A 55,217-nucleotide genomic window follows, 5' to 3' on the forward strand; every position below is an offset into this window, starting at 1 on the left:
CGGCCTGTTGACCTTCTACCTCGCGCCCGAGCGGTTCCTGCCGGCCTCGCTCGGCGAGACGGTGTACGCGGCGCTCGCGCGCAACGAGGCCGACGTGGTCGCCGAGTTGGGCCTGCGCGAGACGCGCGTGTACGTCCCGACTGAGTCCGGGGTCAGGCTGTTCGTCCCCCAACACGAGGAGTACGACGTGCCCGACGCCGACGCGCTGGCGGACGTCTTCGTCGTCACCACCGACGCGGGGACGCGGGGCGTCTCGCTCGCGCCCACCGGCGACGGGCTGGCAGACGAGTTCGAGCGGGCGGTTACCGGCGACCCGGCCGACGACCCCGCGACGCTCGCGGCGCAGGCGACCGACGCCGTCGTCGAGCAGTTCGAACTCGTCGAGACGGCCACGCCGGACGTGGACCCGACGGGCGGGCGCGTCACCGTCGCCGTCGCCGACAGCGCGCTCGGGCGCGTCGACCGCTTCGACCACCCCGTCGGCTCCGTCCTCGCCAGCGTCTTCGCGCGCACGCTGGACGAACCGGTGACCCTCGCCGTCGACGGCGACACCGACGTACGGACGGACTACCGCCTCACGCTGACGTGGGACGCCGACGACGCGGATGGCGGAGACTGACGCGGAGCCGACACCGACCGCTCACTCCCACCGGGCGACGGCACGCACCGGCGCACCGTCGCCGGCGGCCAGTTTCATCGGGTAGGCACACAGCCGGAAGCGGTCGGGCACCGCGTCCAGCCCGGTCAGGTTCTCGAAAATCAGTCGCTCCGCGCCGAGGAGGGCGTGGTGGACGGGGAGCCCCTCGGGTTCGTCGCCGCCGGCGCGGGCGGTCGGCGTCGGGTCGGGGTTCAGCGCGTCGACGGCGAGGTCGTAGCCCTGTTCGACGCAGAAGTCGGCCGCGGCGGCGGTCAGATACGGGTGGTCGAGATACGCCTCGTCGCCCCAGTGGCTGTCCCAACCGGTCCGCACCACGACCGCGTCCGCGTCGGTGGCGGGCAAGTCCTCGGGTCCGATGGGGGACCGCGGGTCGAGGCCGCGACAGTCCGCCACGACGGCGTCGAGTTCGAACCGCTCGACGGGGAACGCGTCGAGGGTCGCGCCGTCGGGTTCGGTGTGGCTCGGTGCGTCGACGTGTGTCCCCGTGTGACTCCCGCACCCGAGCGCAGTTACCCGGTAACCGTCTTCCGCCATATCGGCGTGGCGTTCGAGTTCCACCGACGGGTCGTCTGGGAAGACTGGCATCCCGGTTTCGACGGTTTGCGTCAAATCTCTGGAGGTCATGGCCTACGCTTCCGGACGTTCGCACAAATAGCTAAGGTATGTCACGACCCCCCATATTTTAGTGGGACCATACAAATTGTGCAGTTGATGTGGCAAACAGTTTCCAGCAGTTTCGGTAACACGACGCATCCCTCGTCGGTCGGGAGTGGGTGTCATGGTTAGCTCCGCCGGCGGGTACGGGCTCATCGGCGTCTGGGCGGCGCTGATGATCGGTATCGCGTACTTCATCTTCAGGCGACAGAGCGTCAACGACACGAAGGAGTTCATCACGGCCGGCGGCCGGGCACAGGTCGGGCTGACAACGGCGAGTTTCGCGGTGACGTGGATGTGGGCGGGCGACATCCTCGGCGTCCCACAGTACGTCGGCTTCGTCGGCGTCGCCGGCATCTGGATGTACGCCGCGCCGGCCGTCCTGTCGTCGTTCGTCGTGATACCCTTCGCGTTGCGGATGCGCGAACTGTTCCCGCAGGGGTTGACCTACAGCGAGTACTTCATCAAGCGGTTCGACAAGCGGGCCCACCTCGCGGTCATCTTCGTCGTGCTGTACACGATGGTGCTTGGCGGGGTCATCCAACTGTACGTCGGCGGGACGGTCATCGGCGGGCTGGCGGGCATCGACCCGACCATCGTGATGGCGCTGCTGATGGCGGTCATCGGCGTCTACATCCTGCTGGGCGGGTTGTGGGGCTCGATGACGACGGACTTCATCCAGTTCATCAGCGCCATCGCGCTGACGCTCGTGTTCGCGCCGCTGTTGGTCTTCGAGGTCGGCGGTCCCGCGGTCGTCTATCAGGACATGGCCGCGAACCTCGGTGACCGCGCGGGCGCGTTCCTCAGCATGGCGAACTTCGCGCCGATAGAGGACTTCTTCCTCCCGTACGCCTTCGGCCTCGGTGTGTGGGGCGTGGTCAGCCTGTCGACGTGGCAGCGCATCTTCGCGGTCCGGCGGGACAAGACCTCCAGGTTCCTCACGGTCGGCGGCATCGGCGTGTTCTCCACCATCGCGATGTACGGGCTCATCGGCTTCGTCGGGCTGGCGGCGCTCCCCGACGTGGCACCGGGGGCCATCGCGACGGAGGCGCTCGCACTGCTTCCCGGGTGGGCGGCCATCGTCTTCCTGCTGGTCGCGCTGATGGTGCTCGGGTCGTCGACGGACTCGTACCTGACGGCCATCGCCAGTCTGGTCTCGCGGGACATCTACTTCCGACAGTACCGACCCAGCGCCGACGACGCGAGCCAACTGCGGGTCGCCCGCGTCGCCAGCCTCGTCTTCGCCGTCGTCATCCTGCTCGCGACGGAACTCGCGCTCCAGAGCGGCGTTACCTTCATCCAGTTGCTCCTCATGGGCGGCATCGGCTCGACCGCGCTCGTCGGGCCGTTCGCGCTCTCGCTGTTCTGGTCCCGGACGAGTACCGCCGGGTTCATCTCGGGCGTCATGCTCAGTCAGGTGGTCACGGCGCTGCTGCTCGTGGTCGCGTTCCAAGTGTACGCCGTCCCGGGGCTCCCGGCGCTGAAGCTGTGGGAGGTCATGCTCGTCGGCCACGCCGTTGCGACGGCGCTGACCGCTGTCGTCAGTTTGGCGAGTCCGGACGACTTCGACTTCGATAGCGTCGCCGGCGAAGCGGTCGTCGCCGATGGGGGTGACGACCGATGATGAGCGAGTCGATGTTCGTCGGCATGCTGGTCCTGTTCTGGCTCGCCGAGTTCGCGTTCGGCGCGGTGGTCATCTACTGGTTCGTCAGACAGGGGTTCGCCGACGAGGGGACGGCCAGTGGCACCGACTTCCCGCTCGAAGACCCGCGTCTCACCAAGCAGTCGCTGGGTATCTGGGGCGCGTTCTTCGTCGTCATCGTCGTCGGCATCGTCGTCGGCGCGTGACGGCCCCGCGCCGTCAGAACTCCGTCGCCGCGACGCCCGCGGACTCGAACTCGTTTCGCCGGAGCGTTCCGTACAGCGTCGTCCACTCGTCCGTGAAGCCCCGTTCGGTCAACAGCCCGAGACCGATCTCCCCGACGGCGCTGTACGTGAGCGAGCAGAACTCCCAGTCGGGCGCGTCACCGGGGAACGGGCCGTCCTCGCGGGGGCGGCGGAGGTCGACGACGCCGCCCAGCGACCCCCGAGTCTCGACGGCGAAGTCCCGCCCCTCTTCGTAGCGAGTCAGCGGGAACTCGCGGTTGTCGATGATGAGGCGGGCCGACTCGCCGGCGAGGGCGGCCACCACGTCGGTCCGGCCGGCCTCCAACAGCAGCGTCACGATGTCGACGGTCGCCCCCTCGCCGTTGATGACGTCGATGTAGCGCCTGATACCCCCGCCCGCAGCCGCTCCGGACTCGGTGAAGACGGCCCCGGGCTCCGGGTCGGGGTAGTACTCGGCGATGCCGCCCGTGACCAACCGCGTGCTGATACCCCCCGAGAGGAGCACGCCGTCGAGGGTGAGCGAGGACGGGAGGGCCAGCCGGTAGTCCGCCGGCTCGGTCACGTCGGCCTCCGAGACCGCGACCGGACAGGGGCCAAGCGGCGTCTCTTCGAGGCCGGCGAGCGCCGAGAGCGCCCGCCCGAGGACCGACTCGTCGAGGTACGCCGCGGCCACGACCAGCTCCCCGGTGTCCTCCAGCGGGTCGTAGGTCACGCGGCTGGTCAGCGTCGCGATGCGGGCGCGAATCCGCTTGCGGCGCGCGTTCACGTGCCCGGTTTCGAGCGTCGACTTCCCGGCCTCGGTCAGCCGCCGCCCCTTCCCGGGGACCTTCTCGGTCAGCCCCTGTTCGTCGGTCTCGGACAGCGCGAGTCGGATGGTCCGCCCTTGGATATCGTAGCCGTGTCGCTGCATGAGCTCCACGAGCCGTATCGACCCGATGGGCTCGTTGCGCCGGATGAGTCGCAGCAGGTCGTACGTCCGCTCGTCGATATCCCCGTCCATACGCCGAGAACCCCGTGCGGTCACTCATAGCTTCCGGACAACCGACGGAAGCTTTATGAAAAGTCGCACGCTCAGGTGTAATATGGTGGAAGCTCTTTTCCACGACGAACGCCCAAAATATGTCAGATAGAACCACAGAGCCGCCAAACGGAGACGCGGTCGACGGCAACGACGACGTCGTCGGTCGGTACGACGACTACGTGATGCCCATCTGGAAGAGCCTCAACGTCCCGGTCAAACGGGCGTCGAACTGCACCGTCGAGGACTACGAGGGCAACGAGTATCTCGACGTGTTCTCCGGTATCTCCGTGACGAACGTCGGCCACAACAACGAGGCCGTCGTCGAAGCGGCCAAGGCGCAACTCGACGAGTTCGTCCACGGGTGTTCGTACGTGCACCCGAGCGAACCGGTCGCTCGGCTGGGCGAACGGCTGGCCGAGATAACGCCCGGCGACCTCCAGAAGTCCTTCTTCTGTAACTCCGGGACCGAGGCGGTCGAGGGCGCTATCAAGCTCGCCCGGAAGTACACCGGCAGCAAGGAGGTCGTCGCCCTCGAAATGGGGTTCCACGGCCGCACGCTCGGGAGCCTCGCGCTGACCGGCAACAAGGCCTACAAGAACGAGATGGCCCCGACGATAAACGACGTCGCCCACGTCGCGCCGCCGTACGCCTACCGCTGTCAGCTGTGTGACGGTGGCCCGTGTTCGTGTGCCTGTGCCGACGACTTGGAGCGTGTCATCGGCACTCACACCGCCGACGACCTCGCGGCCGTCGTGGTCGAGCCGGTGATGGGCGAGGGTGGAATAATAGTTCCACCAGAGGGGTGGCTCGAACGGGTCCGAGAGATAACCCACGACCACGGCGGCTTGCTCGTCCTCGACGAGGTCCAGACCGGGTACGGGCGGACCGGAGAGATGTTCGCGTCGGAGCACTTCGACGTGGTGCCGGACATCCTCTCGCAGGCGAAAGGCATCGCCAACGGGATGCCGCTCGGCGCGTTCACCGCCTCCGCCGAGGTCGCCGACGCGTTCGAGGCCGGCGACCACCTCTCGACGTTCGGCGGCAACCCGGTCGCGTGTGCGGCCGCGCTGGCGACCATCGACGAACTGACCGGCGGCGTCGTCGAGAACGCGCGCGAGCAGGGCGCGTGGCTGTCGGCGCAGTTGGACGACCTCGCGGCGGCGTTCGACATCGTCGGCGACGCCCGCGGCCTCGGGCTGATGCAGGGGGTCGAACTCGTCGACCCCGACGGCGACACCGGTCCGATGGGCGTCGCACCGGAGCCCGCCCCCGACGCCGCCAAACGGGTCGGTACCACGCTCAGAGACAACGGCATCATCATGGGCGTCGGCGGGTACCACAAGAACGTCATTCGTTTCCAGCCGCCACTGACCATCAGCCGCGAGCAGTTGTCCACGGCCGTCGACGGCCTCCGGGACGCACTGGCGGAGGTCGAGCCGTGAGCCGACAGCGCGGCCGGCGCGCCGGCGACATCGGGCCGGGGGTCGAACTCCCGTACGCCGGTATCGAGACGTTCCTGAAAGCCGACCACCGCGACGTGGACGAACTCGGCGGCTACGACGCGGCCGTCGTCGGCGTGCCCTACGACGGTGCCGTCAGCAACCGGCCGGGCGCTCGCTACGGCCCGCAGGCGATTCGCCGGGCGAGCGGGTGGTGGGCGTACCTCTCGGGGTACAAGGGCGGCCTGACCAACATGCGGACCGGCAAGCAGGTCGACTTCTCCGAACTCTCGGTGACCGATTGTGGCGACGTGCCGGTGTTCCCGATGGACCGTTCGCGCACCGCCGAGAGCATCGAGGCCCACGTCGCGGCCATCAGCGAGCGGGCGTTCCCGGTCGTGCTGGGCGGTGACCACTACTGCACCGCCCCGTCGGTGCGGGGGTTCGCCGAGGGCGCGGGCCATGACAGCGTCGGCCTCGTCCAGATAGACGCACACACCGACACCAGCACCGACAGCCCGGTGTTCGGCGACGAGTTCCACGGGTCGAGCACGGCGCTGGTGGCCGACTCGCCGTACTGTGACTACGCCGACATCAGCCAAGTCGGCATCCGGGGCTACGAGTCCCCGGAGTTCTTCGACTTCGCCGCCGAGAGCGGCCTGAACCTCTACACCATGCGCGACGTGGCCGACCGCGGCATCGAGGCCGTGGTCGAGTCGGCCGTCGACGCCGCGGCCGAGGGGACGGACGCGGTCTACGTCACGTTCGACATCGACGCCGTCGACCCCAGCGTCGCCCCGGGGACGGGGACGCCGGAACCCGGTGGTCTCTCCGCGAATCAGGCCTTGACGGTCGTGGAGACGCTGGGTCGGCACGACGCCGTCGCGGGGGCCGACCTGATGGAAGTCGCGCCGGGCCACGACCCCAGCGAGGGGACCCAGCGACTCGCGGCGTACCTCCTCGTGACCCTCCTCGAACGACAGTTCGCAGAATGACATTCGAAACCACCAATCCCGCGACCGGCGAACGAATCGACACCTACGACCCACACGACGACGCGGCCGTCGACGCCGCTCTCTCGGCGGCCGACGGCGCGGCCGAGACGTGGCGGTCCCGCTCGGTCGAGGCCCGGCAGGAACTGGCCGCGGAACTGGCCGCGGTCCTCCGGGACCGGACCGAGCGCTACGCGCGGCTGATGGCCGCCGAGATGGGGAAACCGGTCGACCAAGGCGTCGGCGAAATCGAGAAGTGCGCGTGGCTGTGTGACCACTACGCCGAGAACGCGGCCGCGTACCTCCAAGACGAGCGCATCGGGAGCGAACCGGGCGCGGAGACGTACGTCGCCTACGAGCCGCTGGGTGCCGTGCTGGGAGTGATGCCGTGGAACTTCCCGTTCTGGCAGGTGTTCCGGTTCGCCGTCCCCGCAGTGACCGCCGGCAACGCCGCGCTGTTGAAACACTCGCCGACGACGTTCGGCTGTGCCGCCGCCATCGAGTCGGCGTTCCGGGACGCCGGCTACCCCGACGCCGTCTTCCAGTCGCTGCGAATCGAGGCCGACCGCGTCGCGGGCGTCGTCGCGGACGACCGCGTCCGGTCCGTCACGCTGACCGGCAGCACGCGGGCGGGCCGGGCCGTCGCGGAGACGGCCGGCCGGAACATCACGAAGACCGTGCTGGAACTCGGCGGGAGCGACCCCTACGTGGTTCTCGACGACGCCGACCTCGACGCCGCGGTCGAGACCGCCGTCACCGCCCGCACGCAAAACGGCGGGCAGTCCTGTATCGCCGCCAAGCGCCTGCTCGTCCACACGGCCGTCTACGACGAGTTCCTCGACCGCTTCGTCGACCGGATGGAGGACCTGACCGTCGGCGACCCGACCCACCCGGACACCGATGTCGGACCGCAGGCGCGGGCGGACCTGCGCTCGGAGCTACACGAACAGGTCGAGGCGAGCGTCGCGGCCGGCGCGACGTGTCACTGCGGCGGCGCTCCGCTCGACGGCGAGGGCTTCTACTACCCGCCGACGGTCCTGACCGACGCCCCGGCGGACTGCCCGGCACGGGCCGAGGAGCTGTTCGGCCCCGTCGCGACCGTCGTCGAGGTCGCGGACGAGGCGGCGGCCGTGGCGGTCGCAAACGACACGGACTACGGACTCAGCGCGTCGGTGTGGACCGCGGACCGCGAGCGGGGCCGCCGCGTCGCCGAGCGCATCGATGCCGGCGCGGCTTTCGTCAACGAGATGTCCAAATCCGACCCACGACTGCCCTTCGGCGGCGTCAAGGACTCCGGATACGGCGTCGAACTGTCCCGCCACGGCATCAGGGAGTTCACCAACGCGAAGACCTACTGGATAGCATGAGCCACGACTTCGACCCGGAGATGCACGACCGACACGAACAGGCCATCGCGGCGGCGACGAGCGACCGACAGTTCCCGCTGTGGATAGACGGGCGCGGCCGGCCGGCCGACGGCGGCGACACGCTCACGACACGGGACCCCGCGGTCGACGCGCCCATCACGACCGTCCCCCGCGGGGGCGCGTCCGAAATCGACGCGGCCGTCGACGCCGCTCGCGGGGCGTTCGAGGGCGAGTGGGGCGCGCTGGACCATACCGAGCGCGCCGACCGACTGCTGGCGTGGGCCGCCGAACTCCGCGACCACGCCGACGAACTGGCGCGACTGGAGTCGCTCGACACCGGGAAACCGGAGGCGTTCGCGGCCGCGGAAATCGACGAGGGCATCGGGTACATCGAGTACTACGCCCACCTCCTGCACGGCGACACCGACGACCGGGTCCCCGTCGGGGGCGACACCCACGCCTACAACCGGGCCGAGCCCTACGGCGTCGCCGGCCTCGTCGTCCCGTGGAACTACCCCGTGTTGCTGACCAGTTGGAAGCTCGGCCCGGCGCTGGCGGCCGGCAACGCCGTCGTGTTGAAGCCGGCGGAGTCGACCCCGCTGACGGCGACCCGACTGGCGCAGTTGGCGACGGGCATCCTCCCCGACGGGGCGCTGAACGTCGTCCACGGGCTCGGCGACGAGGCCGGGGCGGCGCTGACGAGCCACCCCGGCGTCGACAAGCTCTCGTTCACCGGGGAGGATTCGACCGGGGAACTGGTGATGGGTGCCGCGGCGGAGAACATCACCCCGGTGACGCTCGAACTCGGCGGGAAGTCGCCCTTTGTCGTCTTCCCCGACGCCGACTTAGAGGCCGCGGCCGCGACCGCCGCGGAGGGAATCTTCTACAACGTCGGCCAGTCGTGTGACGCGCTCTCGCGGACGCTGGTCCACGAGGACGTCCACGCGGAGTTCCTCGACCACTTCCTCGACGCGGCCGCGGAGTGGAGCGTCGGCGACCCGCTCGACGCGGAGACGACGGTCGGTCCGCTGTCGTCGGAACAGCAGTACGAGAAGGTGCGCGACTACATCGAAATCGGCCGCGACGGCGGCGCGGACCTCGTCCACGGGGGCGCGGGCCTCGCCGGGCCGGGCTGGTTCCACGAACCGACGGTCTTCGACGGCGTCGACAACGACAGCCGGCTCGCACAGGAGGAGGTCTTTGGCCCCGTCGCCTCCGTCATCGAGTTCGGCGACTACGCCGAGGCCATCGCGTTGGCGAACGCCGTCGACTACGGGTTGGCGTCCGCCGTGGCCACCGAGGACCTCTCGCTCGCCCACCGGGCCGCCGCCGACATCGAAGCCGGCACGGTCTGGGTCAACGACTACGCGCGGTTCGCTCCGGGACTCGCCTTCGGCGGGTACAAGCGCTCCGGCATCGGCCGCGAGTGCGGTGCCGAGGCGCTCGACGAGTACCGCCAGACGAAGACCGTCGCGATAAACCTCGACTGACCCGGTCGGCGGACCGACCTCACGGTGTCCGAACGGGCGTCCCCGTCGTCACGCCTGCCGATAGAGGTAGAGCGTCGCGCCGACGAAGACGAGTTCGGCCGCCTTGGCGGCGACGGTCAACAGGTCGACGCCGCCACCGCGGGCCACGAATACGTCCACGCTGAACCCTTGGAACGCGAACAGCGCGAGGACGGTCGCGGCCCCGTAGCCGGCGGCGACGAGGTACAGTTCGGGCCGCCAGTACCGGCTCAGATACAGCGCGATACCGCCGAGAAAGCCCAGCCCGTTCAGGATGAACAGCGTGCCGAGCGTCCGACTGAATCCCAGCAGGCCCGGCCCCAGCAGGAGGTGAATCGCGGCCGAGACGAGGGCCGCGAGAATCGCCACGTATCCGACCGGGTTCGCGGGGAGGCTGACGAGCGGGGTACTGTCTGCCGTTGGCTGCGCGGACATGCCGTTTGTTTCAGGCGGCGCGAATAAGAATCCCCGGGCGTGGTCCGAGTGTTCGGGACGGCCCGCCGGTGTTTAACCGGCTCGGCTCCGTCGCGCGACGCCGGGTGGTGTTCCGACACCGCCGACGGCGATTCCACGTCGTCGCCGATACGGTCAGCCCAGTCGGCCGTCACCACTCCGGCGCGGGCCCATCCGTCTGTCTCCCTAATGCTGTCGGAGCGCCGGTACAGTGTGTTGCGGTGGTCGCTTTTCAGTGGCCGGTCGCGGCCCGTGTGTTCCCGACTGACTCGTCCCGGGTTACAGCAGGCCGGCGAACTCGTCGAGGTAGTCGTCGTAGGTCGACAGCGCCGACGCGACCGGCTCGGGACTCGCCATGTCGACGCCGGCGTCGCGCAGCAGCTCCAGCGGGTACTCCCGGGAGCCGCTGCGGAGGAAGTCGACGTAGCGCTCTGCGGCGGGTTCGCCCGCCTCCAGAATCCCGTCGACCAGCGCCACCGCGGCGGAGATGCCGGTGGCGTACTGGTAGACGTAGAACGCCCGGTAGAAGTGCGGGATGCGCATCCACTCGCGGGCGATGCGGTCGTCGAGGACCGCCGGCTCGTAGTAGTCGCCTTTCAGGTCCGCGTAGAGCTCGTCCAGCCGGTCGGGGGTCAGTGGCTCGCCGGCCTCGGCCATCTCGTGGGTGCGCTGTTCGAACTCGGCGAACATGGTCTGGCGGTACAGCGTCGAGCGGAACCGTTCGAGGTACTCGTTGAGGACGTGCCGGCGCAGCGTGTCGTCCTCGACGGTCTCCAGCAGGTGGTGGGTCAGCAGCGTCTCGTTGACCGTCGAGGCGACCTCGGCGACGAATATCTCGTAGCCCGAGTAGACGAACGGCTGCTCGTCGCTGGTGTACTCCGAGTGCAGCGAGTGGCCGAGTTCGTGGGCCAGCGTGTACATCGAACTCACGTCGTCCTGATAGTTCAGCAGGATGAACGGCTGGGAGTCGTAGGTCCCGCCGGAGTAGGCCCCCGACTGCTTGTGTTTCGTCTCGTAGACGTCGACCCACCGCGAGTCGAGCCCCTCGGCCAGCCGGGACTGGTAGTCCTCGCCCAGCGGCGCGACGGCGTCGGTGACGTACTCGCAGGCCTGTTCGTACTCGATTTCGGGGGATTCGCCGTCGACGAGCGGGACGTAGAGGTCCCACGGCCGCAGTTCGTCCGCGCCGATGGCTTCCCGTTTCAGGTCGGCGTGGCGGTGGAGGCTGTCGAGGTTGTCGTGGACGGTGTCGACGAGCGTGTCGTACACCTCGCTTGGCACGTTCGGGCCGTCCAGCGCCGCCTCGCGGGCGGTGTCGTAGTCGCGCGCGTTCGCCAGCTTCACGTCGGTCTTGACGGCGTTCTTGTAGGCCGCGCCGACGGCGTTGCGGACGCCCGCCCACTCGTCGTAGAAGGACTCGTACACCCGCCGGCGGAAGTCGCGGTCGGGCTTTTTCTGGAGCGTCGTGAAGTTGTTGAGCGTGACTGGCTGGTCGTCGCCGTCGGGGTCCGTCACGGTCGGGAACTCCATGTCGGCGTTGGCGAGCATGTTGTACACCTCGCCGGGCGCGCCGGTGACCTCGCCCAGTTCCGCCAGCAGGTTCTCCACCTCCGTCGAGCGGGTGTGGGCCTTCGTCCGGAGCACGTCGTCGAAGTAGTGCTCGTAGGGCGAAAGCGCCGGCTCGGCGTCTATCAGCGCCTCGATGTCGTCCCACGCCAGTTCCTGTAGCTCCGGTTCGAGGAACGACGCGGCCGATTGGGCCTCCGAGGACAGCGACTGCGCGCGGGCCGTGAGCGCCTGATACGTGTCGTCGGTCGTGTCCTCGTCCCGGCGCATCCGGGCGTAGGCGGCGACGTTCGAGACGGTCCGCATCAGCTCCTCGTACGTCTCCAGCGTCTCCCGGAGCGTGGCGGCGTCCTCGGTGGCTCTGCCCTCGTAGGCTTCGAGGTCGGCCACCAGTCCCTCGGCCCGTTCGTAGGCGGCCTCCCAGGCCTCGTCGTCGGCGTAGAGCGATTCGAGGTCCCACTTGTGGGCCTCGGCGACGTCCTCGCGTGCGGGTACCGAACTCATAGCCCCGGCTATGGCGGGGGCGGAAGTAAGCCTTTCTCGCCGACCGCGGCGGGCTACTCCAGCCCGTCGGCGACCCGCCCGGCCACCCGCGCCCCGGCCAGTCGCTCGGCCCGCGTCGCCGCGAACACCTCGCCCGCCTCGCGTGCGACGCGGTCGTCGGACACGAAGGACAGGTCGGGGTAGCGCACGTCGGTCAACACCAGCGGGGCCGGCGGCGCGGGCGCGATACCGTCGGGACCGGCAAGCGGCGTCGGCGCGAGCGCGCGGCCGACCTTCGCGGGCGGGGACTCCCCCCGGAGTACCTCCGCGAGCAGGCCGACGACGCGGCGGACGAGTTGGCGAGCGAACCCGTCGGCCCGGAGTTCGACGACGAGGAACTCGCCGTCGCGGGCGAGGGCGGTCGAGAGCGTCCGGACGGTCCCCTCGTCGTCGGGCGTGAGGTTGTGGTAGTCGCGGGTGCCCGCCAGCGCGCCGAGGGTCCGGCGCGCCAGCGCGTCGTCGGCGTCGGGCGCGTGCAGGTAGTAGGTGTACGCGCGCTCGGCGGCGTCGTGGGTCGCGTGGAACCCGGGCGGGGCGTCGGCGCTGGCCCACGCGCGGACGGCGTCGGGGAGTTCGCTGTCGAAGGCGGCGGGGGTGAGCCACGCCGGGGCCTCGAAGGCGACGGTCTGGGCGACGGCCGAGACGCCGGCGTCGGTGCGCCCCGCGGCCGCGTAGCCCGGCGGCACCCGCCGGTCGGTCGCGTCGAGGGCGTCGAGGGCGTCCAGCAGTGCGTCCTCGACGGTTCGTACGTCCGGCTGGCGCTGGAAGCCGTGGAAGCCGCGGCCGTCGTAGGCGACGCGGAACGCGCGCATGCCCCGGCTTCGCGGCTGAGTCACTTGGGCGGTTCGGCTCCGTCCCCCCGACGGTGGCCGCTCGCGACGCCTTCCGACGAGTTTCTGTCTCAGAAGCTCGGCAGCACGCTTTACGTCGGTTCCGGGGCGAAAACGGTCCGTGACCCTGAACATCGGTTCCTCGCTGACCGGCGGTCTCCGTCGCATCGCAAACCGGAACGGCGCGGTCCTCACGCTCGCTTACGTCGTCCTCGGCACTATCTGGCAGGTCGCGTTCTACAGCGCGGTCGTCACGTGGCTCCGGGAACACGGCCCGACCACCGGCGACGTACCGCTCCCCGCGCTCGACGTGCCGCTCGCGGTGGCCGTCGCCGTGGCCCTCCTCTCGCTCCTGCTGTTGCAGGTGCTCACTATCGTCGCCATCAGGACGTTCGTCGGCGGGCACGCGGACGCGATTCCGTCGGCGTACTACACGCGCAACATGGCGCTCGCCCTCGTCAACTCGGTGGTCGGGGGCCTCGCCTACGGGCTGTTGGTCGCCCTCGGTTCGCTCCTCGTCGTCCCGGGTATCATCGCCTACGTCGCGTTCCTGTTCGTGCTCGTCTACGTCGCCGTCGAGGACGAGAACTTCGTCGCGGCGCTCCGGGACAGTTGGCGGCTGACGCGGGGCAGCTGGCTCCGCCTGTTCGCGCTGGTGGTGGTTCTGGTCGTCGTCGTCGGAATCGCCTCGTCGGTGCTCTCCGTTCTCGCGTCGCTGCTCGTCGGTGCCGTCGCCGGGCCGGCGATAGCGACGCTCGTCTCGGGCATCGTCGTCCTGCCGTTCTCGCTGCTCACCCTCGGCGTCATCGCGGAGGCGTTCACGCAACTGCGCGACGACACCGAGGCGTCGGCGCTCTGAGGCGGCCCGCGACGGCGGGGCGGCGAGCGCCGGCCAACTGTTTTGTTCGCCTCGCTCCTACGTCGACGCATGGTGACGCCGCTCTCGGACGCCGTCTGGTGGTACGACCTCGGCGGCGTCAACGCCTACCTCGTCGACGACGCGGGGGCGCTGACGCTGGTCGACGCCGGACTCCCGTGGCACGGGGACCGCCTCCTCGCCGGCATCCACGAGGCCGGCTTCGACCGCCGGGACCTCGACCGGGTGCTGGTGACACACTTCGACGCCGACCACGTCGGCGGGCTCTCGGCGCTCGACGGCCTAGACCTGACGATACACGTCGGCGCGGGCGACGCCCCCTACCTGACCCGGGAGCGCCGGCCGCCGCTCGACACCCGCAAGGGGGCGTCCCAGTGCCTGCTCACCGCGCTTGGCGACCCGCCGGCGAACCCGGTCGAACCGCTCTCGGACGGCGACACGGTCGGGAGTTTCACCGTCTACCACACCCCCGGCCATACCCCCGGCCACGTCTGTTACGTCAGCGACGACCTGTCGCTGGCGCTGCTTGGCGACCTCGTCCGGGAGGACGGCGGCGTGTTCGAGCCGTCGCCGTGGCTGCTGAGCGACGACACCGACGACGTGACCCGGAGCGTCGAGGCGCTGGCCGCGGCGGCCGGCGACTTCGAGATAGCCGCACCGGGCCACGGCGTCCCCTTCCTGCGGGGCGGGCGGGACCGCTTCGACGACCTCGTTGCGAGCCTGTAGCCTACAGTTCTTCGGCGACGGCGTCGGGCGCGAGCAGGTTCGGGTCGACGACGAGGTCGGTCTGGCGGGTGGCGAACTCCGGTAGCGACCCCTCGGCGTAGACGACGACGCGGACCTCGGGGTTGAGGTCCTTGGCGACGGCGATGGAGGTGGCTTGGTCCATCTCGGTCAGGAAGTACACGTCGGCGTCGTGGACGCCGGCCTCCTCCAGCCCGGGGCGGTTCCCCACGTCGGCGACGGTGACTGCGTGGCCGGCAGCCTCGACGGCCGCGGCGATTCCCTCCGGGTCCGAACCGACGAGGACGACCTTCATTCGTACTCGATGGTCGCCGGGGGCTTATGGGTCACGTCGTAGACGACGCGGGCGACGTTCTCGTGAGCGCCCGTGATGCGGCTCTGGATGCGCTGGAGCGTCTCCCAGTCGAGTTCCTGCGCGCGGGCGGTCATGCCGTCGCGGCTCTCGACGGAGCGGACGGCGACGACCCAGCCGTGGACGCGGTTGTCGCCCTTGACGCCGGTGGCCTTGCCGATGACGGCCGCCAGCGCCTGCCACGGTTCGTACTCCTCCAGTTCCTCCTCGACGACGTGGTTGGCCTCGCGGGCCACCGCCAGTTTCTCCGCGGTCACCTCGCCGATGATTCGCACGGCCAGTCCGGGCCCGGGGAAGGGCATCCGCTCGGAGATTATCTCCTCCAAGTCGAGCGCGCGGGCCACTTCCCGCACCTCGTCCTTGTAGAGGTCCCGCATCGGTTCGACGATGCCCTCGAAGTCGACGACCTCGGGGAGGCCGCCGACGTTGTGGTGGCTCTTTATGGTGCCCTCGCTCTCGATGCGGTCGGGGTAGATGGTCCCTTGGACGAGGTAGTCGGCGTCGACCTCGCGGGCGACCTCCTCGAACTCCCGGATGAACTGCTCGCCGATGATGTGGCGCTTCTCCTCGGGGTCCGTCTCGCCTTCGAGTTCGTCGAGGAAGCGGTCCTGTGCGTCGACGACCCGCAGCGAGTCCATGTAGTCGAAGGTCTCGCGTATCTGCTCGGTCTCGCCTTTCCGCATCAGGCCGGTGTCGACGTACACCGGCGTCAGTTGGTCGCCGATGGCCTCGTAGGCCAGCGCGGCGGCCGTCGAGGAGTCGACGCCGCCCGACAGCGCGATGACGGCGTTGGCGTCGCCCACCGCGTCGGCGATTTCGGCCTTCGCGTCGGCGATAAACTCGTCGACGTCGACCATCAGTGGCTCACCCCCTCGGGGGTCGCGTGGGGGTCCTCGCCCAGTACCGCCTCCAGCAGGCCGACGAAGGGCGGGCTGGCGCGGGTGGGCCGCGAGCGGAACTCGGGGTGGAACTGCGTCCCGACGAAGTAGGGGTGTTCCTCGGGCGCGAGTTCGAGTATCTCCATGCGGTTGTCCGAGCGCCCGGAGAACGTAAGCCCGGCGTCTTCGAGGTCGTCGATGTACTCCGGATTCACCTCGTAGCGGTGGCGGTGGCGCTCGGTGCAGGCGTCGGCCCCGTACAGCGCGTGGGCCAAGGTCCCGGACCGGATGGCCGTCTCGTGTGCGCCCAGCCGCATCGTCCCGCCCATGTCCTCGACCTCGTACTGCTCGGGCAGGATGTCGATGACAGGGTGGGCGGTGTCCTCGTCCAGTTCCGCCGAGTGAGCGCTCTCGAGTCCCAGCACGTTCCGGGCGTACTCGATGACCGCCAACTGGAAGCCCAGACAGAGCCCGAGGTAGGGGACGTCGTTCTCGCGGGCGTGGCGGATGGCGTCGATTTTCCCCTGTGTCCCCCGCGTACCGAAGCCGCCGGGGACGACGATGGCGTCGGCCGACCGCATGCGCTCGGCGTGGCGCTCGGTCATCTTCTCGGAGTCGACCCAGTCGACGTTGACCTCGACGTTCTTCTCCAAGCCGGCGTGTTTCAGCGCCTCGTGGACGGAGATGTAGGCGTCTTCGAGGTCGTACTTGCCGACCAGCGCCACGTCGACCTCGCCCTCGGTCTGTTGGGTGACCAGTTCCCGCCAGCGGTTCTCTCGCTGGTCCTCGGGCAGGGCCTCCTCGGCGATGTCCAGTTCCTCCATGACGTACTCGTCTAACCCCTCCTCCTCGACCATCAGCGGGACGTGGTAGATGTCGTCCACGTCGGGGTTCGAGAACACCGCCTCGGTGGGCACGTCACAGAACAGCGCTATCTTCTCGCGCGTGTCGATGTCGAGTTTGTCCGAACAGCGACCCACGAGGATGTCCGGCTGAAGCCCGATAGAGCGAAGTTCCTTCACGGAGTGTTGGGTCGGCTTGGTCTTTTGCTCGCCGTTTTTCGAGTACGGGACGAGCGTGACGTGCGTAAAGAGAATGTCGTCCTCGTCTTCCTCGTGGGCGAACTGGCGCAGCGCTTCGAGGTAGGGCATCCCCTCGATGTCCCCGACCGTCCCCCCGACCTCGATGATACAGACGTCGTTGCCCTCGGCGGCTTCGCGGATGCGCCGCTTGATGTCGTCGGTGATGTGTGGGATTATCTGGACCGTCTTGCCCAGATAGTCGCCAGCGCGCTCTTTCTCGATGACGTGCTGGTAGGTCTTGCCCGTCGTGACGTTGTGGTCGAAGGTCATGTCGATGTCGAGGAACCGCTCGTAGTTCCCCAAGTCGAGGTCGACCTCGCCGCCGTCTTTCAGCACGTACACCTCCCCGTGCTGGTACGGGTTCATCGTCCCGGCGTCGACGTTGAGATAGGGGTCTATCTTGACCGCGGTCACGTCGAACCCGGCGTTTTTGAGGAGACGACCTGTGCTGGCGGCGGTGATGCCTTTGCCCAGTCCGGACATCACGCCGCCGGTGACGAAGATGAACTTCCGACCCAAATCGGGGTCGTAGTCCGTCTCGGGTTCCGTCGGCATACCGACGGTGCGCCGTGGGCCGTCAAAACGGTTTCGGAGCGCGCCATCTTCGCCAACGCGTGGCAGTCAGCGCCCCACGCGCCGCGGCGCAAGCGCCCGCCTGACCGCGACCAGCACCGACAGCGTCAGCGCCGAGAAGACGGCGTCGAACGGCGGCGCGCCCACCGCCCGAAACAGGAGCAGTCCGGCGACGAAGCCCGCGAGAAGCGAGACGACCCCGTGGCTGGTCCGGCGCGCGACGGGTCGTCGACCGGCGGTTGCCATATACAACTATTATACATTATAGAATATAAATACTGGTACGGGTTCGCATGGACGGCTACGGCGACAGCGCGTCGGCGAAGAACGCGGCGACCGACGCGCCGACCCGCTCGCGTTGGCCTACGAAGTGGTGGTCGGCCGGGAGCCACTCGACGGCGTGACCCGCCTCGCCGGCGCGCCGGGCGACCGCCCCGCAGTCGACGGTGTCGTCGCGCTCGCCACAGAACACGGCCGCGCTGCCGACGGCCGCGAGCGCGGCGGCCGCGTCGCCGTCGCCGGTGAGGTCCGGCGGCGGTGCGAGCGCCGCCACCGCGGGCGCAGGGTCGCGCTCGGCGGCGGCACACAGGGCCACGGCCCCGCCGAAGCTGTAGCCAAAGAGGCCGACGGCGTCGTAGCGGTCGCTCGACCACGCGAGCGCGTTCCCGGCGTCGGCGCGCTCGCCCCGGCCCTCGTCCCACGGGCCGTAGTCGAACCGCAGGCACGCCACGTCGGGCGCGAGCGCGTCGGCGACGGCGCGCAACCGCGGGTCCGAGCGCGACCCGCCCTGCCGTGGGTGAGGTGGGCAGGCGACGACGACGGCGTCGGCCGCGGGCGCGTCGAGCGTCCCGACGACGCGGCGGCCGCCGGGGACGCGGACGGTCTCGCTCACGCCTCCCGAGAGGGGGGCCGGCCACGAGAACCTACCGCTCGGACGCCGCCGAGTCGACAGACACGTCGCGGTGGCCCGCGACACGCCCCTATGGACTCCGACGAGCCCGCCCACGGTGTCGCCGAATCGGCCGTCTCGCCCTCCGACCGTCGCCGCCGCAGCGTCCGCCAACTGCTGTTCGTCGTCGCCGGTGCCCACACCGGGGCGTTCGTCGGCAGCGTCGTTCCCACGTTCGGGCTGCCGGGCGACACCGCCTCGGTCCTGCTCGTGGCGCTGCTGTTCACGCTGCCGTTCGCCGTCGACGCCAAGTGGGAGACCATCGAGGCGACGTGGTTTCGCGTCTTCGGTCAGCCGTGACGCTTTGCTCGTCGCTCCCGCCTCGTGTAAGAAATTTAAGTCAGGGACGCCCTAACGGAGACACATGGGAATCCTCTCGCGCGCCTCGTACGTCATCCGGTCCAAAGTCAACGCCGTCCTGAACCGGGCGGAGGACCCGACCGAGACCCTCGATTACAGCTACGAGCAGCTCCGCAACGAACTGCAGGACGTCAAGCAGGGCATCGCGGACCTCACGACACAGAAGAAGCGCTTGGAGATACAGAAGCGCCGCCTCGAAGAGAACGTCGAGAACCACAACGAACAGGCCAGACAGGCGGTCAAACAGGACCGCGAGGACCTCGCCCGGCAGGCCCTCGAGAAGAAAAAGCAGAAGATGAGCCAGATAGAGGAACTGGAGGGCCAGATTCAGGACCTCCAGAGCCAGCAGGACCAACTGGTCGAGCAGAAAAACGAGCTCCAACAGCAGATAGAGCAGTTCCGGACGAAAAAGGAGACCATGAAGGCCCGCCACGAGGCCGCCAAGGCCTCCAAGCGGGTCAACGAGGCGATGACCGGTGCCGGCGACGAGATGGAAGACGTCAACCGCGCCATCGAGCGCGCCGAGGAGCGCACCGAGGACATGGAGGCCCGCGCGCAAGCCATGGACGAACTCCGCGAGGACGGTGTCCTCGAGGACCAGCTCTCCGATAAGAGTTCGCTGGAGCGCGAACTGGAGGAGGTCCAACAGCAGGGGTCGGTCGACGCCGAACTCGACACGCTCAAAGCCGAGATGGGCGAGGGCGAGGCCAGCGCCGACGAGAGCGAGACCGATGTCTCCGAGTCCGACCTCGAAGCGGAACTGGCCGACGACTCGACGCAGGTCGACGTCGACGAGAGCGAGGTCGAGTCGGAACTCGAGGAGTTGAAAGACGACGAACAGTCCTCGTAGGCGGGCGCGCTACGTCACTTCTCGATGATGGTCCCGCCCGCCCCGACCGCGATGTCGGGGTCGCCCCGGACGACGGCCTTGAGGTTCTGGCCCGTCGGGGTCCCGTCCTGTCGCCACTGGCCGTTGCCGAGGCCGTAGACCTTCCCGCCGCCGCCGACGGTGAGGCCGACGCCCATCCCTATCTCCACGTCCCGGAGGCCGGCGTCGCCGGTGTCGTCGGGCGTCCACTCGCTCCCGTCGTAGTGGAACAGCATCCCGCCGCCGCCGGATATCCAGACGTTGTCCGGGCCGTCGGAGTCGACGCCGTAGAAGTTGACGTTGGCGTCGGCCAGCCCGATTTTGTCCCACGTCGACCCGTCGTCCGTGGCGAACACCGACTTGTTGCCGTCGACGATGTGGCCGCTGCGCGGGCCGTGGAAGTCGACGGCGTTGATGGCCGACCCGGAGCCGGGCGTCGTGTCGTCCCAGCTTCCGGTCGTGCCGTTCTCGAAGGAGTAGTACATCTTCCCGGAGTCGCCGGCGACGTAGACGTTGGCGTCGCCCGCCGTCCCGGTGACGGCCACGTCGTTGAAGTTGTTCGTCACGTCCATCGGCGCGGAGTGGTCGGTCAGCACGCCGGATTCGATGTCGTACTCGCCGATGGCACCGGAGGAGCCGACGAACCAGAGGCGCTCGCCGTCGTCGGTCACGTCCGAGCCGTAGAGGCTGTTGCCGTTCCCGGTGGGGCCGCCGTCGAGCACCTTCCGCCAGCCTTGCGCCGTCCGTTCGAGGACCAGTCCGCCGGCCCCGACGGTGTACGCGCCCCCGTCCGTGTACTCCACGTCGTAGAGCGTGTTGCCGGTGGGGGACTCGACGGTCTCCCACGGGGTCGCGGCCACGGCCCCGCCCGAGAAGGCGGAGCCACCCAGCGCCGCAGCGACTGTCGCGCCGATGCCTTTGAGCACGCCGCGTCGACTCGCATGGTCGGACATTGCACTCGGGGCTGATGGCGGATTACACTTAAACGAAGGAAGCCATTTATTCGTTTTTCGCCGTTCAGACGTTTCAAAAGCGCCGGTTTCGACATCGAACGTTCCTAACACTCCGGCTCGGAAACCGAGGATAAAACACGTCTTTGACCGACAGTTGCGGGATTAAACAGCGTAAAACGTCCCGGTTCCCCGCCTCAGCCGAGGTGGTCGGCCAGTTCGCCGCCCTCGCCCGCGACGACCTCCGTGACCCCCAGCCGGGCCACCTCCGCGTCGCCCGGCAGGCAGAACACCGGTGTCCCGTCGGCGACGCCGGCCGTCGAGCGCACCGCGACGACGCCGGTCCCGATGTGGTCGTACAGCAGCCGGCGGTACACCTCGCCAAAGCCCGGCAGCGCTTTCTCGAAGAGGGGATGGACGGCCTCGATAGTGACCTCCTCGGCGCGGACGCCGGTCCCGCCGGCGGTCACGACCACGTCCACGTCGTTCCGGCCCACCAGCGTATCGACCGCCTGCTGGACACCGTCGTACCCGCCCTGTAGTCGCTCGACCGTCGTGACGCTGTGGCCACTCGATTCGAGCGCATCGACGACCGTCTCGCCGGTCGGGTCGTCGCCGTCGCTGGCCGTCCCGACCGTGACGACGCCGAAGTCGGCTGGCAGCACCGTCCGCTCCGTCGCCGGCTCGGACTGTCCCGCCTGCGGGCTTCCGGCGGTTTTCGCCCCCGCCGGTGCCCCGCCCGCGGGGTCAGGGTCGTTGCTCGCTGGCTCCGCTGTGTCCGACTCGGCGGCCGCACCGCCCGCGGCCTCGCTCTCGGTCGGCGTCTCGACCGCCTCGGCCTCGCTCTCGGCGTCGCCGTCCGGGTCCGCGAGCGGGTCCCGTCCCGGGTCGGACGCCGTCTCTCCGGCGCTCCTTCCGGCGGCCGCCGCGTCTCTCTCCGCCCCCGTACCCCCGTCGTCCGGTCCGGATTCCGCGGCCGCGTCGCTCGGCTCCGCGTCCCCGGACGGCCCCTCCGGGGGGTCGGTCCCGGACGCCTCCGCTGTCGCGGACTCGTCGTTCGCCGTGCCGGCCGTCTCGCCGCCGGCCGCCTCCTCGGCCGACGACTCCCCGCTCGCGGTCTCGGTGTCCCCGGTTCCCGCGATAGCGTCGTCGGCCGTCTCGCCCTCCGTCTCGTCGGCCGTCTCGTCCTCCTCGTCGCTGACGCCGCGGCGCGTGTCACGGGACTGGAAATCGACCATACGGGACCGAGGGCGTCACGACCTAAATATTCCCGCGGCTGTTCGAAACAGTGGTATTAACACCTTGGAGTGTCAGGCACCTTCCATGCCCGGCTTCTACCACGTAGTTTGCCACAGTTGCGAGTTTGAGGGGATGTACGAGGGGCAGGCGGCGGCCGTCAGCGCCCGCGACACCCACGAGACCGAGCGGGGACACGACACCAGCTACCTCGACATCAGGCGCTCGACACCGTCGGTATCGTCCTGAGGCGCGTCCTCCGGGACCGTGACCGTCCGAGACCGCTACTGTTTTGCGCACGGTCGCCCGAATCTCGACCGTGCAGGGAGTCCAGTACACCGAACGCGGCGGGCTGGAGTGAGTTCCATGAGTGACGACGACCCGACGGTGACCGTCGACGACGACGGCGGCGTGCGCGTCACCGAGGCCGACGACGGTGGCGAGGTGTCGCTCTCGGACCGGCCAAGCGGCGAACCCCCCCGGCAGGCACCCGGCGGCGACGCCTTCGGCACGCACGGGCTGATACTGCTGGGAACCATCGCCATCGCCTTCATCGTCGTCCCGGTGGCCATCCTGCTGTTGCCGGCCGCCCGCGGCCTCGTCGCCTCGCTGGGGCTGACGCTGCGGGCCGCGTACCTGACGCTCCCGCTGATTCCGGCGTTCGGACTGGGTATCATCGCCGTCTGGTCGGCGCTCCGGTCCCGGCGGACCTGACCGATACGGCAGCGCCGGCCGACCCAGTCGTCACTCCCACTCGACGTCGACCGACCGGTCGGTCTCCCGGAGGATGAACGGGCCGATAGAGAGGGTCCGCTTCGTGACGGTGACGATGCGGAGGATGTAGGCCAACAGGACGGTAAAGGGCAGGAGCGCGACCGTCGTCGTCACGGCCACCGCGAGCAAGGCGTCGGCGACGCCCAGCGTCGCGCCGGTGAGATCCCGCGGGTCCAAGAACAGCAGGGAACCGATAGCGACGGTCAGGGCCGGCACTGCGACGTACAGCAGCGTCCGCGAGAGGTTCGACAGCTCCCACTGGAAGTACAGCGTCTTGAAGTGTTCGCGGGCGGGGCCGAACAGCTCCAGCGTCTCGACGAGGGCGTCGAGTTCCGCGTCCACCGCGTCGGATAGCTCGTCGGCGTAGGTCTCCCGGATGCGGCGGCCGGCGTAGAGCTTCCACGAGTAGTTGTAGTTCAGCGCCGCCCGGAGCACGTCGAACTCGCCGAAGGTCGCGCCGTCGAGTTCGTCGCCGACGGAGTCGGCGTTGCCGACCACGGAGTCGAGATACGTCGACAGCAGGTCTGTGAGGTCGTCGCTCAGTCCCGTCTCGTCGGCCGCATCCTGTGCGGCCCGGGCCCGCTCGCCGGTCGCGCGGACGAGCGAGCGGAGAAACGCCGACGGCTCGGCGGGGCTGACGCTCGTCCCGATGGCCTCGGCCGCGTCGGCGCGAAACGACATCGCGCCGTCCATCCGCTCGCGCTGGTCGCCGACTGCACCCAGTTCCTGCGAGAGGACGAGCTGGCTCAGCGTCAACACGAGGGTGACGCCGGTGATGGTCGCGGTCGTCAGCCCCTGATACAGCGTCTCGGCGGGGTCGCCGCGGGTGAGCAGCGTCGCCGCGGGCGTGGGGTGTGCGAGGCCGGCCGCCACCAGCCCGAACAGGAGCACGGCCGAGAACAGCCCGGTCACGACCCAGCGGTCGGCGTCGAGCAACAGCCAGACGACCCGCGTGTCCTCGTCGGCCCGTTCGCGCATCGTGTCGCTCGGCTGGTCGCGGTCCGATTCGCTCATACCCGACCGTCGCGGGCCTCGCTGAAAAGGGTGTGTCACGCGGTCAGCGGTCCCCGCCGGCGTCGAGGGGGTCGCTCCCGTCTTCGTCCTCGTCGCGGCGTCGCCGGAGGAAAAAGAGGAGGAGAAGCAGCGCAGCGAGGAGACCACCGGCTCGCAGGGACAGCGCGAACGGCGCGCCGTCGTCGCTCTCACGGGTCGTAGTCGTCGGTTCGCCGACCTGCGCGGCGGTCGAGTCACCAGTCGCCGGTGTCGGCGTCCCGGTAGCCGCTGCCGAGGAGTCGGTATCGCCGCCGGTTCCGTTGGCCCGCTCGGGGGCCGGTCCGGTGACGGCGAACTGTGAGAACCCCGGCGTGTCGACGGCGTAGACGTAGTGGGTGTCGGTCTCGGCGACGACGGTGCCGGTCGCTGAGAAGTTCCACGCCGTCCCGTTCCAACGCGAGAGTGAGACCGCAGACGGGTCGGTCCCGGACGGGAGCGCCGCCCTGTCAACGCGGTACCGTACTCGGGTGTCGTTGTACCGTACGTCACCGGGATGTGCGAGTTCGACGTACTGGACGGTCCGCCTGTCGGCCGCGGGTGCGCGGGCCGGCACGTCGTCGGCCGGCGGCGTGTCGGCGTGGGTCACGTTCAACTCGAACGTATCGTTCCCGTTGACGGCCATGCCGAGGCCGCTGACCGTCGCCGGCTGCGTGCGGGCCGCCGGCTGCGAGACGTTGACCGCGAGCGACTCCCCGGTAGCGATGTTCGCCGCGTCGACGTTGACCGTCGGGTCCGAAGCCCGCTCGACCGCGACCTGCTGGACGACGATGTAGGTCGCGTCGTTGGAGAGCCAGACGGTTATCTGTGGGTTCTCGCCCGCGTCGCTCATCAGTTGGAGCTGTGCCTCCCTGTTGCCGGCCGACTGGGGCGTGAACGCGACGGTGACGTTGTGGCGCTGACCGGGCGCGAGCGTGACCGGCGCGTCGCCGCCGACGACCGCGAAGGCTCCGGGGTCGGTTCCGACGATGGAGGTCGACCGGACACGGAGGTCCGTCTCCGCGCTGGCGAGGTTCCTGACGGTCAGGTTTAGCGTGACTGCCTCCCCGACGGAGACGTTGCCGAAGTTGAGGCTCCGGCGGTCGACTGCGATGGCCGGCGCGACCGCCTCGCCCCGCAGGTCGACCGTCGGGGTCGTCGTGGCGTTGCTCGCCAGTTCGAGGCGGCCGGCGTGTGCGCCGGCGGCCGTCGGCGCGTAGGTCACCTCGACCGGGGCGCGTCCCCCGGCGGGCACGACCGCGGGCGTCCCGAGTACCCGGAACGCGGTGGCGTTCGCGCCCGTGACCGCCGCGCTGTTGACTCGGAGGGGGCGGGTGCCGTCGTTGACCACGGGGACGGTCGCGGTGGCCGTCTCTCCGGTCCCCACGGACCCGAACCGGGCGGTGCCGGTCCCGAACTCCGCGGCCGGCCCCGTTCCGGTTCCCCGGACTGCGGCCGTCACGACGGCTCCGTCGGCCGTCTCCAGTTCGAGCGTTCCGGTCCGGTTCCCCGCCGCTTCCGGGGCGAACGCGACCGAGACGGTCCGTGACTCGCCGGCCGGGACCGTCCCGGGCAGTCCGTCGGCGTCCGCGACCGCGAACCCGTCGGTGTCGGGGCCGCCGACGCGCACGTCCGCGACGGTGACCGGCGACGCGGCGTCGTTGGTGACCGTGACCGAGACCGTCTCTCGGTCGCCCGTCGGGACCGCACCGGCGTCGAGTTCTGTCGCGTCGGTGCGCAGTGGCGACTCGGCGGCCGCTCCGACGAGGTCGATGCGCGCGCCGTCGGTGGTCGTGCCGTTGGTCGACAGTTCCAGCGTTGCGGTTCGGTCACCGACCGCCCCGGGCGCGAAGGTCACTCGGATATCGGCGGTTTCGCCGGGCCGGACGGCGGTCGGTGCGCCGGACGCGACGAAGCCGTCCGCCCCGGCGACGGCTGTGCCCTCGACGGCCAGCGGCGTCGTCCCGTCGTTGCTGACGGTCACGGCGCGGGTCGCCGTCGACCCGACGGCGAGAGTGCCGAACTCGACCCGGGTCGTCGAGACGGAGCCGTCGGCTCCGCGGACCGTCACGCGCCGGTCGACCGTCGCGGCGTTGCCGGCCGCGTCCTCGACGGTGACCGTCGCGGTGTACCGCCCCGGCGTCTCGTAGGTGTGCGTCACCCGCTGTCCGGTAGCGTCGACGCGCCCGTCGCCGTCGAACTCCCAGCTGATACGCTCGATACCCACCGCGTCGGTCGAGTTCGCCGCGTCGAAGGTGACCGACGAGTCCGTCGGGACCGACGCGGGCGTCGGCGCGAGTCGCACGGTCGGTGCCGTCCGGTCCTCGACGGTGAGGGTCACGCTGTCGGTGACGGTCCGTCCGCCGTCGGTCGCAGTCAGGTCGACGGTGTGGCTCCCGGGCTCGTCGAAGGCAGTGGTGAACCGCTCCCCGGTCCCCTCGGCGACGCCGTCGCCGTCGGTGTCCCACTCGTAGCTCGGACCGGCCCCGCCCGCCCCGTTGGCGGCGAGCGTGACGGTCCCGCCGACCGACAGGAGGTAGCTGGTCGCCGAGGGGTCGACTGTCAATGCGGACGCCGACTCGGCGACGGTCGTGGTGTCGGACTGGCCCTCGGCGGCGTCGCGGCCGCCGACGGCGGCCGTCGTCAGCGTCGCGGTGTAGGTCCCCGTCGCCGTCGCTGGCGTCGTCGCCACGTAGCTGTAGCCGTCGTCGGTCCGCGTCCGGTCGAAGTCGGTCGTCGAGAGCGTCGTCGAGGTCGGCCCGTCCACATCGACCGAAACCGTCTCCAAGACGGTGTCGGCGACGAAGGAGACTTCGAGCCCGTCGCCCGTCGCCGCGAGCGTGAACTCGTCGGCGGGGACGCGGGGGCCGACGGTCGCCGTCGCGGTCTGTCCGTCCGCGCCGTCGTTGCCCGCGGCGTCCTCGGCGGTCGTCAGTTCCGCCGTGTACTCGCCAGCGGCCTCGACGTCGTGGGTCGCCGTGTACGTGGTGCCGCCGTCCGACTCCGAGAAATCGCCCGCCGAGAGCGCCGTCCCGTCTCGGCCGTCGATGTCGACCCCGAGGGCGGACAGGCGTTCCCCGCTCTCGACGGTCACGGTCACCGTCCCGCCGTCCGCCGTCGCGTCGACGGTGACCGTCGGGGCTGTCCCGTCGTCGGGCACGGGTGTCCCGCCACCGCCGCCACCGACACCGCCGCCCGTGCTGACGGTGACGGTGTCCGACTGGCCGCTCGCCCCGTCGTTGCCGGCGGTGTCGGTGGCCGTCGACAGCGCCGCGGTGTAGTCGCCGTCCGACCCGCCGGCGTAGGTCGCGGTGTAGGTGTAGTCGCCGGCGCTGCCGGACTCCGAGAAGTCGTCGGTCGTGAGTGTCGCCGTCTCCGCGCCGGTGACGTCCGCGACGACGGTTCCGAGTCGCTCGTCACTGTCGACCCGGACCCGCACGTCCTGTCCCGTGGGGTTCGTCACTGACACCTCCGAGATAGCCGGCGCGGTGGCGTCGGCGGTGGCTGCGTCGACTCCGTCCGACAGTTCCGCGTTGCCGTCCCCGTCCTCGACGGCGACGTAGACGTCGTAGGCTGTCTCGTCGGCCAGTCCCGAAACGCCGAACGTCCGCTCGTCGTCGGACGAGACGCTCCCGCTCCCGCTCGCGAGCGCGGCCGAGCCGTCGCTCTCCTGCCCGGCCTGTACCTCGCTGACGGTTGGTGCGGGCGCGCCATCGGGGACGACGACGTAGTTGGCCGTCCCGCCCTCGTCGGCTGTGAACGTTACGTCGAAACCGCTGCCGTCGGCGTTCTCCGTCGTGGGGCCGTCAGTGAACGACGGGGCGGTGTTGTCCGCCGTGGTGAAATCCAGCGTCGTCGGGTCGGTGAAGCCGGCGTAGTCGTTCCCGCTGGTGTCCTCGATGGCCCCGTCGTCGACGGTGACGTAGTATTCGGTGTCGTCCGCCAGTTCCGTACTCGGCGTGACCGAAACTGTCCTGCCCGAGACGGTGACTCGTCCACCGGTCACGTCGACGGTCTCGACGGTACTGTCGTCGCTCGCTCGCTTGAGGACCACGTCACCGGTACCCGTCCGCACGTCCTCGCCGAAGGTCAGGTCGATGCTCGTGTCCACGGCGACGCCGGTCGCGCCGTCGGCGGGCGTCGTCGTCGGGTCGCTCGGTGCCGTGGCGTCGGCGGTGGTCACGTCCAGCGCCGACGGGGTCCGGGTGTTACCGGTTCCGTCCGCGACGACGACGTGGGCGTCGTAGGCGGTCTCGTCGGCCAACCCCGTCACGTCGAACGTCCTCTCGGTGTCCGCCGCGACGCCGAGGGCGCTCCCGCCTGCGAGCGCGGCCGCGCCGTCGCTGTTCTCCCCCGCTCTTATCTCGCTCACCGACGGGGCCGGGTCGCCGTCCGGAACCACGACGTAGTAGTGGTCCGCGGCCTCGTCGGCGGTCAGCGAGAGGTCGAACCCGCTCCCGCCGACGCTCTCGGCCGACGGTCCCGTGACCGTTGGCGCTCGCTCGTCAGCCAGCCCCAGCGCGCTCGTCGCGGCCGAGTCCGGGAGGGCGTTCCCGGCCGCGTCGTACACCGAACTGCCGTCGGCCGGTTCGACCGTCACCGTCTCGTCGCCGGACGGCGTTCCCGTGACGGACAGCGACGCCCGCACCGTCGACTCGCCGCCGGTAGTATCGCCGCCGCCGGTCCGCGCGACCGCGTCGACGCCCACCGAACTGACCGACCCGTCGCTGTCGCCCGACAGGCTCGCCGTGAAGTCGTCGCCGGTGAGCCCATCGGACCCGCTGGTGTCCGCGTAGACGCCCTCGCTGAAGGTCACGTCGACGTAGGCGTTGTCCGAAGCGAGGGTCCCGTCACTGATAGCGGGTGCCACGGTATCGACCGTGGTGAAATCCAGCGTCGTCGGGTCGGTGAAACCGGCGTAGTCGTTCCCGTTGGTGTCCTCGATGGCCCCGTCGTCGACGGTGACGTAGTACTCCGTCGCCGAGGCGAGGTCACTACTCGGGTCGACGGTGACCGTCGTCCCGTCCGAAACCGAGACGCGGTCACTCGTCACGGCGACGGTCTCGACGGTACTGTCGTCGTCCGCCCGCTTGAGGACCACGTCACCGCTTCCTACCCGCACGTCCTCGCCGAAGGTCAGATCGACGTTCGTGTCCACGGCGACGCCGGTCGCGCCGTCGCTCGGTGTCGTCGCGGTCGGGTCACTCGGACTGGTACCGTCGTCGACCGTCGTCGCGGCGGTCCCGGCGGCGTTGTCCGCGCCGTCGTAGACCGCGCTCGATGCCGCGGCGAGGCTGTCCGAGGTAGTCGCACCGCCGGAGAGGGTGACTGTCGCGGAGGCCTCGCCCGGGGTGTGGGTCACGCCGCTGACCGCCACGTCGCCGGCGGCGTCGGTGAACGAGAGGTCCCCGGTCGAGAGCGCGCCCGACTGACCGGGCCCCGCCCAGACCCCCTCGCTGAAGCTCACGTCCAACTCCGACACGCTGTCGGTCGCGGTCGTCACGTCGGTTATCGCCGGCGCGGCGGCGTCGGTGAGCGACCGTGCCCCGCCGCCGTTGGCGACGGCGGACTTGCCCACGGCGTCGCCGGTCACCGAGCCGCCGGCCGCGTACGCGACCGTCGGTTCCGTCTCGGTCCCGACGCCGGTGGCGCTCGCGCTCGCCGTCAGCGTCACGGTCGACCCGGACACGCCTTGGCTGCCCGACACGGACAGCCCGTCGAGCCCGTTCGCCGTGACCGTCCAATCGCCGCCCTCGTACCCGTCGTAGGAGACCGGCTCGCTGAAGGTCACCGTCACGGCGTCGACGCTCCCGCCGGTGGCCTCGTAGGTCCCGGAGACGGGGACCGGCGCGGCCCCGTCGGCGGCGGCCGCCGACACGTCGCCGTCGGCCATCGTGTTCCCGTGCCCGTCACTCACGTCGGCGTCACCGTTCGTGGTGAACTCTAGCGCCGGCGTCGCGTCCGTGTCCGGAGCGTTCTCCGAGACATTGAGAGTCACCGTATCGTCACCGTCGTCGCCCGAAACGGTCCCGAGCGTCCCCGAGAGACCGTTGTCGGTACTGACCGCGAAATCAGTCGCCTCGACGGAGCCCGACTGGACGGCCTCGGAGAAGACGACCCGGAGTTCGTCGACCGCCCCGTCGTCGTCGGCGTCGCCCGTCGTCACCGACTCGAACGTGGGGGCCGCGCTGTCGGCGACGGCGACTCCGGAGAAGCCGGCGGCCGGGTTCGAACCGTCGGTGACGCTGTTGGCAGTCCCCGCACTCGCGCTGTAGTCCAATTCGATACTCGGACCCGTGTCGTCGGCCGGGCCGGTCACGTCCAGCTGAACCGTCGAGCCGGAGACCCCGACGGTCCCGTCTTTGGTGACGCGGTCCGAGTCGGAGCCACCGATGGTGTAGTCGCCGGATTCGGGATTGCTCGTGCCCACGTCCTCCGAGTACGTGACGTCGATTCGGTCGACTGTGCCGTCGCCGTCGGTGTCCCTGTACCCGACGCTCTCACGAACGGGTGTCGCGCCGTCAGTCTCGGCGAGGTCGTCCGCGGCGATGTCGGCCAGCGCGTTCCCGTCCGAATCCGTCGTCCCGCCCTGCGTGTACGTGAGCTGTTTACCCCCCGTCCCGTCCACCTCGGCGTTCTCGTCGAGCGTGAGCCGTATCTCGTCGTCGTCAACCGTGCTCTCGCCGACCGTGCTCGTCTTCCCGTCGGCGGCCGTCCCGCCGATGGCGTAATCGCCCGGAGCGACCGTGCTATCGTCGATGCTCTCGCTGAAGACGATGTCGACGGCGTCGACGTCCCCGTCGGCGTCAGTATCGAGCGTCGTCGCGCTGGTGACGGTCGGGGCGGGCGAGGAAATCGTGAGAGTGTCGTCGCTGCTGTCGCTGTCGACGTTCCCGCCCTTGTCGGTCGCCGTCGCCCGGACTTTCACGTTCGAACTGTCGACCGACGGGACGGTCCACGTGTAGCTCCCGTCGTCGCCGGTCGCGCTCGTTATCGTCGTCCACGTCGCCCCGCCGTCCGTCGAGTAGTCGAGCTCTATCCCGTCGTCCGCGATACCGGTCCCGCCCGTGTTATCGCTCGCCGACCACTCGATGGTGAACGCGTTCCCGGCGGTCAACGACTCACCGCCGTTTGGCTCGTTCAGAGTGACGGATGGGGCCGTAGTGTCGCCCGCTGCGGGGCTGCGCGCGAACCCCTCGCGCTCGGCGAAACTGGAGACGCGGCTCACTACGCCGGGTTCGAGGTCGGGGTGGATACGGCTGCTGTCGACCGTGACGTACCCGGATTTCGGCGGGTCGTTGACGTCGGTGTGTTGGACGTACCGAACGGCGTCGGTGTCGTAGTCGATGTACACGACATCGGCGATTCCGTCGCCGGTCCAGTCGGTGCCCGTCGGGACCGTCTTCTCCGCCTCGCTGCCGCTCAGCAGCGACGTTCCCTGCCCGTTCGTCGACGGGTCCTCGGCCGAGTTCGCCCACACCGCGACACCGCTGCTCCCGCTGATAACCGGGTAGCCGTAGTCCCCCGACGAACTGGCAGTGGCGGTGGTGAACGTCTCCGGTTCCCCGATTCCCTTGTTGCTGTTCCGACCGATAGAGTCGCTGGTCTCTATCTTGGTATCGCCCGAGGAGCTACCGTTGACGTATCTGAGCGCACTCTCCGTGTGAAAGAGCAGGTCACGAACGCCGTCGCCGGTGATGTCCGTCGACGCGATGACCGTCTCCGCGGTGACTCCGGTCACCAACCCGAGCTCTTCGGGGGCGTTCCGCTCGTCGTAGTCGACCCTGTAGATGCTCCCGTCCTGTGCGGCGAAGAACACGTCGAAGTGGTCGTCACCGTCCCAGTTCCCGATGGCGAGCGTCACTGCACCCTTCTTCGGAGTGATTCCGTCTTCGCTCGAGTCGACGAGCGTGTACTCCGGGCCACCGGCCTGCGAGTCGGTTAGCTTGAGGTCGTTGTCGTCCGTGATGTAGGGCACTTCACGCCGCCCGTCGTCGTCTAAGTGCGCCCGCGGGCCGATGGCCCGAACGTGGTTGCTGTTGTACCCTTCTCCGGTGTCCCCGACGTCGTAGTCGACGATGCGAGCGTCGTTGACGTTCCCCGCCACCGACTTTATCTCGCCGTTCGAGTCATCGACGTAGACGAACCCGGTGTTCCCGGCGGCGTTCCCGGCGGCCACGGCGTTCCCGACCGGAACCCCGCTGAACAGTGACCCGATTACCAACAGGGTCAGATACAGCGCCCGCAGCTTCTCTCGTTGCCCCGTTCTGTTCGTCGGTCGTCCGCCGTCGCTCGGTGGCTGTTCCATGTGTGGCTCTCGCGGTCCCGGAAACCGGTCCCGACTGTCCTGCCACAACGCTGACGACTACGCTCAAAAAACGGTGTCGGCCCAGTTCTCGGTAGTGTTTAGTTAGCAGCATTGTGCCAGACGGCGAAGGTTCGCAACCATGTTTCAGCTGTCTCTGGGTCAACGTGACTAAAACAGTTTGAAAAAGAGGATGTCCGTCGTTTTACTTCTCGAAAAACACGTTCGACAGTATTCCGATTTCCATGGAGTTCGTATCTGAAATCGAGGCCGTGTCGTTGCAGGGCTGTTTTGAGCCAGTCCGCATCATCGACAAGAAACACGGCGTCGTCGACATCGTGTTTCTCACGAAGTTCTCCGAGAAAGATTTCCGTCAAAGCAGTTGTGTACGTGGCAAAAAGCCGTATATGGAGAAATTTGTTTGTGGCAGGATCGATAGCGGCGTACAGCCAGTATTGCTGATCATTGATGCGAATCACGCTCTCGTCAAGCGCGACCTGATTCGGAGCTTCATCGCCGTCTGGCTGTAAATCAGCCTTCTGTACCCAATCGTGGACGGCCTTTCGAGACCGTTTGACACCCAACTTACCAAGAACAGAGATTGTATTCGAAAGTGATAGTCCAGCCACGTGCATCTGAATACCGAGCTTCATCGCTCGCTCGGGTGTCCGCTCGCGCTCCACAAAGTCCAAATCTATCCAGTCGCTACTACCGCTGAGGCGGACGATTTCTGGCATAGAGCACCAAGAAATTCGCCCGCCTCACTTTTCACGCTTAACTAAACACCGTCCAGTTCTCAGGCGAAATATTAGCTCTGCGAGCGGTGTAGGAAAGGATTACCGACCGGCGAGGAAGGTGACGGCGGTCCGCTGTTGCTCGATTTCGGTTTCGAGGTGGTCGCGGAACGCCGCGAGGTCGATGTCTTTCTCCTCGCGCTCTTTCCGGTCCCGGACCGAGATGGTGCCGGCGTCCTCTTCGTCGTCGCCGATGATGAGCATGTACGGCACGCGGTCGTCGTGGGCCTGCTGAATCTTCCGGCCGACGGTCCACGAGCGGTCCTCGATTTCGACGCGGGTGTCCCCGAGGGCGTCGGCGAGGTCCTCGCAGTAGGGGATGTTGTCGTCCGAGACCGGGAGGATGCGGACCTGCTCGGGGGCGAGCCACGGCGGGAACTTCCCGTCGTAGTGTTCGGTCAACACCATGAAGAACCGCTCGTAGGAGCCATACAGCGCGCGGTGAATCATCACCGGGCGGTGGTCCTCGTTGTCCTCGCCGGTGTAGGTGAGGTCGAACCGCTCGGGCATGTTGAAGTCCAGTTGGACCGTCGGACCGTCCCAGTGGCGGCCCAGCGCGTCCTCGAAGGCGAAGTCTATCTTCGGGCCGTAGAAGGCCCCGTCGCCCTCCTCGACGACGTACTCCATGTCTTGGTCCTCTAGGACCGCTTCGAGCTGTGACTCGGCGCGCTCCCATATCTCGTCGCTCCCCGTCGACTTCTCCGGTCGGGTGGCGAACTGCACCGTGTAGTCGAGGTTGAACGTCTCCAGCGTGTCGAGGATGATGTCGACGGTGGCGAGGACCTCCTGTTCTATCTGGTCGGGGCGGACGAACAGGTGGCCGTCGTCGATGGTGAACGCCCACGTCCGGGAGAGGCCCGAGAGCTCCCCGCGTTGCTCCTTCCGGTACACCTTGCCGTCTTCGAAGTAGCGGACGGGGAGGTCCCGGTAGCTCCACGACTTCTGTTCGAAGATGGTGGCGTGGCCGGGGCAGTTCATCGGCTTGAGGCCGTACTCCTCGTCGTTCACGTCCAGCAGGAACATGTCGTCGACGTAGTTCTCGTAGTGGCCGGACTTCTTCCACAGCTCCGTCCGGAAGACGTGGGGCGTCTCTATCTCGTCGTAGCCGGCTGCGCGGTTGAGTTCGGCGACGTAGTCGGAGAGTTCGTTGAGGACCGTCTTCCCGTTGGGTTCGTACAGCGGCAGGCCCGGGCCGGTGGTGTCGTCGATGGAGAACAGGTCCATCTCCTGCCCGATTTTGCGGTGGTCCCGCTCTTGGGCCTTCCGCCGGCGTTCGAGGTACTCGTCGAGTTCCTCCTCGGTTGGGAAGGCGGTGCCGTAGACGCGGGTCAGGGTCTCGTTGTCCTCCTCGCCGCGCCAGAAGGCCGCCGAAATCTCCAGCAGGTCGAACCCGCCGATTTCGCCCGTCGAGTCGACGTGGGGGCCCTGACAGAGGTCGTAGAACTCGCCTTGCTCGTAGAAGGAGACGGGGTCCTCGCCGGCGGCCTCCGTCTCCAAGATGTCCCGCTTGAACGGGTTGTCGGCGTAGCGTTCGAGGGCCGCCTCGCGGTCGACCAGTTCGCGCTCGATGGCGAGGTCCTCGTCGACGATGTCGCGGGCCTCGTCGGCTATCTCCTCGAGGTCGTCCTCGTCCAAGTCGACGCCGGTCACGTCGTAGTAGAAGCCGTCGTCGGTCCACGGGCCGATGGTGAGCGTCGCTTCGGGGTGGAGGCGCTGGAGCGCCTGCGCGAAGACGTGGGCCGCGGAGTGGCGCAGGACGTCGAGGTACTCGTCGCTGCTCGGTGTGACGATTTCGAGGGTGACGTCGTCGGTTATCGGGTCGTGCTTGTCGACCAGTTCGCCGTCGACGACGCCGGCGACGGTGTCCGAACCGAGCCCCGGGCCGATCTCGTAGGCGACGTCCTCGACGGTGCTGCCGGCGTCCATCTCCAGCGTGGACCCGTCCGGCAGCGTCACCGTGACCGTGCTCATACTCCACGCTACGACAGCGGCCGGGGATAAGTGTATTGAGACGCCGCGGCGACGCGGTGCCGGAGCGGGCGGTCGGCGGGCGGTGACCGGCGGGCCGTCGCTCGGTTCGTCGGTCCCGCGGTCGCTGTCCGCGAACGCGGTCGTTCCCGTCGGCGGCGGGCCCCAGTTCAATGACATGCTTACCCGTACCACGACGCCTATGTACGCCCGGTGTGGAGTGTACGGTACGCCGATGTACGACAACGTACTCGTCGCGACCGACGGGAGTTCGGGGACGATGGAGACGCTCTCGCACGCGGTGTCGATAGCCCGCGACAAGGAGGCGACCCTGCACGGCCTGTACGTCGTCGACAAGCGCCTCGTCCTCGCCGCCGACAAGGCCGACCAGGACGCCGTCAGGCAGTCCCTCGAAGAGGAGGGGCAGGTGGCGCTCGACGACGTGACCGTCGACGGGGAGGAGGCGGCGCTGGACGTGCAAACGGCCATGCGGGAGGGGATTCCGCACAAGACCATCGTCGAGTACGCCGAGGACAACGACGTCGACCTCGTGGTGATGGGGACTCACGGCCGGACCGGGCGCGACCGCGTGGCGACGCTGGGCAGTGTCACCGAGCGCGTCGTCGAGGGGTCCCCGGTCCCGGTGCTGGTCGTTCACATCGAGTGACACACCGGACGCTGGTTTCCGATTACACGACGTTATTTAGGGCTGGGAACCGAATCTATGGTCAGTCACTACGATGTCAGTATCGACAGGTAGCGAAACGTTAGACGAGATTCTCGACGGCGGCTACCCGGCGGGACGGACGGTCCTCGCCACCGGCGGTCCCGGCACCGGGAAGTCCACGCTTGCGATGCAGTTCCTCCAAGCGGGGCTCGACGCGGGCGAGTCGTGTCTGTACGTCAGCACCGAGCAGACCTTCGACGAGATAGCCGACGCCTTCTCCGACTTCGACTTCGACCTCCACGACGACAACCTCACCGTCACGTCGCTGCACGCGACCCGCGGCGAGACCGTCGAGGGCGAGTCCGAGCGCGAACTGACGCTGGAGACGCTGGAGGGCGGACAGATGCTCGGGGGCGATTACTCCGCACCGTTCGAGGCGACGTACATCACGCAGTACCTCGAACGGTTCGCGCCGGCCGACCGGGTGGTGCTCGACTCCGTCTCCGGGCTCTCGGCGATGGGGGACGACCGGGACGTGTTCCGGCGGACGGTGCTGGATTTCATCCAGCTACTCAACGACGAGTTCGGCGCGACGGCGCTGTTTACCGCCGAGGAGTCCCAGCCCGCCGCCGCACAGGACGACACCAAGACCGTCGCCGCGAGCGACGCCGTCCAGTTCAACACCCACGGGGTCGTCCGCCTCTGGCGCGAGAACGTCGGCGGCGACTACCACCGGTTCGTTGAGGTGGTGAAGATGCGCGGCGTCGACCACGACACGCGCGTCCACGAGGTGTCGTTCACCGGTGAGGGCGTCCGCATCTCGCCGCGCCTGCGGACCCACCCCGGCGAGTTCGTCCCCTCGGACCACATGTCGACCGGCGTCGTCGGGCTGGACGAACTGCTGGGCGGCGGCATCGTCAAGGGCGGGACCCTCCTGCTCGAACACGACGGGCAGGCCAGCCCGCACTCGATTCTCACGAACCTCATGAGCCAAGCCGGCGCGGCCGACATGCCGATAACGCTCGTCCCGCCCGTCGAACTCCCGCCCAAGCGGCTCCGCAGCATCATCGACACGCGAATCGGCGACATGGAGCGGATGCTGGCCGAGGACGACCTCTTTCTCATCGACTTCGCCAACATCTGGGAGAACACCAAGCGCAACGTGTTCAAGCCACAGGAACACGACACCGACAACCCGGCGTCGGTGTTCCGGACCATCGACGAGCGCCGCGGCGACCGCCCGATGTTCACCGCCCTGAACGTCGAGGCTCAACTGCCGGTGCTGGACGACGACGAACTCAGGCAGATGCGTTTCTGGGAGGAGGAGAACCTCTACCGGGAGGACGACACCACCGTCTACATGTTCAACCCGGCCACGCTCGACGAGCGGCTCGCGGCCTTCTACGAGAACGGCGCGTGGCAGACCCTCCAGACGTGGGTCTCGGACGACGGCCTGCAGTACATCGAACTGGAGAAGTCGCCGACGGGGTACATGGGCGCGACCCGGCTCGTCGAGTACGTGGAGGACGAGCCCTACATGCGGGTCCAGCGCCCGCCCGGCGCGGGCGACAGCGCCGACCGGCTCGACGGGGAGGACGCGTAGATGGAGGCACCGACGCCCGGCACGAACCTCCTCGTGCTCGCGTCCTCGCTCAGCACGGCGAAGACCGAGGCCTGCACGGACCTCCTGTCGGTCGACGCCGCCGAGCGGGACGTGTTGTACGTCAGCTACTCCGCGTCGCCGTCGGAACTGGTCGAGCGCTGGCGCGAGCGCCACGAGGCCCTGCCCGCGCGGATGGGCATCGTCACGGTCAGCAACCAAGTCGGCGTGACGCCGGCCGACGAGGACCTGCCCGAGTCGGTGTTCGTCACCGAGGCCAACCCCAACGACATCACGGGGCTCGGCATGCGTCTGAACAACTACCTGACCGACGCCTCGCCCGACCGGCAGTTGGTCGTCTGTTTCGACTCCCTGACCGAACTCCTCCAGTTCGTCGACGTCCAGTCGGGGTTCAAGTTCCTCCACATGCTGGCCGGCCAACTGCGCGAGGTGGGTGCTGTCGCCCACTTCCACCTCGACGCGGCGGCCCACGACGACCAGACGATAAGCCGACTGAAACCCGTCTTCGACGACGCCGTCAGCGTCGAGGAAACCTGAACGACCGGTAGCTTTTCGGCCCGTCACGCCCCCGTAGGTGGTATGGACAGTCGCGAGTACGAGTTCGAGGGCGCGACGCCGGACATCCACGGGTACGCACACGTGAGCCGCGAGGCCACCCTCGTCGGCGACGTGACGGTCGGCCCCAACGCCAACGTCTGGCCGGGCTGTGTGCTGCGCGGCGACGTAGCTCCGGTCGAGGTGGGTCGGCAGTCGGCCATCGGCGACGGGGCGGTCCTCCACGCTTCGACGGTCGGCGAGAAGGCGATGGTCGGCCACGGTGCGGTCCTCAACGACGCGACGGTCCGGGACGGTGCCTTGGTCGGGTTCAACTCCACCGTCAGCGACGCCGTCATCGGCGAGGGCTCCATCGTCGCCATGGGGACCGTGGTCCCGCCGGGCTACGAGGTGCCCGCGGAGTCGTTCGTCCGCGGGAGCCCGGCCTCCGTGACGCCGCTCTCGGAGACGACCATCGACCCCGACGAGGTGTTCGAGGCCTACTCCTCGGGCGACTACGCCAACCTCGCGGCCCGCCACGAGGACCTCTTCGAGTGAGGGCGTCGCGGCTCCCCGGTGGTTGTGGGTAACTCCCGGTGGCCGCGGGGGGTTCCGGGTAGTCCCGGACCCATCGCCCGCGCGCCGGCTCAGTAGCCGTAGTAGATAGCCAGCGCCTTCAACACGCCGTAGATGAGCGCGAGCGGTAGCAGGACGTACGTCGCCACGGCTCGGAGGATGCCGAGCAGTCCGAAGCCGCCGCCACCGCCGCTGCCGGCCGTCGTCGCGGTCCCGAGGTCGCCGACGGTCAGCGTCCCCGCCCGCGTCCCGTTGACGGCGACGGCGTACCGGCCGGGTTCGTCGGCGGCGTACTGGAAGCCGACTTCGGTCGTCCCGTTGGCCGGCACCACCGTCGACGCCGTCTCGACGACCTGCCCGTCTATCGTGAGGCCGGCGACGAACTCCCCCGCGGCCGGACTGCGGTTCTCGACGGTCGCGTTGATAGCGACCGGCTGGCCGGGGTCGGCCCGCGCCGGCGAGACGGTCACCGCGGTCACGACGAACCGCTGGTCCCCCGAGACGTTGGTGGGGGTCCCGCGGACGGTCTCGACGGGCGTCGCGGTCGCGGGGACAGTCGGCCCGCCGTCGCCGATGTTCTCGTCGCTGTCGCCGTCATCGTCGCCGTCGCTGTTCCCGTTGCTCGCGGTGCCGGCCGCGCTGTCGGCGTCCGTCTCGGCGTCGGTGGCGGTGGCGGCGTCGGTCGTCTCGGTCGCGGTGTCGGTCGTCTCGGTCGTCGTCTCCGTCGCGGTGTCGGTCACCGGTGTCGGCTCCGGGGTCGCGGTGGCGGTGTCGGTCACCGGCGTCGGTTCGTCGGTCGGTTCCGGCGTGGGCGTCGCCGTCGGGTTGCCAAAGGACCCGTCGGGGAACGTCAGGTCCAGCCGCTCGACCTCGGACTCGGGGTTGGGGTCGGTCTCGGCGGCGACCGGCCCGTCGGCGTCGCCGACGTGGAAGGTGACCTCGCTGTCTATCTCGCTGTTGACCCGGAGTTTCGGGTCCGCAGGGTCGGACCCGCCGTACTCGCCGGCGGTGGAGACGGTCAGTCGGTCCTGTGACTCCCCGTCCGCGACGGCGACGATGACCGTGTTCTCGGGGACCGGCGTCCCGCTCTCGGTCTCGGCGTCGCCGTAGTAGGCGTTCGGCGGGACGACCTGTCCAACTGCCGTTCCGACGCCCAGCGCGAGTACCGCGAGGGCGACGAGAGCGACCAGTACCCGTCCGGTGTGCGACGACTCAGCGAGCGAACTCATGACGTATCATGGAATCTATCGGCTCTCGACGCGACCGCAACACTTCAACAGTCGGGGTCCGGACCCCGGCGCTAGCTGTCCTCGGGGTCGTAGCCGTCGGTGACCGTCGTCACCGTCCGGACCTCCTTGCCGTTCGTGACGTAGACGAAGTAGCCCTCGTAGGCCGAGACGCTGTCGGTGTCGCTGGCGGAGGTGAACGCGCTGTTGGCGCTGGTCGCCTCCGACTCCAAGTCCGCGCCGGTGTACGTCGACAGCGTCACGTCGCCGGTCGTACTCGGGTCGACGCCGGCCCCGAGGTCGTCCCCTATCGTGGTGCTGGCACTCTCTCCGAGGTCCGGCGCGGCGCTGACGAGGTTGTACCCCTCGTGGAGGTACCGCGCGTCCGGGCTGGCCGCGCCCGCGGTCTCGAAGACGTAGCCCACGCGGGCGTCGTCGGTCTCGGCGAAGGCGTAGTACCCCTCGCCGGCCTGTTGCTCCTCGGGCGAGACCCACTCGGAGTCACCGGTGGCGGCCGTCGGGTCGTAGGTCGTCACGTCAGAGACGTTCTGGAAGCGCACGTCCGCGGCCCGCATCGGCGTCCCGACGAGGTTGTACCCCGAACTCAGGCCCGTCACCTCGTGGACGAGTACCACCGAGTCGGTCGCCGAGTCGTCGGCGTTGGCCACCTCGACGGTCGTCTGCCCCGTCGCGGCGGTGTCGCTGATGTCCTCGGGGTTGATGTCCTTGCTGAACGAGCCGTCGGTGACCGACGCGGACCACGTCGCGCCGGCGATCTCGATGGTCGCGGTCCCGCTGTCGACCGTGTTGCCCCGCGCGTCCTCGACGCCGGAGCCGGTCACCTGAACGTCGGTGTCGCTGTCGGCGACCACGCCGACGAACTCCTTCTCGATGCTGATGCTGTCGACGCTGTCGACGCTGGTCTCCAGTTGGACGCTGTCACTGCCCGAATCAGTGTAGCCGACGTAGTCCGTCGCCGTCGCCGTCAGCGAGACGGAGCCGTCGCCGACGCTGGGGTCGGAGACGATGAACGTCCCGGTGTAGGTCGACCCCGACCCGGTCAGTTCCAGCGACGACGGGCCGCCGAGTTTCGAGGCGTCGACGGTCACCGTGTCGATGCCGGTCGTCCCGTCGTCGGCCGTAGCCTCGACTTTCACCGTGTCCCCGTCGGCGACGGTGTCGTCGGCGTTTTGCTCCGTGACGGTGACGCTCGAGACGACCGGGCGGTGGGTGTCGACGGCGTACGTTATCGCGCCGGCGTCGGCGTCGGCGGGGTTGCGCGGGTCCGGCCGCTCGCCGACGACCCACGTGCTGCCGCCGTCGTCGGTGACGCGTGCGGTCACGTCGTAGGTCCCGTCGTCGGTGATGTCGCCGCCGCTGAGGTCGTAGGTGTCGTAGCTCCAGTCGACGGAGCTACTGCCCGGCGTGGCGACCGTTATCCACGTCTTCGACCCGGTCCACGAGGACCCGTCGAAGTAGTTGTCGTCGCTCTCGCGCTGGATGCTTACCTGCACCTTCGTAATCGTTCCGTCGTCCGATGCCGTCCCCGTGATGGTCGGTTGCTGGGTGAGGTTGCTCTGGTGGTCCGGCGAGTCGACCGTGACCGTCGGCGACTCGTTGGCGGCGGCGGCGACGCCGGTGAGCGTCACCGACGCGCCGACCACAGAGCCCACCAGCAGAACCGAGAGGGTGAGCGCCCTGAGTGCGTCGTCCGTGTTGGTTCCTGCCATAGTCCTGACTCCGCTGCCTGCCTGCGGTTCCCGCGGCGGTTCGGTCGAGCGGTCCCCTGTGACCGCTACCCACCGACCGCGACGCCGCCGGGTCGATACTGACGCTTTTGTCTGACTACTATAAAATAGTTGGCAGTATATTATCATCTGTAAGAACAGAGTGTGAACGGGGATGAGAAATCGGGTGAGCGAAACGCCCCTGAAACCGACCATCGACCAGTTTTGTGGCGGGTTCGGAGCGCGGAACTATCCCCTGCAGGACACTCTCACTCGCCACGTGTTCCGTTCGCAATATTTGATGGAACGCCGAGAGAACCGTCGGTCGGTCCGCTAGAGCTTCTGGCTGTTGCGCGCTTGCCGGGTGCGCAGGGTCGCCTCGTCGAGGCGTCGGCGGGCGGCGTTGGCGAGCGTCTCGGGCAGGGCCTCTGTGGCCTCCTCGACACGGGTCGCCGTCACGCCAAGCCGGTTCGCGACCGCCGCCAACTGTCGGTCGGCGGCCTCGCGGTCGCCGGCCAGCGCCCCCTCCGCTGCGCGGCGCGCGGCCGCGGCGACGGCCGCGAGGGACTGCTCCAGTCCCCGGAGCGAGTTGAGCGCCCCCTGTACGCTCCCGAGGTCGAGCGCGTCGAGGACGGCGGCCACCGCACCGCGGGTCTCCTCGGCGAGGTCGACGAGGAACGACGCCAGCGACGCCTTCCCGGTGTGGGGCTGCTCGATGCGGACGCTGCTCGCGTCGGCCGCGGGGTTGACCCGGAACGCGCCGACGGCGTCCTCGGCGTCGCGGACCTCGGTCGTGTACGCCCCGCCGCGGTGGACGTACACCGCATCCGGCCCCGACAGCGGCGCGTCGTACAGCCGACCGGCGAAGTCGTCGACGACGGCGAGACCGGTCAGTTCGGCGTCGGTCCCCTCGGTGTCGACCGCGAGTTTCGTCGCCGACTCGCGGGCGACCAGCGGGACCTCCCCGTCGACGCCGGCGACGGTCGGCTCCCCGCCCTCGGCGACAGAGACGGTCTCGCTGTGGGGCGCGACGCCGGCCCCGTTGACCGTCAGCCGGTGGTCGCCGGCGGGTACGTCCCGCACCGCTGCGACGCCGCCGAACGTCGGGACGGCCACGGGGTCGCTCTCCAGCAGCGCGACCGCCTCGACGGACGGGTCGGTCGTCTGCACCCCCTCGCCGTCCGGCGCGTCTTCGTCGGTGACCGTCGCCGAGACGCTGGCGACGACGGTGTTGACCGGCGCGGCAGCGCCGATGGCGTCGTAGCGTTCGGCCAGCGCCGCCCGGTGGTTCGGGTCGGTGATGTCGGCCGCGGGGTTCTCGTAGCGGGGCTGGCCCCACGGCGCGCCCGTCGTCGTGATGTGGCCGGCGATGGCGTCCTCCGCGGCCTGTGGCACGGCGAACTCGAAGCTCAGTTGCGGGCCGACGAAGTCGGCGATGTGTTCTATCTCGGCGGTCGGAACGAGGTCGTAGGCCACGCCGTCGCCGTCGCGGTCGCTGTGGCGGAACACGCGGCCGTTGGACCGCTCGGGGATGTCCGTCGGCGGCGCGGAGAGGGCGTCGAACGACCGGACGGTCAGTTCGGGCGCGACCAGCGCCGAGCGGTCGACCGAGGGGAGGCGGTCGTGTTCGTATATCGGCGCGCCCTCGTACTCGGGGACGACGTAGGGCAGGCGCGTCCCCTCGTCGCGGGGCAGGCCGTAGGCCAGCGGGAGCTCCGCGAGGTCTTCGACGCCTTCGAGGGCGGTGTTGGTGATGTCGGCCGCGAGGTCGCTCACCGGCAGACGCGTGAACTGGTCGCGCTGGGCGTTGAGCGACAGCGCCGAGGAGTGCGAGCCCAGTTCCGAGAGGATTCGCGGGACCGCTTCGGGGTCGGGGTCGAGGAACTCGTTGTTGGGCACCTTCCGCGAGTGGGAGCTGGCGACGAACAGCTGTGGCTCGCCGCTGTCGGTGTCGACGAAGACGTGCAGCACCTCCCAGTCGTGCCAGTGGAAGTTCGTCGTGAACTGGTCGAACGCTGAGTAGAGCCAGAACTGGACGACCGCCAGCGGCGAGTCGTCGTACTCGACGGCGTTGTAGAACACCGTCGGGGCCGGCGGCTCGCCCGACTCGGCCAGCCGGGCGTGGTACCCCTCCAGTGCGTCGAACCCGGTGACGACCGTCTCGCCGTCGCGCTCGCTGGTGTAGGGCCGCGGGTCCGTCGGGAACCACGGTTCGTGTTCGTCGAAGTACAGCGTCGGCGCGAACTCGACGGCGAGGTCCCGCGCGAGTTCGTCCTCGACCGCCGTGGCCCGGCCGTCGTCCCCGCGCTGGAGGGCCGAACAGCCCGCGACCGAGGCCGCGCCGGCCCCGGCCAGCGCCGACAGGAGCGACCGCCTGTCGAGGGCGTCACCCATCGGCTCGTGCCGTCGGGACGGGAGCAGTCGGTGCGCGGTTCGGGGGCGTCGGCGAACGGAGCATACCCCCACGTGGAAGGGGAGCCGAAAAGGTCTTCTGGGACAGAACCCGCCCCTGCGGGCCGTCGCGGCCGTCTCAGTAGCGCTCGAATCCGTCGGTGTCGAGGTAGTTGTGCGCGACGGTAATCGCGTGGTCGCCGTGGAGCCGCTCGGGGCCCAGCGACACCCGCCGGTCGGCCGTCCCGGCGAGCAGGTCGGCCTCGGTGTCGGTGAAATCGCGGTGGTCCGAGAGGACGAAGACGGGGTCGGTCGGCGGCGCGGTCTCCACGATAGGGTCGCCGCCGGCGTGGAGTTGGACGACCGTCCCCTCGGCCGCGACGGCGTCAAGCGTGTCGACGAACCCCCGCCGGGTCAGCGAGACGCCCGGCGAGGTCTCGACCGGGACGTGGCCGATGGCGTCCTCGCGCCGGTCGAGTGCGTTCCGTATCAGCGCGGCCGTCGAGCGCTCGTCGGGGTTGAGCCGGCGGAGGTCGGCACCGTCGAACGTGACGGTGTACTCGTCGGCCAGCACGAGATGGGCGCGAACGTCCTCGCGGATGGCGTGGCTGAGGAAGAAGGCGCTGGTGACACAGCGACAGAGGGCGTCGAGGCGTCCGGCCCCGCCCGCGAGGTCGTCGAGCGAGAAGTCGGCGGTCGTCGGCGCGTCGTGGCCGGTGACGACGAACTGGCGCATGGGCGGTCGTCGCGCCCCGACGGGTTAGGCGTGTCGGGACGGCGGCGGCTGAGGCCGCGCCGGCCCCGCACTGACCCGGCCGCTGACTCCGCACTGACCCGGCCGACGACCACGCAATCACCGGGCTCCGGAGGTGACGACCACCCCCTCGACCCAAAGGCCCTTTGTGTTTCAACTGTGTAGGTACGGCCAGCCAAATGTCGCGTAGTCCTTCGCTTCCCGAGCGCCCGCGGCTGGACCTCGACCCCGAGATGTCACCGGCCGAGCGTCTGGAGGCACTCAGGAGTCACTTCGAAGAGATAGTCCGCGTGAACGAACAGCTCTCGGCCCAACTCGACGAGGCCCGCGAACGCCGGGACGACCTCACCGACGATGTCGACCAGCTCGAACGCGAAAACGAGACGCTGAAGACCTCCTCGCTGTACATCGCCACCGCCGAGGAGATGACCGACGACGGCGTCGTCGTCAAGCAACACGGCAACAACCAAGAGGTGCTGACCGAAGTCTCGCCCTCGATGCGGGACGAGATGGAGGCCGGCGACCGGGTCGCTATCAACGACTCGTTCAGCGTCAAGCAGATACTCGAACCCGAGACCGACGCCCGCGCGCAGGCGATGGAGGTCGACGGCTCGCCAGACGTGACCTACGACGACATCGGCGGCCTCGAAGAGCAGATCGTCGAGGTCCGCGAGGCCGTCGAGGAGCCGCTGGTCAACGCCGAGCAGTTCCGCGAGATAGGCATCGACCCGCCAAGCGGTGTCCTCCTGCACGGGCCGCCGGGGACGGGCAAGACGATGCTCGCCAAGGCCGTCGCCAACGAGACCGACGCCACCTTCATCAAGATGGCCGGCTCCGAACTCGTCCGGAAGTTCATCGGCGAGGGGGCCCGCCTCGTCCGCGACCTCTTCGAACTCGCCAGCGAGCGCCAGCCAGCCATCATCTTCATCGACGAGATAGACGCCATCGCGGCCAAGCGCACGGAGTCGAAGACCTCGGGGGACGCGGAGGTCCAGCGGACGATGATGCAGTTGCTCTCGGAGATGGACGGCTTCGACGACCGCGGTGAAATCCGCATCATCGCCGCCACCAACCGCTTCGACATGCTCGACCGCGCCATTCTGCGCCCCGGCCGGTTCGACCGCCTCATCGAGGTCCCCAAGCCCGACGCCGCGGGCCGGGAGCGCATCCTCGAAATCCACACCGGCGACATGAACCTCGCCGACGACGTGGACCTCGGCGCGTTCGCCAGCGAGACCGACGACCTCTCGGGAGCCGAAATCGCGTCGCTGGCGACCGAGGCCGGGATGTTCGCCATCCGCGACCAGCGCACGACCGTCCGGCAGCGGGACTTCCACGACGCCTTCGAGAAGATTCAGGGGGACGAGGACGACACCACCGGCCCCATCGCGTTCGCCTGAGCGTCGCTTCTCCTCGGACCGCTTGCGGCAGTACCGTTCTCGTGCTTGGTTCCCGCGCGATTTATCCCATCACGGCCAGTACCGACGCGCGTGACGGACACCGGACAGACGCGGCGGGCGTTCCTCGCGACGGTCGGGACCGCGGCGGTCGGCTCGCTGGCAGGATGTCGCGGGTCGTTCGACCCGCTGGCCGACCGCGGCCTCGACGAGCGGGCGGCGACACAGTTCCGACGGGGGCTTCGCAACCGCGGTTACCGGGACGTGTCGCTCCCCGACCCCGTCGAGCGCCGGTGGTCGCTCCCGACCAACCGCGGGGACCACACCGCGGCGAAGGGGAGCCCGGTGATAGCACCCACCGGCGACCTCGTGGTGGCCGACGACACCGGCCGCGTGCGCGCCGTCTCGACCGACGGCGAGGTCCGGTGGGCGACCAGCATCACCGACGCGACGCGGGGGAGCCACGGCACGGCCGCGATAGCCAACGGCCACGCCTACGTCGGGGCCTACGACGGCGCGCTGTCGGCGCTGGACCTCGAAACGGGCGAGCGGGTGTGGCGGACGGACCTCGGCGACGCCATCGGGGCCAGCCCGACCTACTACAACGGCGTGTTGTACGTCGCCGTCGAGCACGCGAAACCCAGCGGGAGCGTCGCCGCCGTCCGCGCCGACACCGGCGCGGTGCTGTGGCGCGACGACTGGCCGACCGACCACCCCCACTCGACGGTCGCCATCGACCGCGCGGCGGGCCGCCTGCTCTTTGGCTCCAACGACGGCCGCTGTTACGCGTGGACCTTTCCCGGCTTGGAGCGGGCGTGGCGCCACGACACCGGCGGAGACGTGAAAGCGCCGGTCGCCGTCGCCGACGGGGCGGCCATCGTCCCGTCGTGGGCCGCGACGGTCACCGCCCTCGACCTCGCCGACGGCGGCGTCCGCTGGACGTTCGAGACCGACGCGGACACGATGTGCGCGCCGGCGGTCCACGAGGGTACCGTCTACGTCGGCAGCCACGACGACCGGGTGTACGCCGTCGACCTCGAAACCGGCGACGAGCGGTGGCGCTACCCCACGGGCGGGTGGCTTATCGGGAGCGTCGTCGCCACCCGCGAGCACGTGCTGGTGGGTTCCTACGACGCGCGCCTCTACGCCTTGGACCGGGCGACGGGCGAGGTGGCGTGGACCGTCGAGAACCGCGGCCACGTCTCCAGCGCCCCGCTGGTCACCGACGACGCCGTCTACTACACCGAACGGGCCGTCGACGGCGACCCCGACCGGCCGGGGATGCTGCACAAGCTCGCGGGCTGAGCGAAGCGAAACCCCTTACCGCTCGGCCCGTCGAGCGTCCTGTATGAGCACGATTCGGGTCGCGTGGGGCACCGCCGCCGGCCCGACTGCGCTGTCGTCGTACGACGCCGCCCTCGCCGCGGCCGGCGTCCACAACTACAACCTCGTGACGCTCTCGTCGGTCATCCCCGCCGGCCCGGACATCGAGGTCATCGGGACCGCGCCGGACCTCGGCCCGCCGGGCGAGGCGCTGGAGGTCGTCGAGTCGTCGGCGACGGCCGCGCCCGGCGAGCGCGCGGCCGCCGGTATCGGGTGGGCCCGAACCGCGGACGGACCGGGAATCTTCTACGAGGTCGACGGCACCGACCCCGACGCGGTGCGGGCCGAAATCCGCGAGGGACTCGCCGCGGGCCGGGACCTGCGGGCGTGGGACTTCGTCGAGGAGTCGGTCCGCGTCGAGGCCGTCGCCCCGCCGGCCGACGGCGACCACGAGAGCGCCGTCGTCCTCGCGGCCTACGGCGAGAGCCACCCGGTCGTCTGAGGGGGACCGTCGCCGGCCCTCAGAGCGCATCCAGCACTCGGTCGGCGAACGTCTCCATCGCCGCGGCGGGCCGCTCGCTCTCGAAGCCGACGACGACGTGGTCGACCCCGTCGTCGTCGAGGCGCTGGAAGTACTCCCGGACCCACTCCACTCCCGCGCGGTAGCCCAGATGTAGCGGCTCGGGCTCCGCCGCGGGGTCGTCGGCGAGGGCGACCCTGACCGCCATAGCGAAGGGTTTGTCGTCGGCCCCTTCGCGCCACGCCGAGAGGTACGACCGGAGCGTGTCCTCGGGGAGGTGGTAGAACAGCCAGCCGTCGCCGTTCTCCGCTATCCACTCCGTGGACTGTCTGGCGTTGCCCGTCGGCAACAGCGGGAGAGCGTCGGTCGTGGGCTTTGGCAACACGTCCAACTCCCCGTCGAGTCGCCCCCACGCCCCCTCGACGGCGGGGAACTCCTCGCGCCAGCAGGCCCGAATCGCCTCGATGTGTTCCCTGAAGCGCTCGCCGCGGGCCTCCGGGTCGACGCCGAAGGCCGGGTACTCCGGGTCCCGGTCACCGGAGGCGACGCCCACCACCAGCCGGCCGCCCGACAACCGGTCGACGGTGGCGGCGGCCTTGGCGACGTGAATCGGGTGGCGCAACGGTAGAACGACGCTCGCGGTGCCCAGCGCTATCTCGTCGGTGTGGGCGGCCACGTCCGTGAGCAGCGGCCACGGGTCGAAGGCCCCGCCGGCGTCCCCGAAGCGGGGCCAGTAGGTCGGCACGTCCCGCGCCCAGAGTCCGTCGAAGCCGACCCGCTCGGCGACGCCGGCGAGTCGGCGTTCGTCCTCGATGTCCGGCGTCGTCTCCCTGACGCCGGTCAGTGGCAGGCCGACGCCGACGCTCAGTCCCGACGACCCGAACAGGCGGCGATACCCCGCGTTCTCGATGTCCGGTTCCGTCATCGTCGCCCCTTGTCGGCCGAGACGTATCGGCCCTGTGTTCGCCGACGCGCTATCCGCGGGTTTTTAGTCCCCGACCTCCTAAGTGAGCGGGAACGTCCATGTATGGCAATGCGCCGTTCGGCAGCGAGGCGGGCGACGTGACGCTCACCGCACAGCAGCGAAAGCGACTCCGGCAGGACCTCGCGAGCGTCGCGGCGGAGACGCGCGAACTGCTCCCCGGTGAGTTCGTGGTCGGGTCGGAACTCAGCACCGGGCAGGCCGGGCCGCGGGCCACGATAGCGGTCCAGCCGCCGGTCGGCTCCGTCGTCAGCGCGGGCTATACGCCCGAGGACGCGGAGGAGGCGGCCATCTCCGACGACGAGCGGACGGACCTCGCGCGCGGCATCGCGGCGTCGGCCGCGCTCCAAGTGAAGCAGGCGATGGGCGACGAGGCGACGCCGACGGCGCAGTAACTCACTACTCGTCGCTCGGGGGGTTGTAAAACAGCGCGTAGCCGATGGACCCGCTAGCCGGGAGGCTCCCGGCCGACAGCGCGGTGCCCAGACTCACCGAGGAGGCGAGCGCGCCGACACACGCGAGCAGCATCGACAGCGCGATACTGGCGAGGACCACGTCGGGCATCGAGAGGGGGACCTCGGGGTTGACCATTCCTACCCGGGACGAGACGCGCCTGCTAATTAAATATTATTACTCGGTCGCGGTCGGCGGCGTCAGCCACTGTCTCCGGCGTCCAGATAGCCGACGAGCGCCTGCGGGAGGACGACGCCGACGCCCAGCAGGACGCCGATGCCGACGGTGGTGTCGAGTCCGACGACCGCGGTGGCGACGTAGGCCAGCGCCAGCGCGGCGACGACGCAACCGAGGACGATGCCGTTCTCGCGGGAGACCATACCGGCCCGTCGGCGCGGGGACAGGTAAGTCTCGTGTCTGTCACTTCCCCCAGAAGGGGTCCCGGTTCCGGTGTTTGTCGAGATACATCGACAGCGCCTCGCGCTCGTCGGCGGAGATGTCCTCGCGCAGTTCCTGTTCGAGAATCTTGGCGTGTTTCTCGGGAATCTCGACCCAGAGGTCGTCACCCTCCGCTATCTGTCGGCCGACGGTCGGGCCGTCGATGGAGGCGGCCAGCCGTTCGCCGGTGCGGGCGGAGTCGGCCTCCTCACCCTCGTCCTGTAGCGATTTGAGGCGGCCGACGCGGGTCGGCTCGTCGCCGTCCCAGCGGACGACGTTGACGTTCCGGCGGAGTTCGCCCGACAGGACCTCGACGCCGACGACGGCGGGGTCGGACTGGCGGAACACGTGGTCTTTCAGCACCCGGAACTTCGCCGGGCGGGTGATGTTCTCCAGAATCTGCTCCTGTTGGGCCTCCTCGATGGCGGTGACGTGTTCGTCGTAGTCCTCGACGAGCTGGTAGATGACGTCGTTCTCGAACAGTTTCACGTCCTCCTGCTCGGCGAGGTCCCGGGCGTCGTCGAGGACGTCGACGGAGAACGCGAGGATGGCGCGGTGGGTCGGTTCGTTGGCCGTATCGGCGACGCGCACGTCGCGGGGGGCGACGGCCCCGACCTCGGCGCGCATGACCGGAATCTCCTCCTCTTGGAGCGTGCTGGATATCGCTTCCAGCGAGCCCAGCGTGTCGGCCTTGACGACGAGGCCCTCCTCTTGGGTGGTGACCTCTATCTCGGCCAGTTCCTCCTCGACCTCGGCGATGACCGCGGCGCGGTCGCGGTCCCGGACGACGCGGATGGGCGCGCCGGCCATCGCGTCGTCGAGGTCCGGTGCGGCTATCTTCACGCCGTCGGCGGCCGCGACCGCGTCGACCTGCTCGAACTCCTGTTCGGTGCGTATCTCCTCTAGGGGTCGCGGGCGGAGGAGCGCCCGAACGTCGGTGACGATGGACCCCTGCAGGCCGCCGACGACGATGGTGTCGTCGGCCCGGATGGTCCCGTCGTAGACGATGGCGTCGAGCGTCGCCCCGAACCCCTGCGTGTCCGTGACTTCGAGGACGGTGCCGACGCCGGGACCGTCGGCGTCGATGGCCATCTCCGCTTTCATGTAGCGCTGGGAGAGGCCCATCATCACCGTCAGGAGGTCCGGCACGCCCTCGCCGGTCTCGGCCGAGACCGGGACGACGCCGATGTTGGCTTGGAAGTCCTGCACCCGCCAGTACATGTCCGCCGAGAAGCCGTTGTCCGATAGCTCGCCGATTATCTCGTAGAGGTTCTCGTCGAGGTCCGACTGGACCCGCTCGGACTGGGCCTCGGTCGTCTGCTGGACCGGTTGGTTCTCGTTGGGGTTCCAGCCCGGCACGGTGTCTATCTTGTTGGCGGCGACGATGAAGGGGGTCTGGGTCCGCTTGAGGATGTCGATGGCCTCCAGCGTCTGGGGCTGGAACCCGTCGTTGACGTCGACGACGAGGATGGCGATGTCGGCCAGCGCCCCGCCGCGGGAGCGCAGCGTCGAGAAGGAGTGGTGCCCCGGCGTGTCGATGAAAAGCAGGCCGGGGAGGTCGAAGTCGGTGGGGTCGACCAGCCCGCCGGCTATCTCGGAGATGACCTCCAGCGGCACGGCCGTCGCCCCGATGTGTTGGGTAATCGCGCCCGACTCGCCGGCGGTGACCGCCGAGCCGCGGATGCGGTCCAGCAGGCTCGTCTTCCCGTGGTCGACGTGGCCCAGTACCGCGACGATTGGCGTCCTGAGCGCGTCGGCGTCCGTCTCCGTGGTGGCGTCGGTGTCAGACATAGATGGCCCCAGAAGTTACCGGAACCGAGTCGGCCACGCAAGTTAAGTTCGTCGTCATGCCGCCAGCGCCGCGGAACCGTCGGTTCCGCCGGCCCGTCACTCGACGACGGTGAACGACCCGGTCATGCCCGCGCTCCGGTGTGGGGCACAGTAGTACTCGTACTCGCCGGCCGCCTCGAAGGTGTGGGCGTGGGTGTACCCGCTCTCGAACGTGTCGTCGGGGCCGCCCGGCGTCCCGGCCCAGTCGCTAGCGTCGGGCGTGCGCGCCGGCTCGACGTTGTGGAAACTGCTCGCCCACTCCCACAGCACCGTCTCGCCGACGGCTATCTCGAAGGTCTCGGGGTCGAAGCGGTAGCCGCCCGGCCCGACGGCGACGCGCTGGGCGTACGCGGGGGTGGCGGTCGCGGTGTCGGTCGGCGTCGACGTGGCGGTCGCGGTGTCGGTCGGCGTCGATGTGGCGGTCGCGGTGGCCGTCGACGTGGCCGTCGCGGTCGCCCGTTCGGTTTCGGTTCCGGTCCCGTCGTCGCCGCCACAGCCGGCGAGGCTCCCGGTGACGCCCGCCGCCAGCGCCGCGAGGAACCCGCGCCTGTCGTCGTCCATGCCCGTTACTGGGCCGTCCGGGCGATAAGGGTGGCGTCCGGGCAGCGAGCGACGACGCGCGTCAGACGTCCCCGTGGCGTTTATGTAAGCGCACTCAGAAAGAACGCCTATGACAGACATACTCGCCGAGAACCTCTCGGGGAAAGACGTGATGGGTACCGACGGCACCGAGATGGGGAGCCTCTACAACATCACGATGGACCTCTCCTCGGGGCGGCTGGAACACCTCGTCATCGACCCCATCGAGTCCGTCCGCGACATGGACTTCGAGCAGAGTCCCGACGGCCGACTGCTGGTCCCCGTCGAGCGGGTCCAAGCAGTGAAAGACCACATGATCGTCGACCGGTAGATGTACGTTCTGGACTCCTCGGCGTTCATCAACGAGTATCACACCGACGAGCGAATCGCCTCCATCCCGCTGGTCCACGAGGAACTGGAGGGCGAGGCCGCCTACCGCTTCGACGCCTTGGAGGGGTCGGGGATGCACCTCCACATCCCCGAGGAAAACACCGTCGAGCGCGTCGAGCGCGCGGCCCGAGAGACGGGCGACCTCGCGGAGCTCTCCGACACCGACGTTCGGCTGGTGGCCGCGGCCTTCGAACTCGACGGCCGGCTCGTCACCGACGATTACGCGATGCAAAACGTCGCGGAGAAGCTCGACGTCGCGGTCGAGGTCATCGCCCGCGAGGGCATCTCCGAGCAGCGCGACTGGCTGTTCCAGTGTCAGGGCTGTGGCCGCGAGTTCGAGGACAACCGCGACCGCTGTCCGATATGCGGAAGCTCGCTCTCCCGGAAGAACCCGGCTTAGACCACCGACTCCTCGATGTCTTCGAGTCCGAGTTCGACGAGTTGTCGCAGGACCTCCTCCTCGCGGATGCCGTAGCGACGCGCCAAGGACTCGACGGCCCGGGCTTGGTCGTCGTCACACACGACCGTGAACCGGGTCACCATGGCCCGTGGTTGGACGCGTGTCTGTATAAAGACCCGTCAGACAGCCGTCGTATTCAGGCCGGAAGCTCGATGCCGGCGACCGCCAGATAGTAGTTCAGGACGAACAGGCCGGCGTTCCAGACGCCGTGGGTCAGCGCCGGGACGACGATGTTCTCGGTGTACTCGTAGAGGACGCCCAACACCAGCCCCATCCCGCCCGCGGTCAGCAGGTACGTCCACGCGCTCCCGGAACTGATAGCGAGGTAATGGCCGACGCCGAAGACGAGACTCGCCGCGACGATGCCGGGGACAAGCCCGAACGAGCGCTTGAGCAGGCCTTGGACGACGCCGCGAAAGAGCAGTTCCTCGGCGGGACCGACGAACAGCAGGGCGACCGGGACCATCCACAGGAACAGCGCCGGGTTCTCCCGGCCGCGGGTGATGACGGTGTTCTGTCCCGGCGTGACGGTCACGCCGAACAGCGCCTCGACGACCACCGAGAGCAGTTGGACGACGACGCCCATGACGAGGGCGGCGGCGAAGACGCCGAGGATGCCGACGACGGCCCACCCGACCTCGCGGAGGGTCGGCCACCGGACCCCGACGAGGTCGCGCTCGCCCCGATAGAGGAGGAAGCCGACGGCGACGGCGAAGAAGCCGAGGTACGAGACGGCGTTCAGCGCCGCGTAGAGGACCGGGTCGGCCCGCGCGGCGTCGAGACTCTCCAGCCCGACGAGGGGCATCCCGACGTACTGGACGAAGACGCTCCCGGCGATGAAAGCGGCGGCGACGACCGCGAACGCCCGGACGACGCTCGTGACGACCGTCCCGCCGTCGGCCACGTCGACGTACGGAGGGGAAAGTGCCATCGGATACGCGAGGGTACGGGAGCGGGCCACAAGACCCCACCGGTCGGCCGCGGCCGGACGGCCCCGTCAGTCCTCGATGCGGTGTTCGCGCAGGTCGGCGACGGCCTCGGTTTCGGCCGTCTCCGCGCCCCGGACCAGCCCGCGGGTCGCCCGCTTGCCCCACTCGACGGCGGGCTGAGTGAACGTCTCGACGCCGGCGAGTTCGCCCACGAGGACGCAGGCGGCCTCCATCGCGTACAGCAGCCGGCCGACGCTCTCGGCGTCGACGCGCTCGATGCCCACGTCGATGGCCGGCCGGTCGGCCGCCGGCAGGCTCGCCAGCGTCGCCTCGGACTCGGCGGCCAGCAGTTCGCCCAGCGTCGTCCCCGAGAGGTACGCGAGGTCGTCGTGGTCCGGCTCCGGAATCGTCGCGTCGGCGCGCTCGCACGGGCGGACGAACGTGACGACCTTGTCGCGGGGACCGGCGCGGTACAGCTGCAGTTGGGAGTGCTGGTCGGTCGCACCCAGCGCACGGGCGGGGGTCTGGCCGCGGCCGTCCTTCCCGAGGCTCTCGGCCCACAGCTGTGCGAACCACTCCGCGAAGGCCTCCAACCGCTCGGCGTAGGGCATGACGGCGTTGACCGCGGCCCCCCGCTGTTCGAGTTCGTAGGCGACCGCGCCGTAGGCGTAGGCCGGCGTGTCCGACAGCGACGGTCCGAGGTCGTCGGCGACGGCCCCGGCCCCCGCCAGCAGCCCCTCGATGTCGACGCCCAGCACCGCCGGCGGGACCAGTCCGACCGCCGAGAGCGCGCTGAACCGGCCGGGGACGCCCTCGGGGACCCGCAGCGTCGGCAGGTCGTGGTCGTCGGCCAGCGCGCGCAGGGGGCCGGACTCGCCGGTGGTGACGACGGTCCGCTCGGTCCAGTCGACGCCGGCGTCCGCGTAGGCCTCGCGGACGACGAGGAAGTTCGCCAGCGTCTCGGCGGTCGTCCCCGAGCGCGAGACGACGTTGAGGGCGGTGTCGGCGAGAGGCAGGTCCGCGAGCGTCCGCCGGACGTGTTCGGGGTCGACGTTGTCCAACACGACGTGGCGGCCGGGGTCGTCGGCCAGCGCCGCGGTTATCGTCCGCGCGCCAAGCGCGGAGCCACCGATGCCCACCGTGAGGACGTAGTCGGCGTCGTCGACCGGTGCGACCGCCTCGCGGACGGCGGCGGCGTCGGTCGCCGACGGGAGGTTCAGGGCGGCGTACCCGAACTCGTCGTCCGCGCGGCCCCGCGCGATGCGGTCGTGTGCCGCCCGGACGCGGTCGTCGAGGTCGTCTAGCGCCGCCTCGTCGAGCCCCGGTTCCGTCGCGGCGAGCGCGGCACCGATGTCAACGTACATACGCCCACCGTCGACGGCCCCCCACATAGGGGTCACGACCGGCCGGCAAGCGGGGCGTTTAACCGCCGCGTCGCCGTAGTCGGCTCGATGACAGACGCGACGGCCGCCGAGCGCGTCGACGCCGACCCGGACGCCTACGACGGCCTCCCCGGCGCGTTCCCCTACGCGTTCCGGGCGACCGACTCGCTGCTGTGTAATGCCTACATCGCCGTCGCCGTCCTCGCGGCGCTGGCTATCTCGCTCGTGTTCGCGCTGGGCCTCGTGACGCTGTTCGGGGCGACGTTCAGCGCCCGCGGCGGGACGTTCACCTTCTCCAGAGCCTTCTTCCTCGTCGTCGGCGTCCTCGTCGTCGGGCCGCTCGTGGCCCCGGTGTTGCTGGTCGCGCGCCGCCACCGCCGG

The 55,217-nt window shown here is 69.4% G+C and carries 51 protein-coding genes (2 of these 51 only partly in view); 23 read left to right on the forward strand and 28 right to left on the reverse strand.

Going from position 1 to position 55,217, the window contains the following annotated elements; genetic code table 11:
* On the forward strand, positions 1-619 hold the 3' portion of the coding sequence (locus ACV7JO_RS01710) for a DUF7982 domain-containing protein (protein WP_470354613.1). 317 nt of this gene lie to the left of the window's left edge; the window shows 619 of its 936 coding nt (coding positions 318-936); the start codon falls outside the window, past its left edge; its stop codon occupies positions 617-619.
* A gap of 21 nt (positions 620-640) precedes the next feature.
* Here the strand turns inward: ACV7JO_RS01710 and ACV7JO_RS01715 are convergent, their stop codons facing one another.
* The gene (locus ACV7JO_RS01715) at positions 641-1,282 is read right to left on the reverse strand and encodes a cyclase family protein (protein ID WP_470354614.1); all 642 of its coding nucleotides are present in this window, start codon (positions 1,280-1,282) and stop codon (positions 641-643) included.
* Positions 1,283-1,436: 154 nt separating this feature from the next.
* On the opposite strand from ACV7JO_RS01715, the gene ACV7JO_RS01720 reads away from it, so the two are divergent.
* Entirely contained in the window at positions 1,437-2,936 is a 1,500-nt protein-coding gene (locus tag ACV7JO_RS01720) for a sodium:solute symporter family transporter (protein WP_470354615.1), read from the forward strand.
* The gene (locus ACV7JO_RS01725; protein WP_470354616.1) at positions 2,933-3,160 is read left to right on the forward strand and encodes a hypothetical protein; all 228 of its coding nucleotides are present in this window, start codon (positions 2,933-2,935) and stop codon (positions 3,158-3,160) included. The genes ACV7JO_RS01720 and ACV7JO_RS01725 overlap by 4 nt, the downstream gene beginning before the upstream one ends.
* 13 nt (positions 3,161-3,173) lie before the next feature.
* Here the strand turns inward: ACV7JO_RS01725 and ACV7JO_RS01730 are convergent, their stop codons facing one another.
* Positions 3,174-4,199 (reverse strand): NrpR regulatory domain-containing protein, encoded by a 1,026-nt coding sequence (locus tag ACV7JO_RS01730; protein ID WP_470354617.1) that lies wholly within the window; start codon positions 4,197-4,199, stop codon positions 3,174-3,176.
* 119 nt (positions 4,200-4,318) lie between these two features.
* On the opposite strand from ACV7JO_RS01730, the gene ACV7JO_RS01735 reads away from it, so the two are divergent.
* Genes ACV7JO_RS01735 through ACV7JO_RS01750 form a run of 4 tightly spaced genes read left to right on the forward strand, consistent with a single transcriptional unit; the run spans position 4,319 to position 9,508 of the window.
* Positions 4,319-5,662, forward strand: a complete 1,344-nt coding sequence (locus ACV7JO_RS01735; RefSeq protein WP_470354618.1) for an aspartate aminotransferase family protein — start codon at positions 4,319-4,321, stop codon at positions 5,660-5,662.
* Positions 5,659-6,654: an agmatinase gene (speB, locus tag ACV7JO_RS01740; protein ID WP_470354619.1), complete on the forward strand. Its 996-nt coding sequence runs from the start codon at positions 5,659-5,661 to the stop codon at positions 6,652-6,654. The genes ACV7JO_RS01735 and speB overlap by 4 nt, the downstream gene beginning before the upstream one ends.
* Positions 6,651-8,018, forward strand: coding sequence for an NAD-dependent succinate-semialdehyde dehydrogenase (locus ACV7JO_RS01745; protein WP_470354620.1), 1,368 nt, complete (start codon positions 6,651-6,653; stop codon positions 8,016-8,018). The genes speB and ACV7JO_RS01745 overlap by 4 nt, the downstream gene beginning before the upstream one ends.
* A complete protein-coding gene (locus tag ACV7JO_RS01750; protein WP_470354621.1) occupies positions 8,015-9,508 on the forward strand; it encodes an aldehyde dehydrogenase family protein in 1,494 nt (497 codons plus the stop codon). Before ACV7JO_RS01745 ends, ACV7JO_RS01750 begins: the two co-directional genes overlap by 4 nt.
* Positions 9,509-9,556: 48 nt before the next feature.
* Here the strand turns inward: ACV7JO_RS01750 and ACV7JO_RS01755 are convergent, their stop codons facing one another.
* The 3 genes from ACV7JO_RS01755 to truA all read right to left on the reverse strand — a co-directional run bounded on the left by ACV7JO_RS01755 (position 9,557) and on the right by truA (position 12,900).
* Positions 9,557-9,961, reverse strand: a complete 405-nt coding sequence (locus ACV7JO_RS01755; RefSeq protein WP_470354622.1) for a DUF7475 family protein — start codon at positions 9,959-9,961, stop codon at positions 9,557-9,559.
* A gap of 297 nt (positions 9,962-10,258) precedes the next feature.
* Positions 10,259-12,049 (reverse strand): oligoendopeptidase F, encoded by a 1,791-nt coding sequence (gene pepF / locus ACV7JO_RS01760; protein ID WP_470354623.1) that lies wholly within the window; start codon positions 12,047-12,049, stop codon positions 10,259-10,261.
* A gap of 53 nt (positions 12,050-12,102) precedes the next feature.
* Positions 12,103-12,900: a tRNA pseudouridine(38-40) synthase TruA gene (gene truA, locus ACV7JO_RS01765; RefSeq protein ID WP_470354624.1), complete on the reverse strand. Its 798-nt coding sequence runs from the start codon at positions 12,898-12,900 to the stop codon at positions 12,103-12,105.
* Between the two features lie 139 nt (positions 12,901-13,039).
* On the opposite strand from truA, the gene ACV7JO_RS01770 reads away from it, so the two are divergent.
* Both ACV7JO_RS01770 and ACV7JO_RS01775 read left to right on the forward strand, forming a co-directional pair.
* On the forward strand, positions 13,040-13,777 hold the full coding sequence (locus ACV7JO_RS01770; protein ID WP_470354625.1) for a DUF7847 domain-containing protein: 738 nt from the start codon (positions 13,040-13,042) through the stop codon (positions 13,775-13,777).
* Between the two features lie 69 nt (positions 13,778-13,846).
* Positions 13,847-14,521, forward strand: a complete 675-nt coding sequence (locus ACV7JO_RS01775; RefSeq protein ID WP_470354626.1) for an MBL fold metallo-hydrolase — start codon at positions 13,847-13,849, stop codon at positions 14,519-14,521.
* Position 14,522: 1 nt separating this feature from the next.
* Here the strand turns inward: ACV7JO_RS01775 and ACV7JO_RS01780 are convergent, their stop codons facing one another.
* The 5 genes from ACV7JO_RS01780 to ACV7JO_RS01800 all read right to left on the reverse strand — a co-directional run bounded on the left by ACV7JO_RS01780 (position 14,523) and on the right by ACV7JO_RS01800 (position 18,316).
* Positions 14,523-14,834, reverse strand: coding sequence for a DUF7126 family protein (locus ACV7JO_RS01780; protein WP_470354627.1), 312 nt, complete (start codon positions 14,832-14,834; stop codon positions 14,523-14,525).
* A complete protein-coding gene (guaA, locus tag ACV7JO_RS01785; protein WP_470354628.1) occupies positions 14,831-15,748 on the reverse strand; it encodes a glutamine-hydrolyzing GMP synthase in 918 nt (305 codons plus the stop codon). Before guaA ends, ACV7JO_RS01780 begins: the two co-directional genes overlap by 4 nt.
* Positions 15,748-17,406, reverse strand: coding sequence for a glutamine hydrolyzing CTP synthase (gene pyrG / locus ACV7JO_RS01790; protein ID WP_470354629.1), 1,659 nt, complete (start codon positions 17,404-17,406; stop codon positions 15,748-15,750). The genes guaA and pyrG overlap by 1 nt, the downstream gene beginning before the upstream one ends.
* 66 nt (positions 17,407-17,472) lie before the next feature.
* On the reverse strand, positions 17,473-17,670 hold the full coding sequence (locus ACV7JO_RS01795) for a hypothetical protein (protein WP_470354630.1): 198 nt from the start codon (positions 17,668-17,670) through the stop codon (positions 17,473-17,475).
* A 55-nt stretch (positions 17,671-17,725) separates the two neighbouring features.
* Positions 17,726-18,316 carry an alpha/beta hydrolase gene (locus ACV7JO_RS01800; protein ID WP_470354631.1) on the reverse strand — a complete coding sequence of 197 codons (591 nt, stop codon included), beginning with the start codon at positions 18,314-18,316 and terminating at the stop codon, positions 17,726-17,728.
* A 90-nt stretch (positions 18,317-18,406) separates the two neighbouring features.
* On the opposite strand from ACV7JO_RS01800, the gene ACV7JO_RS01805 reads away from it, so the two are divergent.
* Complete coding sequence (locus ACV7JO_RS01805) at positions 18,407-18,673, forward strand: hypothetical protein (RefSeq protein ID WP_470354632.1); 267 nt, start codon at positions 18,407-18,409, stop codon at positions 18,671-18,673.
* 64 nt (positions 18,674-18,737) lie between these two features.
* The gene (locus ACV7JO_RS01810) at positions 18,738-19,583 is read left to right on the forward strand and encodes a PspA/IM30 family protein (protein WP_470354633.1); all 846 of its coding nucleotides are present in this window, start codon (positions 18,738-18,740) and stop codon (positions 19,581-19,583) included.
* A gap of 14 nt (positions 19,584-19,597) precedes the next feature.
* On the opposite strand, the gene ACV7JO_RS01815 is transcribed toward ACV7JO_RS01810, so the two are convergent.
* Together ACV7JO_RS01815 and ACV7JO_RS01820 are read right to left on the reverse strand one after the other, a co-directional pair.
* Positions 19,598-20,554: a hypothetical protein gene (locus ACV7JO_RS01815; RefSeq protein ID WP_470354634.1), complete on the reverse strand. Its 957-nt coding sequence runs from the start codon at positions 20,552-20,554 to the stop codon at positions 19,598-19,600.
* Positions 20,555-20,748: 194 nt separating this feature from the next.
* Positions 20,749-21,789 (reverse strand): molybdopterin-binding protein, encoded by a 1,041-nt coding sequence (locus tag ACV7JO_RS01820; protein WP_470354635.1) that lies wholly within the window; start codon positions 21,787-21,789, stop codon positions 20,749-20,751.
* 364 nt (positions 21,790-22,153) lie between these two features.
* On the opposite strand from ACV7JO_RS01820, the gene ACV7JO_RS01825 reads away from it, so the two are divergent.
* Entirely contained in the window at positions 22,154-22,501 is a 348-nt protein-coding gene (locus ACV7JO_RS01825; protein WP_470354636.1) for a DUF7977 family protein, read from the forward strand.
* Between the two features lie 30 nt (positions 22,502-22,531).
* Here the strand turns inward: ACV7JO_RS01825 and ACV7JO_RS01830 are convergent, their stop codons facing one another.
* The 4 genes from ACV7JO_RS01830 to thrS form a co-directional block, all read right to left on the reverse strand.
* Positions 22,532-23,575, reverse strand: a complete 1,044-nt coding sequence (locus ACV7JO_RS01830; RefSeq protein WP_470354637.1) for a DUF7972 family membrane protein — start codon at positions 23,573-23,575, stop codon at positions 22,532-22,534.
* A gap of 43 nt (positions 23,576-23,618) precedes the next feature.
* Positions 23,619-31,898, reverse strand: a complete 8,280-nt coding sequence (locus ACV7JO_RS01835; protein WP_470354638.1) for a choice-of-anchor D domain-containing protein — start codon at positions 31,896-31,898, stop codon at positions 23,619-23,621.
* A gap of 98 nt (positions 31,899-31,996) precedes the next feature.
* Positions 31,997-32,632, reverse strand: coding sequence for an IS6 family transposase (locus ACV7JO_RS01840; protein WP_470354639.1), 636 nt, complete (start codon positions 32,630-32,632; stop codon positions 31,997-31,999).
* 99 nt (positions 32,633-32,731) lie between these two features.
* Complete coding sequence (thrS, locus tag ACV7JO_RS01845; protein ID WP_470354640.1) at positions 32,732-34,660, reverse strand: threonine--tRNA ligase; 1,929 nt, start codon at positions 34,658-34,660, stop codon at positions 32,732-32,734.
* A 232-nt stretch (positions 34,661-34,892) separates the two neighbouring features.
* Here thrS and ACV7JO_RS01850 point away from each other — a divergent pair, with 232 nt between their 5' ends.
* The 4 genes from ACV7JO_RS01850 (at position 34,893) to ACV7JO_RS01865 (ending at position 38,037) form a co-directional block, all read left to right on the forward strand.
* On the forward strand, positions 34,893-35,324 hold the full coding sequence (locus tag ACV7JO_RS01850; RefSeq protein WP_470354641.1) for a universal stress protein: 432 nt from the start codon (positions 34,893-34,895) through the stop codon (positions 35,322-35,324).
* 73 nt (positions 35,325-35,397) lie between these two features.
* Positions 35,398-36,927, forward strand: a complete 1,530-nt coding sequence (locus ACV7JO_RS01855) for an RAD55 family ATPase (protein WP_470354642.1) — start codon at positions 35,398-35,400, stop codon at positions 36,925-36,927.
* Positions 36,928-37,482 carry a DUF7504 family protein gene (locus ACV7JO_RS01860; protein WP_470354643.1) on the forward strand — a complete coding sequence of 185 codons (555 nt, stop codon included), beginning with the start codon at positions 36,928-36,930 and terminating at the stop codon, positions 37,480-37,482.
* A gap of 42 nt (positions 37,483-37,524) precedes the next feature.
* The gene (locus ACV7JO_RS01865; protein ID WP_470354644.1) at positions 37,525-38,037 is read left to right on the forward strand and encodes a gamma carbonic anhydrase family protein; all 513 of its coding nucleotides are present in this window, start codon (positions 37,525-37,527) and stop codon (positions 38,035-38,037) included.
* 89 nt (positions 38,038-38,126) lie between these two features.
* On the opposite strand, the gene ACV7JO_RS01870 is transcribed toward ACV7JO_RS01865, so the two are convergent.
* The 4 genes from ACV7JO_RS01870 to trmY all read right to left on the reverse strand — a co-directional run bounded on the left by ACV7JO_RS01870 (position 38,127) and on the right by trmY (position 44,135).
* Complete coding sequence (locus ACV7JO_RS01870) at positions 38,127-39,284, reverse strand: hypothetical protein (protein ID WP_470354645.1); 1,158 nt, start codon at positions 39,282-39,284, stop codon at positions 38,127-38,129.
* 71 nt (positions 39,285-39,355) lie between these two features.
* The gene (locus ACV7JO_RS01875) at positions 39,356-41,011 is read right to left on the reverse strand and encodes an Ig-like domain-containing protein (protein ID WP_470354646.1); all 1,656 of its coding nucleotides are present in this window, start codon (positions 41,009-41,011) and stop codon (positions 39,356-39,358) included.
* Positions 41,012-41,341: 330 nt separating this feature from the next.
* Positions 41,342-43,402 (reverse strand): hypothetical protein, encoded by a 2,061-nt coding sequence (locus ACV7JO_RS01880; protein ID WP_470354647.1) that lies wholly within the window; start codon positions 43,400-43,402, stop codon positions 41,342-41,344.
* Positions 43,403-43,538: 136 nt separating this feature from the next.
* The gene (trmY, locus tag ACV7JO_RS01885) at positions 43,539-44,135 is read right to left on the reverse strand and encodes a tRNA (pseudouridine(54)-N(1))-methyltransferase TrmY (RefSeq protein ID WP_470354648.1); all 597 of its coding nucleotides are present in this window, start codon (positions 44,133-44,135) and stop codon (positions 43,539-43,541) included.
* 197 nt (positions 44,136-44,332) lie between these two features.
* On the opposite strand from trmY, the gene pan2 reads away from it, so the two are divergent.
* From pan2 to ACV7JO_RS01900, 3 genes are all read left to right on the forward strand, one after another.
* Positions 44,333-45,553 (forward strand): proteasome-activating nucleotidase Pan2, encoded by a 1,221-nt coding sequence (gene pan2 / locus ACV7JO_RS01890; RefSeq protein ID WP_470354649.1) that lies wholly within the window; start codon positions 44,333-44,335, stop codon positions 45,551-45,553.
* Between the two features lie 90 nt (positions 45,554-45,643).
* Entirely contained in the window at positions 45,644-46,855 is a 1,212-nt protein-coding gene (locus tag ACV7JO_RS01895; RefSeq protein WP_470354650.1) for an outer membrane protein assembly factor BamB family protein, read from the forward strand.
* A 43-nt stretch (positions 46,856-46,898) separates the two neighbouring features.
* Positions 46,899-47,375 carry a pyruvoyl-dependent arginine decarboxylase gene (locus tag ACV7JO_RS01900; protein ID WP_470354651.1) on the forward strand — a complete coding sequence of 159 codons (477 nt, stop codon included), beginning with the start codon at positions 46,899-46,901 and terminating at the stop codon, positions 47,373-47,375.
* A gap of 19 nt (positions 47,376-47,394) precedes the next feature.
* Here the strand turns inward: ACV7JO_RS01900 and ACV7JO_RS01905 are convergent, their stop codons facing one another.
* Complete coding sequence (locus ACV7JO_RS01905; RefSeq protein WP_470354652.1) at positions 47,395-48,318, reverse strand: TIGR03571 family LLM class oxidoreductase; 924 nt, start codon at positions 48,316-48,318, stop codon at positions 47,395-47,397.
* A gap of 98 nt (positions 48,319-48,416) precedes the next feature.
* On the opposite strand from ACV7JO_RS01905, the gene ACV7JO_RS01910 reads away from it, so the two are divergent.
* Positions 48,417-48,770 (forward strand): DUF5811 family protein, encoded by a 354-nt coding sequence (locus ACV7JO_RS01910; RefSeq protein WP_470354653.1) that lies wholly within the window; start codon positions 48,417-48,419, stop codon positions 48,768-48,770.
* 4 nt (positions 48,771-48,774) lie between these two features.
* On the opposite strand, the gene ACV7JO_RS01915 is transcribed toward ACV7JO_RS01910, so the two are convergent.
* From ACV7JO_RS01915 to ACV7JO_RS01930, 4 genes are all read right to left on the reverse strand, one after another.
* Positions 48,775-48,966 carry a DUF8015 family protein gene (locus ACV7JO_RS01915; protein WP_470354654.1) on the reverse strand — a complete coding sequence of 64 codons (192 nt, stop codon included), beginning with the start codon at positions 48,964-48,966 and terminating at the stop codon, positions 48,775-48,777.
* 62 nt (positions 48,967-49,028) lie between these two features.
* Complete coding sequence (locus ACV7JO_RS01920; RefSeq protein ID WP_470354655.1) at positions 49,029-49,208, reverse strand: DUF7987 family protein; 180 nt, start codon at positions 49,206-49,208, stop codon at positions 49,029-49,031.
* 40 nt (positions 49,209-49,248) lie between these two features.
* A complete protein-coding gene (gene infB, locus ACV7JO_RS01925) occupies positions 49,249-51,057 on the reverse strand; it encodes a translation initiation factor IF-2 (protein ID WP_470354656.1) in 1,809 nt (602 codons plus the stop codon).
* A gap of 96 nt (positions 51,058-51,153) precedes the next feature.
* On the reverse strand, positions 51,154-51,657 hold the full coding sequence (locus ACV7JO_RS01930; protein WP_470354657.1) for a plastocyanin/azurin family copper-binding protein: 504 nt from the start codon (positions 51,655-51,657) through the stop codon (positions 51,154-51,156).
* A 109-nt stretch (positions 51,658-51,766) separates the two neighbouring features.
* Here ACV7JO_RS01930 and ACV7JO_RS01935 point away from each other — a divergent pair, with 109 nt between their 5' ends.
* Positions 51,767-52,006 (forward strand): PRC-barrel domain-containing protein, encoded by a 240-nt coding sequence (locus tag ACV7JO_RS01935; RefSeq protein ID WP_470354658.1) that lies wholly within the window; start codon positions 51,767-51,769, stop codon positions 52,004-52,006.
* A complete protein-coding gene (locus tag ACV7JO_RS01940; RefSeq protein WP_470354659.1) occupies positions 52,007-52,465 on the forward strand; it encodes an NOB1 family endonuclease in 459 nt (152 codons plus the stop codon).
* Here ACV7JO_RS01940 and ACV7JO_RS01945 read toward each other — a convergent pair.
* The 3 genes from ACV7JO_RS01945 to ACV7JO_RS01955 all read right to left on the reverse strand — a co-directional run bounded on the left by ACV7JO_RS01945 (position 52,462) and on the right by ACV7JO_RS01955 (position 54,818).
* Entirely contained in the window at positions 52,462-52,608 is a 147-nt protein-coding gene (locus ACV7JO_RS01945; RefSeq protein WP_470354660.1) for a CopG family transcriptional regulator, read from the reverse strand. The genes ACV7JO_RS01940 and ACV7JO_RS01945 overlap by 4 nt on opposite strands.
* A 53-nt stretch (positions 52,609-52,661) precedes the next feature.
* Positions 52,662-53,456 (reverse strand): lysostaphin resistance A-like protein, encoded by a 795-nt coding sequence (locus ACV7JO_RS01950; protein ID WP_470354661.1) that lies wholly within the window; start codon positions 53,454-53,456, stop codon positions 52,662-52,664.
* A gap of 66 nt (positions 53,457-53,522) precedes the next feature.
* Positions 53,523-54,818, reverse strand: a complete 1,296-nt coding sequence (locus tag ACV7JO_RS01955) for a glucose-6-phosphate isomerase (RefSeq protein WP_470354662.1) — start codon at positions 54,816-54,818, stop codon at positions 53,523-53,525.
* Between the two features lie 87 nt (positions 54,819-54,905).
* Here ACV7JO_RS01955 and ACV7JO_RS01960 point away from each other — a divergent pair, with 87 nt between their 5' ends.
* Positions 54,906-55,217, forward strand: partial view of a DUF8056 family protein gene (locus ACV7JO_RS01960; protein ID WP_470354663.1) — the 5' portion only. The gene runs 222 nt beyond the window's last position; only the first 312 of its 534 coding nucleotides appear in the window; the start codon lies at positions 54,906-54,908; its stop codon lies off the right edge, out of view.

The sequence above is a fragment of the Haloarcula sp. MBLA0138 genome, from assembly GCF_055632455.1.

What these genes read in the sequence shown, in the direction of transcription:
- pan2 (WP_470354649.1), top strand. Translation starts at nt 44,333, where the DNA reads ATGTCGCGTAGTCCTTCGCTTCCCGAGCGCCCGCGGCTGGACCTCGAC.
- ACV7JO_RS01910 (WP_470354653.1), top strand. Translation starts at nt 48,417, where the DNA reads ATGTATGGCAATGCGCCGTTCGGCAGCGAGGCGGGCGACGTGACGCTC.
- ACV7JO_RS01715 (WP_470354614.1), bottom strand. Translation starts at nt 1,282, where the DNA reads ATGACCTCCAGAGATTTGACGCAAACCGTCGAAACCGGGATGCCAGTC.
- ACV7JO_RS01855 (WP_470354642.1), top strand. Translation starts at nt 35,398, where the DNA reads ATGTCAGTATCGACAGGTAGCGAAACGTTAGACGAGATTCTCGACGGC.
- ACV7JO_RS01935 (WP_470354658.1), top strand. Translation starts at nt 51,767, where the DNA reads ATGACAGACATACTCGCCGAGAACCTCTCGGGGAAAGACGTGATGGGT.
- ACV7JO_RS01730 (WP_470354617.1), bottom strand. Translation starts at nt 4,199, where the DNA reads ATGGACGGGGATATCGACGAGCGGACGTACGACCTGCTGCGACTCATC.
- truA (WP_470354624.1), bottom strand. Translation starts at nt 12,900, where the DNA reads ATGCGCGCGTTCCGCGTCGCCTACGACGGCCGCGGCTTCCACGGCTTC.
- ACV7JO_RS01820 (WP_470354635.1), bottom strand. Translation starts at nt 21,789, where the DNA reads ATGGTCGATTTCCAGTCCCGTGACACGCGCCGCGGCGTCAGCGACGAG.
- ACV7JO_RS01805 (WP_470354632.1), top strand. Translation starts at nt 18,407, where the DNA reads ATGGACTCCGACGAGCCCGCCCACGGTGTCGCCGAATCGGCCGTCTCG.
- infB (WP_470354656.1), bottom strand. Translation starts at nt 51,057, where the DNA reads ATGTCTGACACCGACGCCACCACGGAGACGGACGCCGACGCGCTCAGG.
- ACV7JO_RS01915 (WP_470354654.1), bottom strand. Translation starts at nt 48,966, where the DNA reads ATGGTCAACCCCGAGGTCCCCCTCTCGATGCCCGACGTGGTCCTCGCC.
- guaA (WP_470354628.1), bottom strand. Translation starts at nt 15,748, where the DNA reads ATGGTCGACGTCGACGAGTTTATCGCCGACGCGAAGGCCGAAATCGCC.
- ACV7JO_RS01775 (WP_470354626.1), top strand. Translation starts at nt 13,847, where the DNA reads ATGGTGACGCCGCTCTCGGACGCCGTCTGGTGGTACGACCTCGGCGGC.
- ACV7JO_RS01905 (WP_470354652.1), bottom strand. Translation starts at nt 48,318, where the DNA reads ATGACGGAACCGGACATCGAGAACGCGGGGTATCGCCGCCTGTTCGGG.
- ACV7JO_RS01945 (WP_470354660.1), bottom strand. Translation starts at nt 52,608, where the DNA reads ATGGTGACCCGGTTCACGGTCGTGTGTGACGACGACCAAGCCCGGGCC.
- ACV7JO_RS01875 (WP_470354646.1), bottom strand. Translation starts at nt 41,011, where the DNA reads ATGGCAGGAACCAACACGGACGACGCACTCAGGGCGCTCACCCTCTCG.
- ACV7JO_RS01955 (WP_470354662.1), bottom strand. Translation starts at nt 54,818, where the DNA reads ATGTACGTTGACATCGGTGCCGCGCTCGCCGCGACGGAACCGGGGCTC.
- pyrG (WP_470354629.1), bottom strand. Translation starts at nt 17,406, where the DNA reads ATGCCGACGGAACCCGAGACGGACTACGACCCCGATTTGGGTCGGAAG.
- ACV7JO_RS01940 (WP_470354659.1), top strand. Translation starts at nt 52,007, where the DNA reads ATGTACGTTCTGGACTCCTCGGCGTTCATCAACGAGTATCACACCGAC.
- ACV7JO_RS01870 (WP_470354645.1), bottom strand. Translation starts at nt 39,284, where the DNA reads ATGAGTTCGCTCGCTGAGTCGTCGCACACCGGACGGGTACTGGTCGCT.
- ACV7JO_RS01810 (WP_470354633.1), top strand. Translation starts at nt 18,738, where the DNA reads ATGGGAATCCTCTCGCGCGCCTCGTACGTCATCCGGTCCAAAGTCAAC.
- ACV7JO_RS01795 (WP_470354630.1), bottom strand. Translation starts at nt 17,670, where the DNA reads ATGGCAACCGCCGGTCGACGACCCGTCGCGCGCCGGACCAGCCACGGG.
- ACV7JO_RS01755 (WP_470354622.1), bottom strand. Translation starts at nt 9,961, where the DNA reads ATGTCCGCGCAGCCAACGGCAGACAGTACCCCGCTCGTCAGCCTCCCC.
- ACV7JO_RS01825 (WP_470354636.1), top strand. Translation starts at nt 22,154, where the DNA reads ATGAGTGACGACGACCCGACGGTGACCGTCGACGACGACGGCGGCGTG.
- ACV7JO_RS01860 (WP_470354643.1), top strand. Translation starts at nt 36,928, where the DNA reads ATGGAGGCACCGACGCCCGGCACGAACCTCCTCGTGCTCGCGTCCTCG.
- ACV7JO_RS01835 (WP_470354638.1), bottom strand. Translation starts at nt 31,898, where the DNA reads ATGGAACAGCCACCGAGCGACGGCGGACGACCGACGAACAGAACGGGG.
- ACV7JO_RS01720 (WP_470354615.1), top strand. Translation starts at nt 1,437, where the DNA reads ATGGTTAGCTCCGCCGGCGGGTACGGGCTCATCGGCGTCTGGGCGGCG.
- ACV7JO_RS01850 (WP_470354641.1), top strand. Translation starts at nt 34,893, where the DNA reads ATGTACGACAACGTACTCGTCGCGACCGACGGGAGTTCGGGGACGATG.
- ACV7JO_RS01725 (WP_470354616.1), top strand. Translation starts at nt 2,933, where the DNA reads ATGATGAGCGAGTCGATGTTCGTCGGCATGCTGGTCCTGTTCTGGCTC.
- ACV7JO_RS01815 (WP_470354634.1), bottom strand. Translation starts at nt 20,554, where the DNA reads ATGTCCGACCATGCGAGTCGACGCGGCGTGCTCAAAGGCATCGGCGCG.
- ACV7JO_RS01780 (WP_470354627.1), bottom strand. Translation starts at nt 14,834, where the DNA reads ATGAAGGTCGTCCTCGTCGGTTCGGACCCGGAGGGAATCGCCGCGGCC.
- ACV7JO_RS01920 (WP_470354655.1), bottom strand. Translation starts at nt 49,208, where the DNA reads ATGGTCTCCCGCGAGAACGGCATCGTCCTCGGTTGCGTCGTCGCCGCG.
- ACV7JO_RS01840 (WP_470354639.1), bottom strand. Translation starts at nt 32,632, where the DNA reads ATGCCAGAAATCGTCCGCCTCAGCGGTAGTAGCGACTGGATAGATTTG.
- trmY (WP_470354648.1), bottom strand. Translation starts at nt 44,135, where the DNA reads ATGCGCCAGTTCGTCGTCACCGGCCACGACGCGCCGACGACCGCCGAC.
- ACV7JO_RS01880 (WP_470354647.1), bottom strand. Translation starts at nt 43,402, where the DNA reads ATGGGTGACGCCCTCGACAGGCGGTCGCTCCTGTCGGCGCTGGCCGGG.
- ACV7JO_RS01930 (WP_470354657.1), bottom strand. Translation starts at nt 51,657, where the DNA reads ATGGACGACGACAGGCGCGGGTTCCTCGCGGCGCTGGCGGCGGGCGTC.
- ACV7JO_RS01750 (WP_470354621.1), top strand. Translation starts at nt 8,015, where the DNA reads ATGAGCCACGACTTCGACCCGGAGATGCACGACCGACACGAACAGGCC.
- thrS (WP_470354640.1), bottom strand. Translation starts at nt 34,660, where the DNA reads ATGAGCACGGTCACGGTGACGCTGCCGGACGGGTCCACGCTGGAGATG.
- ACV7JO_RS01865 (WP_470354644.1), top strand. Translation starts at nt 37,525, where the DNA reads ATGGACAGTCGCGAGTACGAGTTCGAGGGCGCGACGCCGGACATCCAC.
- ACV7JO_RS01745 (WP_470354620.1), top strand. Translation starts at nt 6,651, where the DNA reads ATGACATTCGAAACCACCAATCCCGCGACCGGCGAACGAATCGACACC.
- ACV7JO_RS01830 (WP_470354637.1), bottom strand. Translation starts at nt 23,575, where the DNA reads ATGAGCGAATCGGACCGCGACCAGCCGAGCGACACGATGCGCGAACGG.
- ACV7JO_RS01950 (WP_470354661.1), bottom strand. Translation starts at nt 53,456, where the DNA reads ATGGCACTTTCCCCTCCGTACGTCGACGTGGCCGACGGCGGGACGGTC.
- pepF (WP_470354623.1), bottom strand. Translation starts at nt 12,049, where the DNA reads ATGAGTTCGGTACCCGCACGCGAGGACGTCGCCGAGGCCCACAAGTGG.
- ACV7JO_RS01900 (WP_470354651.1), top strand. Translation starts at nt 46,899, where the DNA reads ATGAGCACGATTCGGGTCGCGTGGGGCACCGCCGCCGGCCCGACTGCG.
- ACV7JO_RS01735 (WP_470354618.1), top strand. Translation starts at nt 4,319, where the DNA reads ATGTCAGATAGAACCACAGAGCCGCCAAACGGAGACGCGGTCGACGGC.